This window comes from uncultured Phycicoccus sp., from assembly GCF_947495705.1.
In the GTDB taxonomy this organism is placed as follows: domain Bacteria; phylum Actinomycetota; class Actinomycetes; order Actinomycetales; family Dermatophilaceae; genus Phycicoccus.
Window position 1 is genome coordinate 1 of the sequence record NZ_CANLZR010000005.1, and the last position, 54,777, is coordinate 54,777.

59 protein-coding genes and 1 riboswitch (1 of these 60 only partly in view) are annotated in these 54,777 nt (G+C 73.0%); of the genes, 30 read left to right on the plus strand and 29 right to left on the minus strand.

Annotated elements, in window-relative coordinates; genetic code table 11:
* Window positions 1–116: 116 nt before the first annotated feature.
* Complete coding sequence (locus Q0963_RS08595) at window positions 117–677, minus strand: GNAT family N-acetyltransferase (RefSeq protein WP_299445011.1); 561 nt, start codon at window positions 675–677, stop codon at window positions 117–119.
* 77 nt (window positions 678–754) lie between these two features.
* A complete protein-coding gene (locus Q0963_RS08600) occupies window positions 755–1,276 on the minus strand; it encodes a hypothetical protein (RefSeq protein WP_299445012.1) in 522 nt (173 codons plus the stop codon).
* A gap of 154 nt (window positions 1,277–1,430) precedes the next feature.
* On the opposite strand from Q0963_RS08600, the gene Q0963_RS08605 reads away from it, so the two are divergent.
* The 6 genes from Q0963_RS08605 to Q0963_RS08630 are packed head-to-tail and all read left to right on the plus strand — an operon-like array spanning window position 1,431 to window position 7,052.
* Window positions 1,431–3,038, plus strand: coding sequence for a lysine 5,6-aminomutase subunit alpha (locus Q0963_RS08605; RefSeq protein ID WP_299445013.1), 1,608 nt, complete (start codon window positions 1,431–1,433; stop codon window positions 3,036–3,038).
* On the plus strand, window positions 3,035–3,817 hold the full coding sequence (locus tag Q0963_RS08610) for an OAM dimerization domain-containing protein (protein ID WP_299445014.1): 783 nt from the start codon (window positions 3,035–3,037) through the stop codon (window positions 3,815–3,817). Before Q0963_RS08605 ends, Q0963_RS08610 begins: the two co-directional genes overlap by 4 nt.
* Window positions 3,814–4,206 carry a hotdog domain-containing protein gene (locus Q0963_RS08615; protein WP_299445015.1) on the plus strand — a complete coding sequence of 131 codons (393 nt, stop codon included), beginning with the start codon at window positions 3,814–3,816 and terminating at the stop codon, window positions 4,204–4,206. The genes Q0963_RS08610 and Q0963_RS08615 overlap by 4 nt, the downstream gene beginning before the upstream one ends.
* Window positions 4,207–4,220: 14 nt before the next feature.
* The gene (gene lnt, locus Q0963_RS08620; protein ID WP_299445016.1) at window positions 4,221–5,792 is read left to right on the plus strand and encodes an apolipoprotein N-acyltransferase; all 1,572 of its coding nucleotides are present in this window, start codon (window positions 4,221–4,223) and stop codon (window positions 5,790–5,792) included.
* Entirely contained in the window at window positions 5,785–6,564 is a 780-nt protein-coding gene (locus Q0963_RS08625) for a polyprenol monophosphomannose synthase (RefSeq protein ID WP_299445017.1), read from the plus strand. The genes lnt and Q0963_RS08625 overlap by 8 nt, the downstream gene beginning before the upstream one ends.
* Window positions 6,561–7,052, plus strand: a complete 492-nt coding sequence (locus tag Q0963_RS08630; RefSeq protein ID WP_299445018.1) for an FxsA family protein — start codon at window positions 6,561–6,563, stop codon at window positions 7,050–7,052. Before Q0963_RS08625 ends, Q0963_RS08630 begins: the two co-directional genes overlap by 4 nt.
* A gap of 69 nt (window positions 7,053–7,121) precedes the next feature.
* On the opposite strand, the gene Q0963_RS08635 is transcribed toward Q0963_RS08630, so the two are convergent.
* On the minus strand, window positions 7,122–7,481 hold the full coding sequence (locus Q0963_RS08635) for an RNA polymerase-binding protein RbpA (RefSeq protein WP_299445019.1): 360 nt from the start codon (window positions 7,479–7,481) through the stop codon (window positions 7,122–7,124).
* Between the two features lie 223 nt (window positions 7,482–7,704).
* Between Q0963_RS08635 and Q0963_RS08640 the strand changes: the two genes are divergently transcribed.
* Complete coding sequence (locus Q0963_RS08640) at window positions 7,705–9,060, plus strand: MFS transporter (protein ID WP_299445020.1); 1,356 nt, start codon at window positions 7,705–7,707, stop codon at window positions 9,058–9,060.
* 13 nt (window positions 9,061–9,073) lie between these two features.
* On the opposite strand, the gene Q0963_RS08645 is transcribed toward Q0963_RS08640, so the two are convergent.
* Window positions 9,074–10,501, minus strand: a complete 1,428-nt coding sequence (locus Q0963_RS08645) for a M15 family metallopeptidase (protein ID WP_299445021.1) — start codon at window positions 10,499–10,501, stop codon at window positions 9,074–9,076.
* Window positions 10,502–10,793: 292 nt separating this feature from the next.
* Here Q0963_RS08645 and Q0963_RS08650 point away from each other — a divergent pair, with 292 nt between their 5' ends.
* Window positions 10,794–11,168: a single-stranded DNA-binding protein gene (locus Q0963_RS08650; RefSeq protein ID WP_299445022.1), complete on the plus strand. Its 375-nt coding sequence runs from the start codon at window positions 10,794–10,796 to the stop codon at window positions 11,166–11,168.
* Here the strand turns inward: Q0963_RS08650 and Q0963_RS08655 are convergent.
* Together Q0963_RS08655 and Q0963_RS08660 are read right to left on the minus strand one after the other, a co-directional pair.
* Complete coding sequence (locus tag Q0963_RS08655; RefSeq protein ID WP_299445023.1) at window positions 11,131–11,769, minus strand: DUF305 domain-containing protein; 639 nt, start codon at window positions 11,767–11,769, stop codon at window positions 11,131–11,133. The two genes, Q0963_RS08650 and Q0963_RS08655, sit on opposite strands and share 38 nt — an antisense overlap.
* The gene (locus tag Q0963_RS08660; protein WP_299445024.1) at window positions 11,766–12,404 is read right to left on the minus strand and encodes a DUF3105 domain-containing protein; all 639 of its coding nucleotides are present in this window, start codon (window positions 12,402–12,404) and stop codon (window positions 11,766–11,768) included. The genes Q0963_RS08655 and Q0963_RS08660 overlap by 4 nt, the downstream gene beginning before the upstream one ends.
* A gap of 232 nt (window positions 12,405–12,636) precedes the next feature.
* On the opposite strand from Q0963_RS08660, the gene Q0963_RS08665 reads away from it, so the two are divergent.
* Both Q0963_RS08665 and Q0963_RS08670 read left to right on the plus strand, forming a co-directional pair.
* Entirely contained in the window at window positions 12,637–15,000 is a 2,364-nt protein-coding gene (locus Q0963_RS08665; RefSeq protein ID WP_299445025.1) for an excinuclease ABC subunit UvrA, read from the plus strand.
* 118 nt (window positions 15,001–15,118) lie between these two features.
* Window positions 15,119–15,853 (plus strand): SGNH/GDSL hydrolase family protein, encoded by a 735-nt coding sequence (locus Q0963_RS08670; protein ID WP_299445026.1) that lies wholly within the window; start codon window positions 15,119–15,121, stop codon window positions 15,851–15,853.
* Between the two features lie 3 nt (window positions 15,854–15,856).
* On the opposite strand, the gene Q0963_RS08675 is transcribed toward Q0963_RS08670, so the two are convergent.
* Window positions 15,857–16,432 (minus strand): cysteine hydrolase family protein, encoded by a 576-nt coding sequence (locus Q0963_RS08675; protein WP_299445027.1) that lies wholly within the window; start codon window positions 16,430–16,432, stop codon window positions 15,857–15,859.
* A gap of 145 nt (window positions 16,433–16,577) precedes the next feature.
* Between Q0963_RS08675 and Q0963_RS08680 the strand changes: the two genes are divergently transcribed.
* Window positions 16,578–16,952 (plus strand): helix-turn-helix transcriptional regulator, encoded by a 375-nt coding sequence (locus Q0963_RS08680; protein WP_299445028.1) that lies wholly within the window; start codon window positions 16,578–16,580, stop codon window positions 16,950–16,952.
* Complete coding sequence (locus tag Q0963_RS08685) at window positions 16,949–17,449, plus strand: SRPBCC domain-containing protein (RefSeq protein WP_299445029.1); 501 nt, start codon at window positions 16,949–16,951, stop codon at window positions 17,447–17,449. Before Q0963_RS08680 ends, Q0963_RS08685 begins: the two co-directional genes overlap by 4 nt.
* Window positions 17,450–17,476: 27 nt before the next feature.
* Here the strand turns inward: Q0963_RS08685 and Q0963_RS08690 are convergent, their stop codons facing one another.
* The 3 genes from Q0963_RS08690 to Q0963_RS08700 are packed head-to-tail and all read right to left on the minus strand — an operon-like array spanning window position 17,477 to window position 19,880.
* The gene (locus Q0963_RS08690; protein WP_299445030.1) at window positions 17,477–18,232 is read right to left on the minus strand and encodes an amino acid ABC transporter ATP-binding protein; all 756 of its coding nucleotides are present in this window, start codon (window positions 18,230–18,232) and stop codon (window positions 17,477–17,479) included.
* Window positions 18,232–19,026 (minus strand): amino acid ABC transporter permease, encoded by a 795-nt coding sequence (locus Q0963_RS08695; protein WP_299445031.1) that lies wholly within the window; start codon window positions 19,024–19,026, stop codon window positions 18,232–18,234. The genes Q0963_RS08690 and Q0963_RS08695 overlap by 1 nt, the downstream gene beginning before the upstream one ends.
* Window positions 19,027–19,085: 59 nt before the next feature.
* On the minus strand, window positions 19,086–19,880 hold the full coding sequence (locus Q0963_RS08700; RefSeq protein WP_299445032.1) for a basic amino acid ABC transporter substrate-binding protein: 795 nt from the start codon (window positions 19,878–19,880) through the stop codon (window positions 19,086–19,088).
* Window positions 19,881–20,003: 123 nt separating this feature from the next.
* On the opposite strand from Q0963_RS08700, the gene Q0963_RS08705 reads away from it, so the two are divergent.
* Window positions 20,004–21,125, plus strand: coding sequence for a methyltransferase domain-containing protein (locus Q0963_RS08705; RefSeq protein ID WP_299445033.1), 1,122 nt, complete (start codon window positions 20,004–20,006; stop codon window positions 21,123–21,125).
* Window positions 21,126–21,134: 9 nt separating this feature from the next.
* Complete coding sequence (locus Q0963_RS08710; RefSeq protein ID WP_299445034.1) at window positions 21,135–21,971, plus strand: DUF1028 domain-containing protein; 837 nt, start codon at window positions 21,135–21,137, stop codon at window positions 21,969–21,971.
* 229 nt (window positions 21,972–22,200) lie between these two features.
* Here Q0963_RS08710 and Q0963_RS08715 read toward each other — a convergent pair whose 3' ends face one another.
* The 4 genes from Q0963_RS08715 to Q0963_RS08730 form a co-directional block, all read right to left on the minus strand.
* Window positions 22,201–22,821 (minus strand): L-threonylcarbamoyladenylate synthase, encoded by a 621-nt coding sequence (locus tag Q0963_RS08715; RefSeq protein ID WP_299445035.1) that lies wholly within the window; start codon window positions 22,819–22,821, stop codon window positions 22,201–22,203.
* Window positions 22,822–22,854: 33 nt separating this feature from the next.
* Window positions 22,855–23,706, minus strand: a complete 852-nt coding sequence (locus Q0963_RS08720; RefSeq protein WP_299445036.1) for a hypothetical protein — start codon at window positions 23,704–23,706, stop codon at window positions 22,855–22,857.
* Between the two features lie 61 nt (window positions 23,707–23,767).
* The gene (locus Q0963_RS08725) at window positions 23,768–24,226 is read right to left on the minus strand and encodes an OsmC family protein (RefSeq protein WP_299445037.1); all 459 of its coding nucleotides are present in this window, start codon (window positions 24,224–24,226) and stop codon (window positions 23,768–23,770) included.
* Entirely contained in the window at window positions 24,223–24,765 is a 543-nt protein-coding gene (locus tag Q0963_RS08730) for a DUF1697 domain-containing protein (protein ID WP_299445038.1), read from the minus strand. The genes Q0963_RS08725 and Q0963_RS08730 overlap by 4 nt, the downstream gene beginning before the upstream one ends.
* 152 nt (window positions 24,766–24,917) lie before the next feature.
* Between Q0963_RS08730 and Q0963_RS08735 the strand changes: the two genes are divergently transcribed.
* Window positions 24,918–25,265 (plus strand): VOC family protein, encoded by a 348-nt coding sequence (locus Q0963_RS08735; protein WP_299445039.1) that lies wholly within the window; start codon window positions 24,918–24,920, stop codon window positions 25,263–25,265.
* A 64-nt stretch (window positions 25,266–25,329) separates the two neighbouring features.
* Here Q0963_RS08735 and Q0963_RS08740 read toward each other — a convergent pair whose 3' ends face one another.
* Together Q0963_RS08740 and Q0963_RS08745 are read right to left on the minus strand one after the other, a co-directional pair.
* Window positions 25,330–25,743 (minus strand): VOC family protein, encoded by a 414-nt coding sequence (locus tag Q0963_RS08740; RefSeq protein WP_299445040.1) that lies wholly within the window; start codon window positions 25,741–25,743, stop codon window positions 25,330–25,332.
* Between the two features lie 85 nt (window positions 25,744–25,828).
* Window positions 25,829–27,310 carry a glutamate-cysteine ligase family protein gene (locus Q0963_RS08745; RefSeq protein WP_299445041.1) on the minus strand — a complete coding sequence of 494 codons (1,482 nt, stop codon included), beginning with the start codon at window positions 27,308–27,310 and terminating at the stop codon, window positions 25,829–25,831.
* 93 nt (window positions 27,311–27,403) lie between these two features.
* Here Q0963_RS08745 and Q0963_RS08750 point away from each other — a divergent pair, with 93 nt between their 5' ends.
* On the plus strand, window positions 27,404–28,576 hold the full coding sequence (locus tag Q0963_RS08750; protein WP_299445042.1) for an exonuclease SbcCD subunit D: 1,173 nt from the start codon (window positions 27,404–27,406) through the stop codon (window positions 28,574–28,576).
* A complete protein-coding gene (locus Q0963_RS08755; RefSeq protein ID WP_299445043.1) occupies window positions 28,573–31,608 on the plus strand; it encodes an SMC family ATPase in 3,036 nt (1,011 codons plus the stop codon). Before Q0963_RS08750 ends, Q0963_RS08755 begins: the two co-directional genes overlap by 4 nt.
* A 38-nt stretch (window positions 31,609–31,646) precedes the next feature.
* Here the strand turns inward: Q0963_RS08755 and gcvP are convergent, their stop codons facing one another.
* The 10 genes from gcvP to Q0963_RS08805 form a co-directional block, all read right to left on the minus strand.
* Window positions 31,647–34,523: an aminomethyl-transferring glycine dehydrogenase gene (gene gcvP, locus Q0963_RS08760; RefSeq protein WP_299445044.1), complete on the minus strand. Its 2,877-nt coding sequence runs from the start codon at window positions 34,521–34,523 to the stop codon at window positions 31,647–31,649.
* A gap of 72 nt (window positions 34,524–34,595) precedes the next feature.
* A riboswitch (glycine riboswitch) is annotated at window positions 34,596–34,692 on the minus strand.
* A gap of 56 nt (window positions 34,693–34,748) precedes the next feature.
* The gene (locus Q0963_RS08765) at window positions 34,749–35,270 is read right to left on the minus strand and encodes a MerR family transcriptional regulator (RefSeq protein ID WP_299445256.1); all 522 of its coding nucleotides are present in this window, start codon (window positions 35,268–35,270) and stop codon (window positions 34,749–34,751) included.
* A gap of 244 nt (window positions 35,271–35,514) precedes the next feature.
* Complete coding sequence (locus tag Q0963_RS08770; protein WP_299445045.1) at window positions 35,515–36,006, minus strand: bifunctional nuclease family protein; 492 nt, start codon at window positions 36,004–36,006, stop codon at window positions 35,515–35,517.
* Window positions 36,007–36,027: 21 nt separating this feature from the next.
* A complete protein-coding gene (locus Q0963_RS08775) occupies window positions 36,028–36,717 on the minus strand; it encodes a MerR family transcriptional regulator (protein ID WP_299445046.1) in 690 nt (229 codons plus the stop codon).
* Window positions 36,718–36,726: 9 nt separating this feature from the next.
* On the minus strand, window positions 36,727–37,185 hold the full coding sequence (locus Q0963_RS08780; protein ID WP_299445047.1) for an FHA domain-containing protein: 459 nt from the start codon (window positions 37,183–37,185) through the stop codon (window positions 36,727–36,729).
* Window positions 37,186–37,295: 110 nt separating this feature from the next.
* On the minus strand, window positions 37,296–37,682 hold the full coding sequence (gcvH, locus tag Q0963_RS08785; protein WP_299445048.1) for a glycine cleavage system protein GcvH: 387 nt from the start codon (window positions 37,680–37,682) through the stop codon (window positions 37,296–37,298).
* A 28-nt stretch (window positions 37,683–37,710) separates the two neighbouring features.
* Window positions 37,711–38,475 carry a DUF881 domain-containing protein gene (locus Q0963_RS08790; RefSeq protein WP_299445049.1) on the minus strand — a complete coding sequence of 255 codons (765 nt, stop codon included), beginning with the start codon at window positions 38,473–38,475 and terminating at the stop codon, window positions 37,711–37,713.
* Window positions 38,472–38,804, minus strand: coding sequence for a small basic family protein (locus Q0963_RS08795; RefSeq protein ID WP_299445050.1), 333 nt, complete (start codon window positions 38,802–38,804; stop codon window positions 38,472–38,474). Before Q0963_RS08795 ends, Q0963_RS08790 begins: the two co-directional genes overlap by 4 nt.
* Window positions 38,801–39,730, minus strand: coding sequence for a DUF881 domain-containing protein (locus Q0963_RS08800; protein WP_299445051.1), 930 nt, complete (start codon window positions 39,728–39,730; stop codon window positions 38,801–38,803). The genes Q0963_RS08795 and Q0963_RS08800 overlap by 4 nt, the downstream gene beginning before the upstream one ends.
* A complete protein-coding gene (locus Q0963_RS08805; RefSeq protein WP_299445052.1) occupies window positions 39,727–40,323 on the minus strand; it encodes a CDP-alcohol phosphatidyltransferase family protein in 597 nt (198 codons plus the stop codon). The genes Q0963_RS08800 and Q0963_RS08805 overlap by 4 nt, the downstream gene beginning before the upstream one ends.
* Window positions 40,324–40,412: 89 nt before the next feature.
* Here Q0963_RS08805 and Q0963_RS08810 point away from each other — a divergent pair, with 89 nt between their 5' ends.
* Entirely contained in the window at window positions 40,413–41,564 is a 1,152-nt protein-coding gene (locus tag Q0963_RS08810) for a MalY/PatB family protein (protein ID WP_299445053.1), read from the plus strand.
* A 10-nt stretch (window positions 41,565–41,574) separates the two neighbouring features.
* Here the strand turns inward: Q0963_RS08810 and Q0963_RS08815 are convergent, their stop codons facing one another.
* Window positions 41,575–42,747: a DUF3179 domain-containing protein gene (locus Q0963_RS08815; protein WP_299445054.1), complete on the minus strand. Its 1,173-nt coding sequence runs from the start codon at window positions 42,745–42,747 to the stop codon at window positions 41,575–41,577.
* Window positions 42,748–42,899: 152 nt separating this feature from the next.
* Between Q0963_RS08815 and Q0963_RS08820 the strand changes: the two genes are divergently transcribed.
* The 3 genes from Q0963_RS08820 to Q0963_RS08830 all read left to right on the plus strand — a co-directional run bounded on the left by Q0963_RS08820 (window position 42,900) and on the right by Q0963_RS08830 (window position 45,137).
* The gene (locus Q0963_RS08820) at window positions 42,900–43,409 is read left to right on the plus strand and encodes a redoxin family protein (protein WP_299445055.1); all 510 of its coding nucleotides are present in this window, start codon (window positions 42,900–42,902) and stop codon (window positions 43,407–43,409) included.
* Window position 43,410: 1 nt separating this feature from the next.
* The gene (locus tag Q0963_RS08825; protein WP_299445056.1) at window positions 43,411–44,262 is read left to right on the plus strand and encodes a cytochrome c biogenesis CcdA family protein; all 852 of its coding nucleotides are present in this window, start codon (window positions 43,411–43,413) and stop codon (window positions 44,260–44,262) included.
* Window positions 44,263–44,435: 173 nt separating this feature from the next.
* Window positions 44,436–45,137 carry a Crp/Fnr family transcriptional regulator gene (locus tag Q0963_RS08830; RefSeq protein WP_299445057.1) on the plus strand — a complete coding sequence of 234 codons (702 nt, stop codon included), beginning with the start codon at window positions 44,436–44,438 and terminating at the stop codon, window positions 45,135–45,137.
* Window positions 45,138–45,159: 22 nt separating this feature from the next.
* Here the strand turns inward: Q0963_RS08830 and Q0963_RS08835 are convergent, their stop codons facing one another.
* Complete coding sequence (locus tag Q0963_RS08835) at window positions 45,160–45,327, minus strand: hypothetical protein (protein ID WP_299445058.1); 168 nt, start codon at window positions 45,325–45,327, stop codon at window positions 45,160–45,162.
* Between the two features lie 66 nt (window positions 45,328–45,393).
* On the opposite strand from Q0963_RS08835, the gene Q0963_RS08840 reads away from it, so the two are divergent.
* From Q0963_RS08840 to Q0963_RS08865, 6 genes are all read left to right on the plus strand, one after another.
* Window positions 45,394–45,693 (plus strand): thioredoxin family protein, encoded by a 300-nt coding sequence (locus Q0963_RS08840; RefSeq protein ID WP_299445059.1) that lies wholly within the window; start codon window positions 45,394–45,396, stop codon window positions 45,691–45,693.
* Window positions 45,694–45,796: 103 nt separating this feature from the next.
* Window positions 45,797–47,344: an ABC transporter substrate-binding protein gene (locus tag Q0963_RS08845; RefSeq protein WP_299445060.1), complete on the plus strand. Its 1,548-nt coding sequence runs from the start codon at window positions 45,797–45,799 to the stop codon at window positions 47,342–47,344.
* Window positions 47,341–48,309 (plus strand): ABC transporter permease, encoded by a 969-nt coding sequence (locus Q0963_RS08850; protein ID WP_299445061.1) that lies wholly within the window; start codon window positions 47,341–47,343, stop codon window positions 48,307–48,309. The genes Q0963_RS08845 and Q0963_RS08850 overlap by 4 nt, the downstream gene beginning before the upstream one ends.
* Complete coding sequence (locus Q0963_RS08855) at window positions 48,306–49,139, plus strand: ABC transporter permease (protein ID WP_299445062.1); 834 nt, start codon at window positions 48,306–48,308, stop codon at window positions 49,137–49,139. Before Q0963_RS08850 ends, Q0963_RS08855 begins: the two co-directional genes overlap by 4 nt.
* Entirely contained in the window at window positions 49,136–50,578 is a 1,443-nt protein-coding gene (locus tag Q0963_RS08860; protein WP_299445063.1) for an ABC transporter ATP-binding protein, read from the plus strand. Before Q0963_RS08855 ends, Q0963_RS08860 begins: the two co-directional genes overlap by 4 nt.
* A 65-nt stretch (window positions 50,579–50,643) precedes the next feature.
* A complete protein-coding gene (locus tag Q0963_RS08865) occupies window positions 50,644–51,111 on the plus strand; it encodes a Fur family transcriptional regulator (RefSeq protein WP_299445064.1) in 468 nt (155 codons plus the stop codon).
* A gap of 25 nt (window positions 51,112–51,136) precedes the next feature.
* Here Q0963_RS08865 and Q0963_RS08870 read toward each other — a convergent pair whose 3' ends face one another.
* Window positions 51,137–52,456: a DUF2254 domain-containing protein gene (locus Q0963_RS08870; RefSeq protein ID WP_299445065.1), complete on the minus strand. Its 1,320-nt coding sequence runs from the start codon at window positions 52,454–52,456 to the stop codon at window positions 51,137–51,139.
* 129 nt (window positions 52,457–52,585) lie between these two features.
* Between Q0963_RS08870 and Q0963_RS08875 the strand changes: the two genes are divergently transcribed.
* From Q0963_RS08875 to Q0963_RS08885, 3 genes are all read left to right on the plus strand, one after another.
* A complete protein-coding gene (locus Q0963_RS08875; protein WP_299445066.1) occupies window positions 52,586–53,257 on the plus strand; it encodes an MSMEG_6728 family protein in 672 nt (223 codons plus the stop codon).
* Between the two features lie 129 nt (window positions 53,258–53,386).
* The gene (locus tag Q0963_RS08880; RefSeq protein WP_299445067.1) at window positions 53,387–54,298 is read left to right on the plus strand and encodes a hypothetical protein; all 912 of its coding nucleotides are present in this window, start codon (window positions 53,387–53,389) and stop codon (window positions 54,296–54,298) included.
* A 217-nt stretch (window positions 54,299–54,515) separates the two neighbouring features.
* Window positions 54,516–54,777 carry the 5' portion of an alpha/beta fold hydrolase gene (locus Q0963_RS08885; protein WP_299445068.1) on the plus strand. 1,109 nt of this gene lie beyond the right edge of the window, so the window shows 262 of its 1,371 coding nt (coding positions 1–262); it begins with the start codon at window positions 54,516–54,518; its stop codon lies off the right edge, out of view.

The window sequence follows — 54,777 nt, forward strand, 5'->3', positions numbered from 1 at the left end:
GCAGTGCCGCGATCCGGCTGCTCAGCTGCCCCCTGTCCATGCCTCATCCTACTCGAACACCCGTACGACGACAAGCACATGTCCACAGGGATTGGGCTCCATGAGAGCCGAATTGCTCAGCCCGCCCGGGCCACCCACTCCGACCGCAGCATCGCGTAGGTGTACCCGTCCACCCACCCGAGCTCGGCGTGCCACGAGTCCTGGACGCCGTGCTGCTCGCGGCGCATCCCCACCCGCTCCATGACCCTCCACGAGCCCTCGTTGTCGGCGAAGCAGCCGGCGGTCACCCGGTGGACCGCGAGCTCGTCGAAGGCCACGGCGAGGAGGGCCTCGGCCATCCTCGTGCCGAACCCCCGCCGATGGACGGCGGGGTCGACGTTCCAGCCGAGCAGCGCCTCGGACCGCACGTGGGCGCTGCCGAGGTCCTGCCCCATCCCGTCGCGCACGCTGAGGTACCCGGCCGCGACGACCCGACCGTCGAGGACCCCGACCAGGGTCAGCTCGTTCGGGTCCGGCTCGCCCGCCAGCTCGTCCCGGAGCGTGGCACCGTCGGACCGGGTGTGCATGAGCCAGCGCGACACCTCGGGCGCATTCCGCCACGCGAGGTAGGGGTCGACGTCCTCGAGGGTCATCGGGCGGATCGTGAGGGGTGGGGCGGCGAGAGGGAGGTCGGTCACGGGGCCATCCCAGCAGAGGTGGGCCGCGCCCTCCACCCGATTGTGGGGGAGGGCGCGGCCCGATGGCGGACGCAGCGTCAGCAGCCGCAGGTGTAGTAGGTGACGTCCCAGTGGTTGCCCTCGTCGGCGTAGATGTTGCCCGAGGCGGCCTTGTACATCGGCGCCCCGTCGCTCCGTGTCCCGATGTACGCGTAGTGGCCCTTGACCCAGCTCGTCAGGCACGTCGTCCGGCTGAAGTCGAGCTTGTACCCGTTGTAGTGGCTGTAGGTGCCGGAGGAGTGGCCGACCTCGGTCCCGCCGGTGATGTTGAGCGCGCACCCGCTGGCGCTCTTCAGCGTCTTGGCCCCGTCGATCGTCGCCTGGCGGAGGCCCTCGAACGAGGTGCACGTCGGGTTGCTCCGCGTCGTGCAGTTGCCGGACGAGGACCAGGTGATGCCGGCCGCGCGGAACTGCGACTCGGCGCTGGCCTGGGTCACGGCAGCCGCGGGGCCGGCGAAGCCGACGGCCGTGACCGCGGCCGTCGCCGCGGCGGCGAGGACGGACACGGTCCGGCGGCGGCGCGAAGCGGCTGTGGGAGCCGGGACAGTGGGTGCGTGCATGGGAATCCTCCGGTGGTTGCAGGGATGTGACTTTCCACCAGCATTGGTATGCCCGTCGTGAACCATGTGCAACTGGAGCACGAAGGTCGCAAGGATCTGCGGCTGACCGGATGTGCTGGTGCAGATCCTGCGGTCCGATTGCTAGATTGACGCCGTGTCTGCACGCCGCCCCGCCCTGCTCGACCTCGACCCCGCCGTCACGAGGCGGGCCCGCAGCCTGGCCCGCACCGCGGGCAAGCCGGTCGTCGACCTCGCGCGGGCGCACACGACGGTCTCGGTCGAGCGGGCGACGCTGCGCCTGGCCGGGCTCGCGGGCGCCGACCACGAGGGCACCCCGTGGGTCAACCACCTCGTCGACGCGGTGCGCGCCGAGGTCGGGCTCGAGCACGGCGTCACGACCCCCGTGTGGGACGCCCTCCGCCGCGGCGAGGCGCCCGACCTGCTGACCCTCGCGCAGAAGGCGAGCAGCGGGGGAGTGACGTTCCGCCTCCCCGAGGGCCGCGACCTCACCGCCGGCCGCAAGGCCGCCCGCACCGCGGTCGCCAAGGGCATCCGGGCGGTCGACGCCCAGCGTCGCGCCCGCGAGCGGATGATCGCCAAGGTCGGCGACGCCCCGCGGACACCCTGGATCTACCTCATCGTCGCGACCGGAGACATCCACGAGGACATCCCGCAGGCCCAGGCCGCGGCGCGCGAGGGTGCCGACGTCATCGCCGTCATCCGGTCCACCGGCCAGAGCCTGCTCGACTTCGTGCCCGAGGGCGCGACCCGCGAGGGCTACGCGGGCACCTACGCCACCCAGGAGAACTTCCGGCTCATGCGGGCGGCGCTGGACGAGACGAGCCGCGAGCTGGGCCGGTACGTGCGCCTCACCAACTACGCGAGCGGGCTGTGCATGCCCGAGATCGCGGCGCTGGCCGGTCTGGAGCGTCTGGACATGATGCTCAACGACTCGATGTACGGGATCCTCTTCCGCGACATCAACCCGATCCGCACCTTCGTCGACCAGCGCTTCAGCCGCCAGGTCCACGCCCGGGCGGGGATCATCATCAACACCGGCGAGGACAACTACCTCACGACCGCCGACGCCGTCGAGGCCGCCCACACCGTCACCGTGAGCCAGCTGCTCAACGAGTACTTCGCCAAGGAGGCCGGGCTGGAGGACTGGCAGCTCGGGCTCGGCCACGCCTTCGAGATCAACCCCGACGTCCCGGACAGCTTCCGGATGGAGCTGGCGCACGCACTCCTGGCCCGCCAGCTGTTCCCGAAGGCGCCGCTGAAGTGGATGCCGCCGACCAAGCACATGACCGGCGACGTGTTCCGCGGCTACCTGCTCGACGGCTTCTTCAACCTCGTCGGCGCCATGACCGGCCAGGGCATCCTCCTCGTCGGGATGATGACCGAGGCCGTCGTGACCCCGTGGCTCTCCGACCGCGACCTCGCCCTCCAGAACGTCCGCTACGTGATGGACGCCGCCGGCGGGCTCACCGAGGACTTCCACCCGCCGCGGGACGGGTTCATCCAGACCCGCGCCCGCCAGGTGCTGTCCGAGGCCGTCGACCTCCTCGACGAGATCGTCGCGGACACCGCGACCGCCGGCACCGACTACCCGCAGCCCCTGCTCGCCGCCATCGCCGACGGCACCTTCGGGGCGATGAAGCGCCCGCCGGGCAAGGGCAAGGGCCTGGACGGGGTCGTCCGCAAGGCCGAGGGCTACGACAACCCCGCGACCACCCTGCTCGAGGAAGGATCGACCCGATGACGGCCCCGGCAGAGCGCGGCCCGCTCGTGCGCCCCTACGGCGACACCACCGGCGACGGCATGGTGCAGGTCTCCTTCACCCTGCCGCTGCCGCACGACAAGCGCGCCGAGGGTGCGGCCCTGCAGCTGGCCGCGAAGATGGGGCTGAGCCCGGCCCTGCTCGTCCACGCGAAGGCGATGGGCCCCGACTTCACCTTCTTCGTCGTCTACGGCTCGGTCACCCACCTCGTCGACCTGCGCGACGTCCACGTCGTCGAGCGCGAGTTCCCGCTGCTCACCCCCGCCGAGGTCAACCAGGCCGTCCGCACCCACCTGAAGCGCAAGCTCGTCGTCGTCGGGGCCTGCATCGGCACCGACGCGCACACCGTGGGCATCGACGCGATCCTCAACATCAAGGGGTTCGCGGGGGAGAAGGGCCTGGAGTACTACCGCGAGCTCAAGGTGGTGAACCTCGGCGCCCAGGTGCTCGTCCCCGAGCTCGTCGCCAGTGCGCGTGAGGTCGGCGCAGACGCGGTCCTGGTTTCCCAGGTCGTCACCCAGAAGGACGCCCACATCCACAACACGACGACGATGTCGGCGGCCTTCCGCGAGGCGTTCCCCGCGGGCGAGGTGCCGCTGCTCGTCGTCGGCGGGCCGCGCTTCGAGGAGGGCTCGGCGGGCGCTCTCGGCGTCGACCGGGTCTTCGGCCGAGGCACCACCCCGGGCGAGGTCGCGTCCTACCTCGTCCACGAGCTCGTCGCCTCCCGCACGAGCCCGGACCCCCGAGGAGAGCAGCGATGACGAACGCCGAGGTCGGACTCACCGTCACCCACCGCAGATACGTCCCGTACAGCCACGCGCACTATGCCGGGAATCTCGTCGACGGGGCCTACAGCCTCGCGGCGTTCGGGGACGTCGCCACCGAGATGTGCATCCGGACCGACGGCGACGAGGGACTCTTCGCCTCCTACTCCGAGGTCCAGTTCCTGGCTCCGGTGCGGGCCGGCGACGTCATCGAGATCGAGGCCCGCATCGTGCGGGTCGGCACCCGCTCGCGCGAGCTCGAGTTCGAGGTGCGCGTCGTCGGGCGCGGCGCCCCGGAGCGCGGGGAGTCGGCGGCCGACGTCCTCGACCCGCCGCTCGTCGCGACGACCGCGCGAGGGGTCGTCGTCGTCCCACCAGCACGGTGACCTACCGTGAGCGCGTGCCCTCCGCGCTCCGGTTCCCCCTCCAGCTCGTCCTGGCCGTCGTCGCGGGACTTCTGCTGTGGCTGGCCTTCCCGGACCACGACCTGTGGTGGCTCGCCCCCCTCGGCGTGGCGGTGCTCGGCGGGGTCACGCTGCGGGCCGGGGGACCGCGGGGGTTCCTGCTCGGCCTCGTCGCCGGCCTGGGCTTCTTCGTGCCCACCCTGTCCTGGTCCGGGGTGTACGTCGGCGCCCTCCCGTGGCTCGCGCTGGCGACCCTCCAGGCCCTCTACGTCGCCTTCCAGGGCGCCGTCACCGGGTTCGCCGGACGCCGCCTCGTCGCGGCCGGCCACTCCCGGGCCGCGTACGCCCTCGTCCCCCTCGGCTGGGTCGCGCAGGAGTGGGCACGCAGCACGACGCCGTACGGCGGCTTCCCGTGGGCGCGCCTCGCCTTCAGCCAGGCCGACAGCCCCCTCGCGCCGCTCGCCCGCTGGCTCGGCGCCCCCGGCGTGACGTTCGGGGTCGCGCTCGTCGGCACCCTCCTGCTGCTCGCCGCCGCCCTCGCCGTGCGTGGCCCCCGCGTCGCGGCCCCCGCGCCACTCGTCCTCGCCGCCGTCGTCCTCCTGGCGCCGCTGGCCATCGCGCTCCCGACCGACGGGCGCACCGAGGCCGTCGGGTTCGTCCAGGGCAACGTGCCCAAGGCCGGGCTCGACTTCAACGCCGAGCGGCGCGCCGTGCTCGACAACCACGCGGCAGGCACCGAGCGGCTCGCCGGGACCGCCCCCGAAGACCTCAGCCTCGTCGTGTGGCCCGAGAACTCCTCGGACATCGACCCCCTGCGCAACCCGGACGCCGCGGCCCAGATCCGCCGGTCCCTGGAGGCGGTGGACGTGCCGATCGTCGTCGGCGCCGTGCTCGCCGAGCCGGTGGGGGCCAGCTCCAACGTCTCGCTCTTCTACACCGGCCCGGACGACGCCGACCCGCAGCGCTACACCAAGCTGCATCCGGTGCCGTTCGCCGAGTACATCCCGCACCGGGAGTTCTTCCGGATGTTCACGGCGGCCGCGGACCTCGCCGGCAACTTCGTCGCGGGCGACACCATCGGCGTCTTCCGGGTGCCGGCCGCGACGGGGGAGTACGCCGCCCTGCCGACGATCTGCTTCGAGGTCGCCTACGACGGGCTGATGCGCGACAGCGTGGCGGCCGCCGGCGACCAGGACTCCGTGCTGCTCGTCCAGACGAACAACGCCACCTTCGGGTACACGGCCGAGTCCGAGCAGCAGTTCGCGATCTCGCGGATCCGGGCCATCGAGCACGGGCGCAGCATCGTGCACGTCTCGACGGTCGGCGTCTCGGGCTTCGTCGCCCCCGACGGCACCGTCACCGAGAAGACCGGCCTGTTCACCGCCGAGCAGCGCATCGGCCGCGTCGTCCTGCGCAACGAGCAGACCCCGTCGGACCGGCTCGGTGAGGCGCCCCAGGCGCTCGCCGGCATCGTCCTGCTGCTGCTCGTCCTCGCAGCAGTCCGCAGCGGGCGGCGCGTTAAGGTGGCGCGAGCCCCCCGAACCCCCGAGGACCACGACGTTGCCTGACTCCACCCGCCCACCGCTCCAGCGCGTGGTCGTGCTCATCCCCACGTACAACGAGCGCGACACCCTGCCCGACGCGGTCCACGGCGTCCGTGCGGCCGTCCCCTCGGCCGACGTGCTCGTCCTCGACGACAACTCACCCGACGGCACCGGCGCCGTCGCCGACGCCCTGGCCGCCGCCGACCCCCAGGTGCAGGTGCTGCACCGGGCCGGCAAGGAAGGCCTCGGCGCGGCCTACCTCGCGGGGTTCCGGTGGGCCCTGGACGCCGGGTACGACGCCGTCGTCGAGATGGACGCCGACGGCTCGCACCGGCCCGAGCACCTGCCCTCTCTGCTCACCGCCGCCGAGCACGCCGACGCCGTCATCGGGTCCCGCTGGATACCCGGTGGCAGGGTCGTCAACTGGCCGCTGCACCGCAAGGCGCTGTCGGTGGGCGGCAACCTGTACGTCAAGCTGCTGCTCGGGATGCCCGTCAACGACGCGACCGCCGGCTTCCGCGTGTACCGGGCCGACGCGCTGCGCACCATGGGCCTGGACGACGTCGCGTCCCAGGGGTACTGCTTCCAGACCGACCTCACGTGGCGCGCGGTGCGCACGGGCCTCACGGTCGTCGAGGTGCCCATCACCTTCGTCGAGCGCGAGGTCGGGGCCTCCAAGATGAGCGGCGACATCATGACCGAGTCGCTGCGGCGGATCACCGGCTGGGGCGTCCGGCACCGGGCGCGTCAGCTGCGCTCGCTCGTCGACCGCCCGGAGCGGTGGCACCAGCTGTGAGCCGGCCCGGGTCGACCCCCGCCGCCGCCCGCTGGCGGCGCGGCCGGGTCCTGCGCTGGGTGTTCCTCGCGATCCTGCTCGTCCCGATGCTCGAGATCGCCGTCATCATCGCGGTCGGGCGCTCCATCGGCGGGTGGCCGACGTTCGGCCTGCTCCTTCTGGAGTCGCTCATCGGCGCGGTCATCGTCCGGCGCGAAGGGGGGCGGGCGTGGTCGGCCCTGCGCGAAGCCCTGCGCAGCGGCCGGATGCCGAGCCGTCAGCTCGCCGACGCGGCTCTCGTGCTCGTGGGCGGCACGCTCCTGCTCACGCCGGGGTTCGTCACCGACGCGGTCGGCTTCTTCGTCGTCCTGCCCGCCACCCGCCCCATCACGCGGCGCTGGCTCGAGGCGCTCGTGGCGCGTCGCCTCCTCGGGTCCTTCGGCGACTGGCCCGGGGGCCGCGGCCCCGACGGCCCCCCCGACGTCATCCAGGGCGAGGTCGTCGACTGACCGGGACCACGACGACGAACGCGCCGGCCACCCGAGGGTGACCGGCGCGTTCGCGCTCGACGGGGCTTCTCAGGCCGTCTTCTTCTTCGTCTTCTCGCCGCGGGAGGCGCGCAGCAGTGTCAGCCGCTCCTCGAGCAGCTCCTCGAGCTCGGGGATCGAGCGACGCTCGAGCAGCATGTCCCAGTGGGTGCGCACGTGCTTGACCGGCTTGGTGTCCGGCTCCGCGCCACCACCCTGGAGCTTGGCCTCCGCACCGCACCGGCACTCCCAGGTGGCGGGCACATCGGCCTCCACCGAGAAGGGGAGCTCGATGGAGTGCCCGTTGGGGCACAGGTAGGTGGTGATCCGGCGCTCCGACGGAACGACGTTCTGGTCCGTCTCCATGCTGAGGGCGCCGAGCCGGCTGCCGCGCAGGCTGCGTTCTGCCATGGGTGTCTCCCGAGGTAATGGATGTCCCGAACCGGGGTCCTCGCGGCCGGGTCAATGAAGAGAGAACGTGCATGGGGTGTTCGTTGTTCCACCCGTTACCGATTGGTAGGCCTGCGTGTGATGCGTCTCACACCCAGTGCCTGCATACGCCTCGCGCCACCAGATCATAGCGACTTCCGCGTTGCGTCGGCGACGGAGGGGCCCGCGTCGCTACCGTGCCCGTGTGAGCACCCCGCCCGTAGTGCCGGCCGACATCATCGGGCCCAGCGCCCTCGACCTCGCACCGCCGACGTCCCGGCGCCGGGTGCTCGCGTGGGGGATGTGGGACTGGGGGACTCAGCCGTTCAACACCGTGATCACGACGTTCGTCTTCTCGGTGTACATCACCAGCGAGGCCTTCGGCGCCACGAACACGACCTCGACCGCCCTCGCCATCTCGACGGCGCTCGCCGGGCTGTTCGTCGCCGTCCTCGCTCCGGTCCTCGGCCAGAACTCCGACCGCTCGGGGCGCACCGTCTCCCACCTGCGGGCCCAGACCTGGCTCCTCGCCGGCCTCTCGGCGTCGCTCTTCTTCGTCGTGCCCGAGCCGGGGTTCCTGTGGGTCGGTCTCGGCCTGCTGGCCGTCGGGTCGGTGGTCTCCGAGATCGCGGGGGTCAACTACAACTCGACGATCGACCAGGTCGCGACGACGCGGACGGTCGGACGCGTGTCGGGCTTCGGCTGGGGGATGGGCTACCTCGGCGGGATCATCGTCCTGCTGCTCATCTACTTCGCCTTCATCCAGCCCGACGTCGGCCTGTTCGGCGTCACGAGCGCGAACGGGCTCGACATCCGGGTCTCGATGCTCGTGTGCGGCGTGTGGACCCTGCTGTTCACGATCCCGGCGTTCCTCCTGCTCAAGGACCGTCCCCGGGAGCGGACGCCGCGGGTGGGGGTCGCCCAGTCCTACCGGCTCGTGTGGCGGTCCATCCGCGGGCTGTGGGCGGTGTCGAGGCACACGGTGTACTTCCTCCTCGCCTCGGCGCTCTTCCGGGACGGGCTCGCCGGCGTCTTCGCCTTCGGTGCGATCCTCGCCGCGGGGACCTTCGGGCTCACGGCGGGTGACGTCATCATCTTCGGCGCGGCGGCCAACATCGTGGCCGGGGTGGCCACGATGGGCTTCGGGCTGCTCGACGACCGGCTCGGGCCCAAGCGGGTCATCCTCATCTCACTCGGCGCCCTCGTCGTCCTCGGCATCCTCATCTTCGTCCTGCACGACGGCGGGAAGGCCGTGTTCTGGCCGCTCGGGCTGGCCATGACGGTGTTCGTCGGCCCGGCCCAGGCCGCGTCGCGCAGCTTCCTGGCCCGCCTCGTGCCCGAGGGGAAGGGCGGCGAGATCTTCGGGCTGTACGCGACGACCGGACGGGTCGTCTCGTTCCTGTCGCCGCTGCTGTTCGGGCTGTTCATCGCCGTGGGCGCCGCGGTCACCGGTCAGGAGAACACCCAGTACTGGGGGATCCTCGGGATCGTGGTCATCCTCGCGGCCGGCTTCGCCGTCATGATCCCGGTCAAGGAGCACGGCGAGCACCGCGTGTCGTGAGAGGCAACGGGCGTCAGCCCGCGTACTCCCAGTGCCACGGCTCGGGCAGCGGGCCCCCGGCCTCGGCCCAGGCCGGGTGGAACCAGCCGTAGAGCGGTGCGTTGATGCGCAGCCACCGGTGCACCGCGGACCCGAAGTCCTCGACGCCGCCGCACAGGTCGAGGGCCCGGCCGAGGCCGTGCCGGCTCGTGCCGGGCGTGGCCGCGAACCGACCGTGGGTGACCTTGACCGAGATCTGCTCGGACAGCGGACGGTAGGAGTCGGTGACGCAGATCGGGGTCCCGGTCTGGGCGGCGTACGCCTTGCTCAGCGCGTTGAACGACGCGGCGGCGTCGGGGGCGAGCCGCTCGCCCGGCGCGCGCCACAGCTCGCAGAGCGCGGACCGCGGGAAGAGACCGTTCGGGTGGGCGCCGGTGTCCTCGGAACACGGCTTGCCGATGTCGGCGGTCTCGACGACGGACGCGCTCAGCGCGGCCCGCAGCCGCTGCGAGGCGGCCTGGGCCTCGGGGGTGCGAGCGCCGATCAGCGCGTTGGCGATGGGCCCGGCCTTCTCGACCTCTGCCATCTGCAGAGCGCGGAGGTCGCCGATCTTGGCCCGCTGGACCTTCATCAGCGCGTCGAGCTTCTTCTTGGCGGTCTCGATCCGAGCCCGAGCCTCGGTGGCGGCGGCCTCGGCCTTCTCGGCGGTCGCGGTGAGGCTGACCTGCTCGGCGGTGAGGATGCGCACCTCCTCGAGGGCGCGGGTGCGCTGGTCGGTGATGTAGGCGAGGTCGCCGAGCGGGTTGCCGGCGGAGTTCTCGTCGGTGCTCAGCGCGTCGAGCATCCCGGAGATGTCGGCGTCGCCGCCACCGCCCGAGTAGACGTCGAACACCCAGTCCTTGATGACCGCGCGGGCCCGGGCGAGCCGGCCCTCGAGCTGGGCGAGCCCGGCCCGTGCGGCCGCGGCCTCCTTCTGGGAGGCCTCCTCGCTGTCCTTGGCCGCGGCGAGGTCCTCGAGGAGGTCGTTGGAGCGGTCGGACATCTCGTCCATCCGCTCCATCTCGACCGCCACCTGGGAGGTGGAGGACTCGAGCTGGGCCGAGATGCGCGCGGCCTCGGCGATCTGCGACTGGAGCACGACGCCGGAGAGCGGCTCGGGGTGTGCGGGCTCGGCGTGACCGCTGTCGGGACCCGGCGGGGGAGGAGGGGTGGAGGTGCTGGGCCTCGGTGCCGGGGTGGCCTTCGCGGTGGTCTTGGGAGTGCTCGTCGGCTTCGGCGTGGCCTTCGGGGTCGCGGTCGGCGTCGGAGCGGGCGTCGCGGTGCTCTGGAAGAGGCCGGTGGGAGTGGGCAGCGGGTCACCGTCGGCCATCGCGGAGGCGGGGGCCAGGAGGGCGGCCGCAACGGCGATCACCGCGACGGCACCGACCCCACGGGTCGGCGCCCAGCGCATGTACGGACGCACCACGAACTCGTTTCCACACGTCATGAACGGGCCGGGACGGCCCAGAGCACGCCCTGCTCGTGCTCCGGTTCCCACCATAGGCACAGGGGAACCCCGCTGAGCAGGGTCTTTCGGCAAATAGGGCCGATCGGCCGGGGCATCGAGCCCCACTCGTCCCAGCCGCCCCATCCGCGTGCCCGCCGCCGTCCACAGGGCGCCGACGTCGCTCCGCTCGTCCACAGACCGACCGGCGGGCCTGGTCCGGGGACCCGCCGCCCGGGAGGCTGGCCGGACAGGACGAACGGAGGGCACGATGGCGGCCGAGAAGGACGAGGGCGACGAGAACGCGGTGCGGCTCGTCGGCCGGCTCACGGGGGCCGGGGAGCCGGTGACGCTCCCCAGCGGGGACGTGGTCCACACCGTCCGGGTCACGGTGTCCCGTCCGGGGCGCAGGGCCTCCCCGCGGGCGGCGGTCGACGCCATCGACGTGGCCTGTTGGAGCGCCGCCACGCGCCGGGTCGCCGGTCGGCTGGCCGTCGGGGACCGGGTCGTCGTCGACGGAGCCCTGCGACGCCGGTTCTTCCGCGCCGGGGGAGGGGCGGTGAGCCGCTACGAGGTGGAGGCGACGCGGGTGCGCCGCCTTCCGGCGCTCACTCGCGCTCGCGCAGCATCTCCTCCATCAGGGTGATCTCGGCGGCCTGCGCGCGCTCGATCGCGCCGGCCAGGCTGAGGACCTCGTCGGTGGTCGCGTCGGCCAGTGCCGCCTCGGCCATCACGACCCCGCCCCGGTGGTGCTCGATCATGAGCCGCAGGAAGATCCGGTCCGCGTCGACGCCGGACGCCTCGCGCAGGGTGTCGAGCTGCTCGGCGCTCGCCATGCCCTGCATCGGCTCACCCGCCTCCACGTGCGCGCTGTGCTCACCGCCGACCCACGCCATCGGCGCCGCCGGCGCGGTCTGCGGCAGCCCCCACTGGACGAGCCAGCCGTACATCTGGCCGGCCTGCTGCTGCTGGCTCGTGATGATGTCGTACGCCAGGGTGCGCACGGTCGGGTCGGTGCTGCGGTCGCGGATGAGGAAGCCCATCTCCACGGCCTGCCGGTGGTGGGTCTGCATGTCCCGGGCGAAGCCGGCGTCCGCGCCGAAGTCGGGCACCGAGGTCGAGGACGTTGCCCGCACCGCCAGCAGCGTGCCCGCCACACCGAGGACGAGGGCCACGACCGCCGCCAGGACGACGGCACGCCGCGAGAACGTCTGGGTGGTCGTGTCGTGCTCTGCCGAGGTCGTCACGACGTCGGCTGCTCCATGCCGGTGCCCTCGGTGGTGCTCCCGTCGCTGCCGCCGGTGCAGGCGGCCCCGGGCTCCGGGGTCTGCGGGCCCTGGCGGTACTCGCGGATGAACTCGGCCAGCCGCGGGTCCTCGACACCGTCGAGCGCGATCTGGTGGCCCCAGGCCGACGCCACGACCGGGGTGCTGAGGCCCTCGAGGGGCGAGATGAGCATGTACTCGTCCGGCACGCTGTCGACGAGCTTCTGCACCTGGTCCGCCGGCAGGTCAGGCTGGTACGTCACCCACACGGCCCCGTGCTCGAGGGAGTGCACGGCGAGCTCGTTGGGGACGGGGGCGTCGTAGACCCCGCAGTTGAGCCACACCGGGTTGTGGTCGCCGCCGACCGGCGGGGTCTGCTCGTAGCTGACCGGCGTCGTCACGTGGTTGGCCGTGACGTCGTCGAAGGTCTTGACGGCGTCGAGGGTCGGCCGGTTGGACACGTCGCGCCACACCGTGACACCGATGACGCCGGCGATGACGAGGATGACCGCGCTGATCCCCCCGATGAAGGCGAGCCGGCTGCGCCGCTCCTTCGCCTGCTGGGCCTTCTTCAGCTCATCGAGGGCGGCACGGGACTGGCGCGATGACGGGGACACAGGGGATGGCTCCTCGGGAGTCAGGCTCAGGGGTCTCATGGTCAGCGAACGAGATGCCACGGGAGTTCCGCGTCCGGGTCCGAGTGCCGACCATGCGACCTCCATGATGCCGCACGCCCCCGTCCGAGGTCCGGCACCCCGCGCGGCGGCGCCCCGAGCGCCGACGCTCTAGCGTGGTGCCCGGGGCGCCCGCAGCGGCACCACCGCCGCAGCCCGACGGACGGAGACGACGATGCAGCCCAGGACGGCCGCCGACAGCCACGACGTGATCCGGGTCCAGGGCGCCCGCGAAAACAACCTCAAGGACATCAGCGTCGAGCTGCCCAAGCGCCGGCTCACCGTCGTGACGGGGGTGTCGGGGTCCGGGAAGAGCTCGCTCGTCTTCGGCACGATCGCGGCCGAGTCGCAGCGGCTCATCAACGAGACGTACAGCGCCTTCGTCCAGGGGTTCATGCCGACCCTGGCGCGCCCGGACGTCGACGTCCTCTCCGGGCTCACGACGGCGATCCTCGTCGACCAGGAACGCCTCGGAGCGAACCCACGCTCGACCGTCGGCACCGTCACCGACGCGAACGCGATGCTCCGGATCCTCTTCAGCCGGCTCGGGCAGCCGCAGATCGGGTCACCGGCCGCGTACTCGTTCAACGTCCCGACCGTCCGGGCGGCGGGAGCCCTCACCGTCGAGCGGGGGGAGGGCCGGACCAAGGCCGAGAAGGTGACCTTCAACCGGCTCGGCGGCATGTGCCCACGCTGCGAGGGCACGGGTGCGGTCACCGACATCGACCTCACCGCGCTCTACGACGACCGGCTGTCGCTGGGGGAGGGGGCCCTGACCATCCCGGGCTGGTCGATGGACGGGTGGTACGGGCGGATCTTCAGCGGCTCCGGGTTCTTCGACATGGACAAGCCGATCCGCCGCTTCACCAAGCGCGAGATGCACGACCTGCTCTACCGCGAGGCCACCAAGGTCAAGATCGACGGCATCAACCTCACCTACGAGGGCATCATCCCGAAGATCCAGAAGTCGATGCTCTCCAAGGACCGGGAGGCGATGCAGCCGCACATCCGCGCCTTCGTCGACCGGGCCGTCACCTTCACGACCTGCCCGGACTGCGACGGCACCCGGCTGGGCCCCGAGGCGCGCTCGTCGCGGATCGCCGGCAAGAACATCGCCGACCTCTGCTCGATGCAGATCAGCGACCTCGCGGAGTGGCTCCGAACGTACGAAGAGCCCTCTGTCGCACCACTTCTCGCGGGGCTCCAGCACCTTCTCGACTCGTTCACCGCGATCGGTCTCGGCTACCTGTCGCTGGACCGGTCGTCGGGCACGCTGTCCGGGGGAGAGGCCCAGCGCACGAAGATGATCCGCCACCTGGGCTCCTCGCTCACCGACGTCACGTACGTGTTCGACGAGCCGTCGATCGGCCTGCACCCGCACGACATCGAACGGATGAACCAGCTGCTCGTCCGCCTGCGCGACAAGGGCAACACCGTGCTCGTCGTGGAGCACAAGCCGGAGATGATCGCGATCGCCGACCACGTCGTCGACCTCGGCCCCGGGGCGGGCACCGGCGGCGGGTCGGTCTGCTACGAAGGGCCCGTCGACGGGCTGCGGGGGAGCGACACCCCGACCGGCCGGCATCTCGACGACCGGGCCACGCTGAAGGGGTCCGTACGCAGCGCGTCGGGCGCCCTGGAGGTCCGGGGCGCCGACAGCCACAACCTGCGCTCGGTCGACGTCGACATCCCGCTCGGGGTCCTGTGCGTCCTCACCGGCGTCGCCGGCTCCGGCAAGAGCTCGCTCGTGCAGGGCTCGGTGGCCGGCCTGGACGGGGTCGTCGTCGTCGACCAGGGGGCGATCAAGGGGTCCCGGCGGAGCAACCCGGCGACGTACACGGGCATGCTCGACCCGATCCGGAAGGCCTTCGCCAAGGCCAACGGCGTCAAGCCCGCGCTGTTCAGCTCCAACTCCGAGGGCGCCTGCCCGGCCTGCAACGGCGCCGGCGTGATCTTCACCGACCTCGGAGTCATGGCGACCGTCGAGACGACCTGCGAGGAGTGCGAGGGCCGGCGGTTCCAGGCCGCCGTCCTGGAGTACACGCTGGGTGGGCGCACCATCGCCGAGGTGCTCGCCCTGTCGGTCACCGAGGCCGAGGCGTTCTTCGGGGGTGGCCCGGCCCGCACCCCGGCGGCTCACGCCGTCCTCGAGCGGCTGGCCGACGTCGGCCTCGGCTACATCACGCTGGGGCAGCCGCTCACGACGCTGTCCGGGGGTGAGCGCCAGCGGCTCAAGCTCGCGACGCAGATGGCCGACAAGGGCGAGGTGTACGTGCTCGACGAGCCGACGACCGGCCTGCACCTCGCCGACGTGCAGAACCTGCTCGGCCTGCTCGACCGGCTCGTCGACGGCGGCCGGTCGGTGGTCGTCATCGAGCATCACCAGGCCGTCATGGCGCATGCCGACTGGATCATCGACCTCGGGCCTGGCGCCGGGCACGACGGCGGGCGCGTCGTCTTCGAAGGAACCCCCGCCGACCTCGTCGCCGCACGGGCCGGGCTCACCGGCGAGCACCTGGCGGCGTACGTCGGCGCCTGAGGGACCGACCCGTGCCAGCGCCCCTCCCGCATCATCCCGTTTCGCCGATAATCCACATTATGTCAGTTTGTCACCTAGAGAGGGGAACAGGCCCTCCCCTCACCGTCGTTGTCCCACCGTGACCTCCCCATCCCTGGTGCCGCACGGCTACGACAACCGCACCGGCCGGGGCCCGGGCCTGCTGACCCGCGGGCTGAGCCTGGTGCTCCCGGGCGTCCGGCGCGTGGGCGCCCAGGTCGAGCCGTATGCGCGCGCCTGGGCCGAGCACAACCACCGTGCCCTCAGCGCTCCGGGCCGCCGCTGGGTCGTCCTCGGCGACTCCATGGCGCAGGGTGTGGGCGCGTCCGCGTGGAACGCGGGGTGGGTCGACCAGCTGCGGGCCCGGCTGGCCTCGCACGGCCACCCACTCGTCGTCGTCAACCTCTCGGCCACCGGGGCCCGCACCGCCGACGTCGTCGAGCAGCAGCTACCGGTGCTGCGCGACCTGCCCCCGGCGGCCAGTACCGAGGCGACCGACCTCGTGACCGTGCTGGTCGGCTCCAACGACCTCTTCGCCGGCGGCGGGCACCGGGAGCGGCTGCCCGACGAGTTCGGGCGGCTGGTCCGGGCACTCCCCCGCGCCGCGGTGGTCGCGACCCTCCCCCAGCCCCGCGCCGCGGCCCGGCGCGCCAACCGCCACGTGCAGGACGCAGCGGGCCGGGGCGACATCGTCATGGTCGACATGCGCGCCGAGGGCCCCAGCAGCTGGCGGGGCCGGCTCGCGCCGGACTTCTTCCACCCCAACGACGCGGGCTACGCCGAGATGGCGCGGGCCTTCGAGCCGTACGCGCTGCACGCCCTCACGGCGGGCTGAGGCTCACCCCTCCCCCGCCTGGGGGGCGGTGTAGGTGACATCGCCGGCGTCGACGACGGCGGCTCGGCGGCCGGGTGCGTCCTGGAACCGCCAGTACAGGTTGGTGTGGGCGATGACGTCGGCGGGCGGGGGCGCACCCCAGTCGCTCTTGTCGCCGGTGGTGTGCGCGTCGCCGACGAGCGTCACGTCGTAGCCGCGGGTGAAGGCGCCGTGGATGGTCGAGCGCACGCAGGCGTCGCTCTCGGCGCCCGTGACGACGAGATGGCCGACTCCCGCCGCCGCGAGGGCGGCCTCGAGGTCGGTGCCCTCGAAGGAGTCGCCGTACCGCTTGTGGACCACGGCCTCGGCGTCGGAGGGCTCGAGCTCGGGGACGATCCGCCAGGCCTCGCTCCCCCGCTGCAGCTCGTCGTCAGAGCTGTGCTGGACCCAGACGACGGGGACGTCCTCGGCGCGGGCCCGCCGGACCAGCCCGTCGATGCGGGCGACGACGCCGTCACGGTCGAGCGCGCCGTCGACCACCCCGTTCTGGACGTCGATGACGAGCAGCGCCGTGCCGCCCCTGCCGTCGATGGTGCTCATACCCCGCTCCTGCCGGTCGATGACGTGATGCCACCCGACGCTAGGGCCCGGCACCGACACCGTCGAGGTCGCGGGGTTGACAGCGCCTCGGCTCACGCCTAGTTTCATAGTTGGTTAATAAACGCGAATGGAAAGTGGCGAGACCATGCCGACGGACGCTCCGACCGCACCACTCGACGAGGCCCGTCTGGACGAGACCTTCGCGGCGCTCGCGAACTCGACGCGGCGCGCGATCCTCGCCCGCCTCGCCGACGGGGAGGCGAGCGTCAACGACCTGGCCGCACCCTTCGACCTGACGCTGCCCGCGATCTCCAAACACATCAAGGTGCTCGAGCAGGCCGGGCTGGTCACCCGAGGTCGCCGCGCCCAGTTCCGGCCTTGCACCATCGCCGCCGCTCCCCTCGCCCAGGTCGCGGACTGGACCGACCAGTACCGGCACATCTGGGACGACCGCTTCGACCGCATGGACCACTACGTCCGGAACCTCCAGAACCCCGACACGACAGAGGAAGACCGATGACCAACACCCAGGACGTCCGGATCGAGCGCACCTTCGAGGCCCCCATCGACCTCATCTGGGCGATGTGGACCGATCCCGAGCACTTCGCCGGCTGGTACGGCCCGGCGGGCGCCACGATCCCGCGAGCCGAGATGGACGTGCGCGTCGGCGGCCGGCGCCACATCGCCATGGAGGTCGAGACCCCAGGCGGTCCGAGGCAGCTGTTCTTCGTCGGCGAGTACCGGGAGGTCGACCCCAAGACCCGCCTCGTGTACACCGAGAGCCTGGCCGACGCGGACGGCCGCGCACTGACCTCCGAACAGATGGGGATGCCCGCCGGCATGCCGACGGACACCTCGATCGTGGTCGAGCTGACCGATCTCGGGCATCGCACCGCAATGGTCCTGACCCATGTCGGCGTGCCCGCCGACTCGCCCGGTGGTCAGGGCTGGGCAACGGCGATCGACACGATGGAGCACCGGGTCGCCGAGCTCGTGGGGCGCGACGACCCCGCGTGACGCCGCCGGTCCAGGAGGGGACCGGGCTCAGAGGACCTTCGACAGGAAGGCCTGGGTGCGCTCCTCCTGGGGGTTGCCGAGCACCTCGACCGGGTCGCCCTCCTCGACGATGACGCCGCCGTCCATGAAGACGAGGTTGTCGCCGACCTCCCGGGCGAACCCCATCTCGTGGGTGACCACCATCATCGTCATGCCCTCGGAGGCGAGGTCCTTCATGACGTCGAGGACGTCGCCGACGAGCTCGGGGTCCAGGGCCGACGTCGGCTCGTCGAAGAGCATGAGGTCCGGGGTCATCGACAGGGCCCGCGCGATCGCGATGCGCTGCTGCTGACCGCCGGACAGGTGCGCGGGGTAGGCGTCCTCGCGGTCGGCGAGGCCGACCTTCTCGAGGGTCTGGCGCGCGATGGCCACCGCCTCGTCCTTGGAGCGCTTCTTCACCTTCGTCTGGGCGATGGTGAGGTTGTCCATGACGGTCAGGTGCGGGAACAGGTTGAACTGCTGGAAGACCATCCCGATCCGGCTGCGCAGGGCATCGAGGTCGACGTCGGGGTCGGTGACCTCGACCCCCTCGACGAAGATCTTGCCCGAGGTGGGCTCCTCGAGCCGGTTGACGCAGCGCAGCAGGGTCGACTTGCCGGAGCCGGAGGGCCCGATGACGCACACGACAGAGGCGGGGGCGACGGTGAAGTTGATCCCGGTGAGGACCTGGTTGTCGCCGAAGTACTTGTGCAGCTCCTGGACGTCGATGGCCGGGGCGTCCTTGTCGATGTGGATCTCGGTCATCAGCGGGCCCTGTCGGCTTGGGCCTCCATGCGCCTGACGACGATGGAGAGCGGGACGGTGATCATGAGGTAGCAGAGGGCCGCGATGAACAGCGGCGTGAGGCTCGTGTACTGCGACAGCCCCTCACGGCCGAACTTGGTCAGCTCGTAGCCGCTGAGGCTCAGCCCGATGACGTAGACGAGCGAGGAGTCCTTGGTGAGCAGGATGAGCTCGTTGGTCAGCGGCGGCAGGATGATGCGGAACGCCTGCGGGATGATGATCGAGACCATCGCCCGGCCGGGCTTCATGCCCAGCGACCGCGCGGCCTCGGTCTGCCCCTTCGGCACCGCCTGGATGCCCGCCCGGATCGTCTCGGCCATGTAGGCCGCACCGACGAGGCCGAGCGCGATCGTGACGGTGCCGAAGGTGCCACCCGGCAGCTGACGGCCCGGGAAGGCGATCGGCAGGCCGTAGTAGAAGCCGATGAAGACGATCAGGGCCGGGACCCCGCGGAAGAACTCGACGAACGTCGTGGCGATCCACCGGTACGGACCCACCGGCGAGAGCCGCATGAGGGCCAGGATCAGGCCCAGGATCAGGCCGAACACGAAGGCGCCCGCCGTGTAGAAGATCGTGTTCTTCAGGGCGATCGTCAGGATCTCCGGGAAGAGCTGGGGGGTGATCTCGGGGGAGATGAAGGTGTCCTTGAGCGTCGGCCAGTCGGCGGCGAACGCGATCGCCACCACCACCACCGCGAGGATCGCGTACTGCACGCCCCTGCTGACTTGGGCACGCTTACGGGGGCTCATTGCCATGTGCTGGATCCTCGCGGTGTGGTGGCGACGTGGACGGGTAGTGCGGATGCGGCTGCGGGTCAGCCCTGCTCAGGCGCCGTGCCGAACCACTGCTCGTAGATCTTGTCGTAGGTCCCGTCGGACTTGATCTTGGCGAGGGTGTCGTTGATGGACTTCAGGAGGACGTCGTTGCCGTCCTTCTTCACCGCGAACCCGTAGGCCTCGCCGGTGTCGAACTCCGCCGTGACCTGGACCTTGTCGTTGCCCTTGGCGTAGTCGAGCAGCGGACCGTTGTCCTGGATGATCGCGTCGACCTGGCCGTTGGAGATGGCCTGGGTCTGGAGCCCGAGGTCCTCGAAGGACTTGAGCTCGACGTCGTCGGGGGCGTTGTCCTTGGCGTACAGCTCGCCGGTGGTGCCCGACATGACACCGAGGGTCTTGCCGCTGAGGTCCTCGAGGCTCTTGATGTTCGGGTCCTGGGTCATGAGGGCCTGGGTGGCCTCGAAGTACGGGTCGGAGAAGTCGATGACCTCGGCCCGCGCGTCGGTGATCGTCATGCCGGCCGCGGCCACGTCGCAGACGCCCGAGTTCAGGGCCTGCCCGGACTGGATGCCCTCGAAGCCGGTGATCTCGACCGCCTTCTCGAGGCCGTTGGCCTTGGCGATCTCGTCGATGAGGGACATGTCGAAGCCGACGACGTCGTTGCCCTCCTTGAACTCGAACGGCTCGTAGGGCAGGGACGTGCAGACGGTGAGCTTGCCGTCGGCGACGACGTTGGCACCGCTCTCGGTGGTGGTGGTCTCGGTGGCGCAGGCGGAGGCGGTGAGAGCGAGAGCTCCGCCGGCGATGAGGGTCAGTGTGCGACGCGTGTTCATGCCCTGCACCCTATGGTGGAGAGGTGGCCAGGTCACGGCCATCCATGTTTCGTGTCTGCAACATCCTCGCGCCGGCCCCCGCTCGGCCGAGGATCGTCCGGGCCCGCCGTAGGCTGGCCGACGATGCACTGCGACTACTTCGACGCGGGACGCTGCCGCTCCTGCACGCTGATGGGCACGCCCTACGGGGCCCAGCTCGCCGACAAGCAGCGCCGGGTCGCGGGCGTGCTCGCACCGCACGGCGAGCACCTCGAGTGGCTCGACCCCATCACCTCCCCCGAGTCGCACTTCCGGACCAAGGCCAAGCTCGTGGTCGGCGGGCGGCCCGGTCGGCCCACCCTGGGCATCCTCGACGAGCGCGGCCGCGGGGTCGACCTGCGGCGGTGCGGCCTGTACGAGCCCGGGCTCGCGGCGACGTTCGACCCGATCCACCGGTTCGTCAGCGAGCTCGGCATCACCCCTTACGACGTCCCGCGGCGCGCGGGGGAGCTCAAGCACGTCATCGTCACCCACTCCCCCGACGGCGAGCACCTCGTGCGCTTCGTCACCCGGTCCGCCGACGGCCTGGCGCTGGTCCGCGACGCACTCCCCCGGCTCCGGGCGCTCCTGCCGTCAGCCCGGGTCGTCACGGTCAACCTGCTGCCCGAGCACAAGGCGGTCCTCGAAGGTGACACCGAGGTCGTGCTCACCGACGATGCCCTGCTGCCGATGCGTCTCGGCCCGGTGACCCTCCAGCTCGGCCCGCGCGCTTTCTTCCAGACCAACACCACGGTCGCCCGGGGGCTGTACGCGCAGGCCCGCGCCTGGGCCGACGAGCTGCAGCCGGCCACCGTGTGGGACCTGTACTGCGGGGTGGGCGGGTTCGCGCTGCACCTGGCCGCGGCGGACCGGCGGGTGGTCGGCGTCGAGTCGTCGGAGGAGGCAGTGGAGGCCGCCCGCGCCGCGGCCGCCGAGGTGCCCCTGGAGGTGACGTTCCACGCCGGGGACGCGACGGCAGGGCCGCCTCCCGGCCCGGCGCCGGACCTCGTCGTCGTCAACCCGCCGCGCCGCGGCCTCGGCCCCGCGCTGGCCGACTGGCTCGAGCACAGCCCGGCCGAGCACGTCGTGTACTCCAGCTGCAACGTCGACAGCCTCGCCCGCGATCTCGCCGCCATGCCCTCGCTGCGCCCGGTCCGGGGCCGGGTTGCCGACATGTTCCCGCAGACCCACCACGTCGAGACCCTCCTGCTCCTGCACCGGACCTAGGCTCGCGTCATGACCTTCTCGATCGCGGCCCGCGACGGCGACGCGTGGGGCGTCGCGGTCGCGAGCAAGTTCCTCGCCGTCGGCTCCGTCGTCCCGCGCGTGGTCCCCGGGCTCGCCGCCGTCGCGACCCAGGCGATGGCCCGGGTCGCCTACCTCGACGAGCTCCAGGACTCCCTCGCCCGGGGCCGGGCGACCGGTGACGCGCTGGCGTCGGCGGTCTCGGGCGATCCCGGCCGCGAGCACCGGCAGGTGGGTCTCGTAGGCCCCGACGGGGCGGCGTCGTGGACCGGCGCCGAGTGCCTGAGCTGGGCGGGCGGCCGGTCCGGCTCGACGCCCGACAGCGCGTTCGCGGTGCAGGGCAACATCCTCGTCGGCCCGCAGGTCGTGGACGCGATGGAGACGACGTGGCAGGCGACGGCGGGCCAGCGGCTCGACCACCGGCTCCTCGCGGTCCTCCTCGCCGGCGACGACGCCGGTGGGGACGCGCGCGGCCGGCAAAGCGCGGCGCTGCTCGTCCGCTCGCCCGGTGCCGGCTACGACGGTGCCGGGGTGCTGGCCGACCTACGGGTCGACGACCACCCGGACGCGCCCCGGGAGCTGGCCCGGCTGCACCGGCTCTCGACCCTGTACTTCGGCTCGGCCGAGGACGTGCAGCCGCTTCGGGGGCCCCTCGCCGAGGAGGTCGAGGGGCTGCTCGCCCACGCCGGGTACCCGGTCCGGGTGGACCGCGACCTGCCCGCCTCCCTCGAGGCGTGGATGGGCGAGGTCAACCTCGAGAACCGGCTCAGCACCGGCGGGATCGACGCTCGGGTGCTGGAGGTGCTGCGCGGGGCGGAGCCACGCTGAGGGCGCGCGGGTCCTGACCGAATCCTTACCGAGTCCTGACACTGCGGGGGTGGCACGGGGCGCCCGGGCGCTCCTACCGTGGTCGGAGGTGGCCTTCCCGCCGGCCCACGGCAGACGCCCTCAGCGGACGTCGCCAGTCCTCCCCTCGGGTCCGCGCGGAACTGCTTCGAGCGGTCACCTCGGGCGCCTCGGTGTCGGTCGGCTCACCGACACCGAGGCGCTACACCTCTCAGCGCGGCGGCCAGGGTGCGGCGCCCTGGCGGGCCACCTCGCCGGCGGGGTCGGTCGTGAAGTCGACGACCGTCGTCGGGTCCGCCCCGCACTCCCCCGAGTCGAGAACGACGTCGACGACGTGGTCGAGCGCCTCCTTGACGGCCCAGCCGTCGGTCATCGGCTCGGTCTCGTCGGGGAGGATGAGGGTGGAGGACAACAGCGGCTCGCCGAGCTCGGCCAGCAGCTCCCGGACCACCGGGTGCTCCGGGATCCGGACGCCGACGGTCTTCTTCTTGGCGTGCAGCAGCCGCCTCGGCACCTCCTGGGTCGCCGGGAGGATGAAGGTGTAGGGGCCCGGAGTGGCGGCCTTGACGGCGCGGAACACGTGGTTGTCGACGTGGACGAGCTGGCCGAGCTGGGCGAAGTCGCGGCAGACCAGCGTGTAGTGGTGCCGGTCGTCGAGCCGTCGGATCGTGCGGATCCGCTCCTTGGCCTGCTGGTCGCCCATCAGCGCGCCGAGCGCGTACCCCGAGTCGGTCGGGTACGCCACCAGTCCGCCGTCGCGCAGGACGGCGACGGTCTGGGCGATCGCCCGCGGCTGGGGGTCGACCGGATGCACGTCGAGGTATCGGGCCACCGGCACAGCGTAGGACCCGCCGGGTGCCGGCCGTCACCCCCGGCGCAGCCCCTTGGACCACAGCTCCGCGGTCTGGACGACCCAGAAGACGGCGAAGAGGGTGATGAGGACGACCTCGACCCAGAGGACGAGCGAGGACGACCGCGTCGCGAGGCTCACGACGACGGTGACGACGAGCGCGACGAGCATCGCCGTGGAGATACCCCGGTACGCCGCGACGTAGCGCACGTTGGCCGCCGGCGCGGCCCCCGCCCGCACCGACTGCTGCGCGTCACGGCCGTTGAGCCAGATGACGGCGATGATGCACAGGAACATCGGCACCGCCGCGAAGCCGTGCGCGAGGCTCAGGAAGAGCTCGCGGTCGACGTAGAACCAGGCCGCTCCCCCGCCGAGCAGGAGGACGGTGCCGACCAGGCCGAGCCGCTCCCAGCGTCCGAGCCCGCCCCCGGCGGCCTCGCGCCGGGCGATGGCGAAGACGGCGAGCCCCACCAGTGCTCCCGCGACGAAGAGCGCCTGCATGTTGTTCGCGACCCGCGCCGGCACGTCGGCGACGACGAACGGGACCGACCGGCAGGCGCCCACCTCGGCCGTCGGCACGAAGGCCACTCCCGGGGCGAGCATCCCCGCGATGTTGAGCAGGATGTCCTCGGCCTCGGTGTTCCCCTTGAGCGCGATGAGGCACACGCCCATCGTCACGAGGACCCCGACGAACACCGCCTGCACCGGAGTGTGGAAGTACGCGCTGATGGAGCCCTGGACGCAGCTGCGGCCCGTGGCCCACCACTCGAGGGCCACCGCGGCGAACAGCAGGACCACGAGCGCCACGAGGGCCACCCGCAGATAGCGGTAGGTCTTCACCGCACCGAGCGCCGGATCGGGCTCCACGTCGCGCATCTCCACCTCGCACCTCCAGTCCTGAGGACGCCCTCCGGGCGACCCTGATACGTCAGTCGACGCGGTACGCGATCTCTGCGCCCCGCTGCACGGTCCGCGACACCGTGCAGAGCCGGTCGCGGCTCTGGGCGACGGCGCGCGGCAGGCGCTCGCGGGCCCGGTCGCCGTCCGGACCCTCCGGGAAGCGGACCCGGACGGTGATCTCGATGTCACCGAGGTGGTTCCCGTCCTCGTCCTTCATCTTCTCGCCCGCGGAGACGACGTCGAAGGACTCGGGCTCCGCGATGCGGCTCGTGATGAAGTCGACGTCGGTGGCGCTGCAGGCCGCCATCGCCGTGAGGAAGAGCTCCACCGCGGTGAACTCCTGGGTCTCGCCGCCGCCGCCGACCCGCATCGTCCCGCCGCGCGGGTTGGTCACCTCGTACAGGCCCTGCTCGACGCGTGTCATGGACACGCTGCGGTGGCCGAGGCCGGTGCCTCCGGTCGGCGGGCTGGGGTCGGGTGCGGTCATCGGTCACTCCACTTCTCGGCGACGGCACGGACGACGCCGAGGTCACGCCACGTCGTCGTCAGGCCGGTCATCCGCTCGATCCGGGCGTTGGTCAGGGTAGAGGCGTGGAAGCCCTTGCCGAGCTCGGCGAGGACGGCGCCGGTGACGACGCGGGCGCGTTCACCATCGGTGGACCAGGCGTCGAGCCGCTCGCCGGCAGGCGCCGGCACCGGCCCGTCGGCGATGGCGAGGTAGCGCTTCGTGGGGCCCGGCAGCAGTGGCGGGATCGCGTCGACCTCGTCGACGAGCGCGGCGAGCTCGGCCGGGGTACGCACGATGCACGGCACCTCGAACCCCGCCCAGTCGGTGAGGACTCCGGCCAGCTCGGCCGCGACCCGCGCCGTGGAGCGACGCCGGCTGGTGACCGCCACGTTGCCGGACTGGATGTGGGTCTCGACGTCCAGGAATCCGGCGGACTCCAGAGCCGCCCGCAGCTCGGCCATCTTGACGAAGCGACCGGAGACGTTCACCGCGCGCAGAAAGGCGACGTAGCCGGGCATGCGTCGATCCTTGCAGGTCGCGCCGACAAGTGTCGCGTGCACCCGCCGGGGCGGTGTCGCCGGCGCGTGATCCCGCCCGTTCCACCCGGATCCCGGGCAGAGCCGCCTCGTGTAGAGCATCCACCGCGATCATCCCTGCCTAGGGTGGAGCGATGGACCTCATCCGCGCCGTCCCGATCCTGACAGTCACCGATGTCGACGCCGCCGTCCAGGAGTACCGCGAGCTGTTAGGACTCGAGGTCCTCATGAACCTCGGCTGGGTGGCGACGTTGGGCACCAGCGGGGCCGCCCAGTTCAGTGTCATGGACGTCGACCGGTCCGCTCCGTGCAACCCACAGATGTCGGTCGAGGTCCCCGATGTCGACGCCGCGTACGAGCGGGCGCGAGAGACAGGGGCCGACATCGTCCACCCGCTGCAGGACGAGGACTGGGGCGTGCGCCGCTTCTTCGTGCGCACGAGCGACGGCCAGGTGGTGAACGTGCTCGGCCATCGCGCTTGAGCCTCACGTGCCGAGACGGCAGTCGCAGCCCCTCGTGGCGCATGGGCCGGCGCCGCCGCGTCCCTCAGACCGTGAGCCCCTGCGAGGCCATCCACTCCGGGTCGGGCTCGACGGGCTGGACGAGCTCGACGACGAGCCCGTCCGGGCCCGCCACCTGCAGCCGGCGCTGGCCCCAGGGCTCGGTGACGAGCGCCTTGAGGACCGGGACCCCCGCGGCCACCAGCCGGTCGTGCCGCGCGTCGACATCCGGGACGACGACCGCCACCATCGCGCCGCTGACGCCGTCGACCCTGTCGACCCAGGTCGAGTGGTCGTGCCGGACGAAGTCCACCCGGAGCCCCTCGTGGTCCGGGTGCTGGGTGCTCACGTACCAGCCGAGGTCCACGAGCACGTGGAACCCGAGGTGCTCGGTGAACCACGCACCAGCAGCCGACGGCTCGCTGCTCGCGTACGCGGCGCCGATTCCGATGACCTGCATGCCAACCCCCGTCTCGTCGATGGACCGAGCGGCGATGCTGTCATGCGGGCATGACGCGGCGCCAGCGGGATACCGGACGCACGGGTCAGGGCAGGGGCCAGGTGTGGACCGGCTCGTTGCCGTCCATGAGCTCGATGTAGCGCGCGAGCATCCGGCGCAGCGCCTCGCGGCGCTCCAGGCCCTGGTCCTCGAAGTGCTGCACGACCCGGGTCTGCCACTCCGCGCCGTTGAGACCGGTGGTGGCCCGGCCCTCGATGATGCCGAGGTAGCGCTCGCGGACGGCGTCCGAGACGCCCCAGGCCTTGAGGCCCTCGTGGGCCATCGGGAGCAGGTGCCGCAGCACGAGCTCGTCGGCTGAGACCTCCCCGAACCCGGGCCAGTAGAGCCTGGCCTCGATCCCGTCGCGCGCCGCCCGCCGGAAGTTCTCCTCGCACGCCGCGAAGCTCATCTTCGTCCACACCGGACGGTCGGCGGCCGCCAGGTACCGCACCGCGCCGTAGTAGAAGGCCGCGTTGGCGAGCACATCGGCGATCGTCGGGCCCGCAGGCAGGACGCGGTTCTCGACCCGCAGGTGCGGGGTGCCGTCGACGATGTCGTAGATGGGCCGGTTCCACCGGTAGACGGTGCCGTTGTGCAGGCGCAGCTCGGCGAGGTCGGGGGCGATACCGGCCTCGAGCTTCGCCATCGGGTCCTCGTCGGTGATGTCGGCGAGCAGGGTCGGGAAGTACCGGACGTTCTCCTCGAAGAGGTCGAAGATCGAGGTGATCCAGCGCTCCCCGAAGAAGACCCGGGGCCGGACCCCCTGGTTCTTCAGCTCGACCGGCCGGGTGTCAGTGGCCTGGCTGAACAGCTCGATGCGGGTCTCCGCGTGGAGCCGCTTGCCGAAGAAGTACGGGCTGTTGGCTGCCAGGGCGATCTGCACCGACGACAGGGCCTGGGCCGCGTTCCAGTGGTTGGCGAAGTCGTGCGGGGCGACCTGGAGGTGCAGCTGCACCGAGGTGCACGCGGACTCCGGCGCGATGGACGTGCAGTACGTCGCCACCCGCTCCCCCGTCGGCCCTTCGATGTCGAGGTACACGTCCTCGCCGCGGGCCAGGAAGATCGAGTCGTTGAGCGCGGTGTAGCGGTTGTTCTCGCTGATCCAGTCGCCCTCGTAGTGCTCGGGCATGATCGTCGGGAGGATGCCGATGGCGACGATCTTGGAGCCCACGTCCTGCGCCGCGCGGTCGGCGGCGTTGAGGCTCGCCCGCAGGTCGTGCTCGAGCTCGATCGCCGAGTCGCCGGGCAGCGGCCGGGGCAGCACGTTGAGCTCGATGTTGTAGCGCGCGAGCTCGGTCTGGTAGCCCGGGTCGGCGATCGCCTCGAGCACCTGGGCGTTGTGGAAGTGCGGCTGCTGGTCGCCGTCGACGAGGTTGAGCTCGATCTCGAGACCCGTCATCGGGCGGTCGAACTCGAAGGAGCTGCGGGTGAGCATGCGTTCGAAGACGTCGAGGTCCTGGCGCACCTTCTCGCGATAGCGCTGACGCTGCTCGCGCGTGTAGCTCTGCGCGCTGACCTCGGCTCCCATGACGACAACCAACCACATCGGGCCAGCACGCGGTAGCCGGGTTGCGCGTTTCGGTCACCGGGACTGTCGGACCGCTCTCCTAGCGTGGACCCCATGCGGCTCCTCCACACCTCCGACTGGCACCTGGGACGGTCGTTCCACGGTGTCGGGCTGCTCGGAGCGCAGGCCGCCTCCCTCGACCACCTCGTCGACACCGTCCGGGCCGAGCGGGTCGACGCCGTCCTCGTCAGCGGCGACGTCTACGACCGGGCCCTCCCCTCCCCCGACACCGTCGCCCTCCTGTCGCAGTCCCTCGAGCGACTGGTCGACGCCGGTGCCCGGGTCGTGGTCTCCAGCGGCAACCACGACTCCGCCACGCGTCTCGGGTTCGCCGCCGGCCTCCTCGAGCGCGCCGGCGTCCACGTCCGCACGTCGATTGCCGACATCGGGCGTCCCGTCCTGCTCGGCGACGTCGCCGTCCACCCCCTTCCCTACCTCGAGCCCGCCCTCGTCGCCGACCCGCTGGGCGCCACCGAGCGCACCCACGGCGCGGTGCTCCGGGCCGCGATGGACCGGGTCCGGGCCGACGCCGCCACCCGCGGCGGCCGCACCGTCGTCATGGCCCACGCCTTCGTCGCCGGGGCCGCGACGAGCGAGTCCGAGCGCGACATCGCCGTGGGCGGGGTGTCCGTCGTCGGCGCCGACGTCTTCGACGGTGTCGACTACGCGGCCCTCGGCCATCTGCACGGCCGGCAGGCCGTCACCTCCACGGTCCGCTACAGCGGGTCGCCGGTGGCCATGTCGTTCAGCGAGTGGCGCCACACCAAGGGCGGCCTCCTCGTCGATCTCGGGGGCTCGCAGCCCGTCGTCGAGGAGGTCGACGGCCCGGTGCAGCGGCCGCTGGCCGTCCTGCGGGGCACCCTCGACGAGCTGCTCGCCGACCCCCGCCACGTCGGGGCCGAGACCGCATGGTGCCAGGTCACCCTCACCGACGCGGTCCGCCCCCTCGGCGCGATGGACCGGGTCCGGCGGCGCTTCCCGCACACCCTCGAGCTGCGCTTCGACCCGCAGGGCGCGGCCGTCCCCATCCGGCCGTACGCCGAGCGGGTCGCCGGCCGCTCCGACGTCGACGTGTGCTGCGACTTCCTCACCCACGTCCGGGGTGGGCGTGCCGCCAGCGCCGACGAGCGCGCCCTCCTCGACGAGGCGGTCGAGGCGGCCCGGGTCGCCCGCGGGCTCGCCGACGACGAAGGTGCTGCGGCGCCGCGGGCGACGGGCGCGGCATGAGGCTCCACCGCCTCGAGGTCGAGGCCTTCGGTCCCTTCGCCGGGCGGGTCTCGCTCGACCTCGACGCCGTCTCGGCGTCCGGGCTGTTCCTCGTGCACGGGCCCACCGGCTCCGGCAAGACGAGCCTGCTCGACGCCGTCTGTTTCGCCCTCTACGCGGACGTCCCGGGGGCGCGCCAGAAGCACGGCCTGCGCAGCGACCACGCGGCTCCCGAGGCCGTGCCCCGGGTCGTCCTCGAGCTCACCGTCGCGGGGCGGCGGCTGCGCATCACCCGCTCCCCGGCCTGGCAGCGCCCGAAGAAGCGAGGCGCCGGGACCACCCCGGTCCAGGCCTCGGTCGTCCTCGAGGAGCGCCGTGACGGCGGCTGGCAGGCCGTGAGCATCCGCAACGATGAGGTGGCCGATGAGGTGCGCTCGATCCTCGGCATGGGCCTGGCGCAGTTCGCGACGGTCGTTCTGCTCCCCCAGGGCGAGTTCGCCGCCTTCCTGCGGGCCACCCCCGAGGACCGGCGCGACGTCCTCGAGCGGCTCTTCGACGTCGGGGTGTTCGCCGACGTCGAGCAGTGGCTCGTCGAGGCCCGGCGCACCGGGGCCGCGGCCCTGGAGGCCGCGCGGTCCGGCCTCGACACCGACCTCCTGCGCCTCGACGACGCCCTCGCGGGCGTGCCCGGGCTCCTCGCCGACCCCGCCGACCCCGCCGACGCCGACGGCGACGCGCCCCCGCCGCTGGGGTCGGTGGGCGTCGACGGCCTGGCGGCCCGGCTCGCGGACGTCGCGGACGCCCTGGCGCTGCGCCTCACCGGCACCCTCGCGGCGGTCGACGCCGCAGAGACCGCGGAGGCCTCCGCCCAGTCGGCCCTCGACACCGCCCGTGAGCTGGCCGGCCGGCAGCAGCGCGGCCGCACGGCCCGCGCCCGCCTGGAGCACCTGGCCGCGGCGGCCACCGAGCACACCGCTCGCCGCGACGAGCTCGACGCGGCCGATCGCGCCGCCACCGTGGCGGGTCACCTCCAGGCCCGCCACCGCGCGGTGGCCGAGGTCGACTCCGCCGAGGCCCTGGTAACCCGTCGGCGAGCCGCCGCGGTGGGCCTCGGGCTCGACACCGACCTGCCCGCCGCCGACCTCCTCACCGCCGTCCGGGCGCTCGACGCGGCGGCCGAGGCCGTAGGGCGCGAGGCCGGCCCCGCCCGCGACCTCGCGGCGGCCCTGGACGCCGCCGTCCTCGACGCGCAGTCCCTCGCGGCCGAGCGCGACGCCCTCGCGGAGTCGCTCCCGGCCCTCGCCGCCGCGGCCTCGTCGGCGGAGCTCGAGCTGACCCGCGTCCTCGGCGAGGTGGCCCGGCTCCCCGGGCTCGAGCACAGCGTCCAGGTGCTCCGGGGCCGCCTCGGCACCCTCGACGAGGTCGACGCCGGCACCGCGCGGCTGGAGGCCCTCGCGCCTCGGCTCGTCGAGGCCCGCGACGACCTGCTCGCCCGCCAGAGCGAGCTGCTCACGCTCCGGTCACGCCGGCTCGACCAGATGGCGGCCGAGCTCGCCGCCGGACTGGGCTCCGGCGACCCCTGCCCGGTGTGCGGCTCGGCCGAGCACCCCGCCCCCGCGGTCGCCGCCGACCCGGTCACCCCCGAGGCGCTCAGCACGGCCGAGTCCCGGCTCGAGGCCGCCCAGGCGGCGGTCTCCGAGCTCGACCGCGAGGTCAGCGCCCTCCAGGCGTCCGTCCGCGCCCGGGCCGAGGACCTCGACGGCGTCACGCGCGACGCTCTCACCGCCGACCTCACCCGGGCCGGCGCAGCGCTCGAGCGCGCCCGCGCCGCCGGCAGCGGGCTCGACGCGGCCCGCGCAACCCGCGACACCCACCGGTCCGCCGCCGCGTCCGCCGAGGTCCGCCATGAGCGGGTCCTGGCCACCCTCGAGGTCACCGACGAGCGCCTCACGGCACTGACCGAGGAGGCCGGGCAGGCGGCGTCCCGGCTCGAGGAGGCTCTCGCGACCCACGCGACGTGCCCGTGCGCCTCCCCCGACCCGGCCGGGCACACCCGGGCCCGGGACGCCCTGGCGCACCTGCTGCGCGCCGAGGAGGAGGCCGAGGCGGCCCGCACCCGGCTCGCCACCGTCACCGCCGACCTCGACGCCGCGGCTGAGGCGGCCGGCTTCGGCTCGGCAGCCGAGGCCGGGGCCGCGGTCCGCGACGCCGGCGCCACCGACCGGCTCCGCGACGCGGTGCTCGGCCATGCCCGCGACCTCGACGCCGCGCGCGCCGTGCTGGCCGAGCCCGAGGTCGAGGCCGCCCTGAAGGCCGACGCGCCCCCGGTCGAGGATCTCGTCGCCGCGTCGCGCGCCGCACGACGGGCCGTGCTCGAGGCCGTCTCCACCCACGAGGCCGTCGGCCGCGCCGTCCGGGCCCTGGAGGCGCTGCGTCCCGGCCTCGAGGCGCGGTGCGCCGACCTCGCCGGGCTCGCCGCGCGGCAGGCCGGCGTTCGCGAGCTCGCCGACGCCGTCGGGGGCACCGGCGGCGACAACACGCTGCGGATGCGGCTCAGCTCGTTCGTCCTCGCCGCCCGGCTCGAGAAGGTCGCGACCCTCGCCAACGAGCGGCTCGCGGTCATGGGAGCCGGTCGCTACGTCCTCGAGCACACCGACGAGCGCGCCGCGCGCGGGGCCCGCTCGGGGCTCGGGCTGCGGGTGCTCGACCAGTGGACGGGCCGGGCCCGCGACACCGCCTCGCTCTCGGGCGGCGAGACCTTCATGGCCTCCCTCGCCCTCGCCCTGGGGCTGGCCGACGCCGTCCGCGAGGAGTCGGGCGGGCTCGACCTCGGCACGCTGTTCATCGACGAGGGCTTCGGCAGCCTCGACGACGAGAGCCTCGAGCAGGTGCTCACCGTCCTCGACGGGCTGCGTGAGGGCGGCCGCGCGGTGGGCGTCGTCAGCCACGTCGCCGATCTCCGGGCCCGCATCCCGCACCAGATCGTCGTCACCAAGGGCGCGGCGGGCAGCAGCGTCGCCACCCGGACCGCGGCGGAGGCGCCGGCGGCCTGAGCCGCCGACGCCCCCGAACGCCACGGTCCAGCGACCCCTCAGTCCTCGAACGCCTCCGGCGCCGGGCACGAGCACACGAGATGCCGGTCGCCGTAGGCCCCGTCGATGCGGCGCACCGGCGGCCAGTACTTGGCGGCGGGGTCGACGCCCTCGGGGTAGGCCGCAGCGGTGCGGTCGTACGGGTGGTCCCAGTCCCCGGCGAGCGAGACCGCGGTGTGCGGTGCGTGGCGCAGCACGCTGTCGGCGATGGCCACCGCCCCGTTCCCGACCTCGGCGATCTCGCCGCGGATCGCGATCATCGCGTCGCAGAACCGGTCCAGCTCGCCGAGGTCCTCGCTCTCGGTCGGCTCCACCATCAAGGTGCCCGCGACGGGGAACGACATCGTCGGCGCGTGGAAGCCGTAGTCGACAAGCCGCTTGGCGACGTCGTCGACGGTGACCCCGGTCTCCTTGGTGATGCCCCGCAGGTCGAGGATGCACTCGTGGGCCACGAGGCCGTCGGTGCCGGAGTACAGCACCGGGTAGTGCTCCCGCAGCCGCGCCGCGACGTAGTTGGCGTTGAGGATGGCCACCTCGGTGGCGCGGGTCAGCCCCGCGCCGCCCATGAGCCGGACGTAGGCCCACGAGATCGGCAGGATGCTCGCCGACCCGTACGGAGCCCCCGAGACCGGACCCACGCCCGTCTCGGGGCCCGCCTCGGGGTCCAGCGGGTGGTTGGGCAGGTAGGGGGCCAGGTGCTCGCGGCACGCGACCGGGCCCACGCCCGGGCCGCCACCGCCGTGCGGGATGCAGAACGTCTTGTGCAGGTTGAGGTGCGACACGTCGGCGCCGAAGCGGCCCGGGCGGGCGACCCCGACGAGAGCGTTGAGGTTGGCCCCGTCGACGTAGACCTGGCCACCGGCGTCGTGGACGAGCGCGCACAGGTCGGTGATCGTGTCCTCGAACACCCCGTGCGTCGAGGGGTAGGTGACCATGATCGCCGCCAGCGTGGCCCGGTGCTCGTCGACCTTGGCGCGCAGGTCGTCGAGGTCGACGTTGCCCGTGACGGGGTCGGTCTTGACGACGACGACCTTCATCCCTGCCATCACCGCGCTGGCGGCGTTCGTGCCGTGGGCGCTGCTGGGGATGAGGCAGACGCGGCGCTCGTGGTCGCCGTTCGCCCGGTGGTAGGCGGCGATGGCGAGTAGCCCCGCGAGCTCGCCCTGGGAGCCGGCGTTGGGCTGGAGCGAGACCGCGTCGTACCCGGTGATGTCGCACAGCCAGGCCGAGAGCTCGTCGACGAGCCCCCGGATGCCCTTGGTCTGGGCGTGCGGGGCGAACGGGTGGAGGTGCGCGAACTCAGGCCACGTGACGGCCACCATCTCGGTCGTCGCGTTGAGCTTCATCGTGCACGACCCGAGCGGGATCATCCCCCGGTCCAGTGCGAAGTCACGGTCGGCGAGACGGCGCAGGTAGCGCAGCATCGCGGTCTCGGACCGGTACGCGGCGAAGACCGGGTGGGTGAGGTACTCGGAGTCCCGGGTCAGGGCGTCCGGCCACGAGGGCGCGGCCGCCGGGACGGTGTCGGGAGCGGTGGCCCCGAAGGCCCGGCAGACCTTGCCGAGCACCATGGCGTCGGTGGTCTCGTCGACGCTCACGAGCACGGTGTCGTCGTCGCGGTGCCAGACGTTGACCCCCTGCGCGAGGGCCGCCGCCACCAGGTCGCCGGCACGGCCTGGGGCCCGGACGGCCAGGGTGTCGAAGAAGGGGCCCTCCCCCACGTCGAGCCCAGCGGCCCGCAGCGCGTCGGCGAGGGCGCGGGTGTGGCTGTGGACGCGCACCGCGATGCCGCGCAGGCCCTCGGGCCCGTGGTACACCGCGTACATGCTCGCCATGACCGCGAGCAGCACCTGGGCGGTGCAGATGTTGGACGTCGCCTTCTCGCGCCGGATGTGCTGCTCGCGGGTCTGCAGCGCGAGTCGGTACGCCGGAGCGCCGTCGGCGTCCACGGACACCCCGACGAGGCGGCCGGGCAGCGTCCGCTCGAGCCCGGGACGCACGCTCATGTAGCCGGCGTGCGGCCCCCCGAAGCCCATCGGCACCCCGAACCGCTGGGTCGTCCCGACCGCGATGTCGGCGCCCCACTCCCCCGGCGGCGTGGCCAGGGTGAGCGCGAGCAGGTCCGCGGCCGCCGTGACGAGCGCACCCGCCTCGTGCGCGGCTGCGGCCAGTGCCGTGTGGTCGTGGAGCCGGCCGTCCATCGCCGGGTACTGGACGAGGACGCCGAACACCTCACGGCCCCCGGCCGCAGCGCGCAGCGTCTCGGCGGAGTCGACCCCGGTCAGGTCGGCGACGACGACCGGGAGGTCCAGCGGCACCGAGCGGGTGCGGATCACGGCGAGGGTCTGCGGGAACACCTGCTCGTCGACGAGCAGAACGGCGTCGGCCGGGGCCTTGGACCCGCGACGCATGAGGGTCATCGCCTCCGCGGCGGCCGTGGACTCGTCGAGGAGCGACGCCCCTGCGACGGGCAGCCCGGTGAGGTCGCTGACGACGGTCTGGAAGTTGAGCAGGGCCTCGAGCCGCCCCTGCGAGATCTCCGGCTGGTACGGGGTGTAGGCCGTGTACCAGGCGGGGTTCTCGAGCACGTTGCGCTGGATGACGGCCGGGGTCACGGTGCCGTAGTACCCGAGGCCGATGAGCGAGGTGAGGACGTGGTTGCGGACGGCGACCGACCGGAGCTCGGCGACGACCGCGGACTCGGACGCGGCGGGCTCGACGTCGAGGGTGCCCTCGAACCGGATGCCGCCGGGGACGGCGGTGTCGACGAGGTCGGCGAGCGACTCGCGGCCGACGACCTTGAGCATCCCGGCCAGGTCGGACTCTCGCGGACCGATGTGGCGACCGGCGAACTCGGGAAGGGGGGACGTGCTCACGAGGATGACCTCCGGGGGCAGACGGTGTTGTCGTCCTCCCCCTCTGTCGAGCCGGGGGGCCTCCAGAGGTGCCTGCGCCGTGCGGTCCTTTGCGCCTGAGAGGTTCTGGGGAGTGTTGCCCCTTCGGCGCCCCGGTAAGCAGAACCGAGGACTCTCCCGCACGGTGTGAGCGGCACACTCAATCTAGCACCGTGGGTGCGCGGCTCCGGTCAACCGGAGCGGAGGTCAGGCGAGACGGGCGGCGCGGCGGGCGTGCAGCTCGTCGTCGGGGTGCGCCTCGGCGGTCTCGTGCTCGGCACGCTCGCTGGGGAGCTCGGAGAGCTCGCCCTCGACCTCGCGCCAGACCCGGCCGACGGCGATGCCGAAGACGCCCTGCCCGCCCTGGAGGAGGTCGATGACTTCGTCGCTGGAGGTGCACTCGTACACCGAGGCACCGTCGCTCATCAGCGTGATCCCCGCGAGGTCCTCGACGCCGCGGTGCCGCAGCACGTCGATGGCGCCTCGGATCTGCTGCAGGGAGACCCCGGTGTCGAGCAGCCGCTTGACGACCTTGAGGACGAGGATGTCGCGGAAGCCGTAGAGCCGCTGGGTGCCCGACCCGCCGGCCGCGCGGACCGAGGGGTCGACGAGCCCGGTGCGTGCCCAGTAGTCGAGCTGCCGGTAGGTGATGCCGGCCGCCTTGCAGGCCGTGGGCCCGCGGTAGCCGACCTCCTCGTCGAGCTCCGGGAGGTCGTCGGAGAAGAGCATGCCCTGCGCCACGACCGGGACCGAGCCCGAGCCCGGGTGCCGTGCCTCGCCGGTGGAGCCCACGCCTACCTCCAAATGATGAGCCGCCTTGTGCTGACGACTGTACGCCCGGAAATGACATCGACGTCACTTCCTTCGTCACTTCTGTGACGGGTGTGACAGTAGGTGCGGATGTGACGTGGGTCAACGACCGTGGCACTCAGCGCGCGTCGGCGTGTCGGGCTCGGCGTGTCGGCCGGGAGGCTCAGGAGTCGCTCTCGGTGTCGAAGTCGTCGGCCGAGACGTGGTCGAGGAAGGCCTTGAACTTCTCGACCTCGTCCTCCTCCGGCTCGGCCATCTCGACGCCGGCCTCCTCGAGCAGGGACTCCTCGGCGACGATGTCGGCGCCGGCGCGCAGGGCCAGGGCGATCGCATCGGAGGACCGGGAGTCGATGTCGACCCCGCCGCCGGCGGCTCCCCCGTCGATGGCGAGGATCGCGTGGAAGACCCCGTCCTGGAGCGCCGTGATGCGCACGTGGGTCAGGGTGTGCCCGGTCTCGTCGATGACCGTCCTCAGGAGGTCGTGGGTGAGCGGGCGGGGCGGGACGACACCTTGCTGGGCGTACGCGATGGCGGTGGCCTCGGCCGCACCGATCCAGATCGGCAGGTAGCGGACGCCGTCGCGCTCGCGCAGGAGGACGATCGGATGGTTCGTCGGCATCTCGACCCGCACCCCGAGGACGTCCAGGACCTTCATATCGCCACCGTACCCCCAGGCTCAAGACGGCGCGTCGAGCCCGCCCCGCACGAGCGCCGCGTGCAGCGCGAGGACGAGGCGCAGCGCCTCGCTCCGGGCCTCGGCGGCGCCGGCCCCGCGCAGGCTCGCCGTGGCCTGCTCGAGGAGCCCCGACTCGCGGTCGGCCGCGGCGCGGACGACCCGGAGGTGGCGCGCCTCGAGCCCGTACCGCGCGAGGCCGGCGGCCGCCGTGGCCGCCCGCAGGTCGTCGGCGCGGTAGGAGCCGTCGGGGTGGGGTCGCAGCAGCCCGTGCTCCCCGAGCGCGGTGACCTCCGCTGCGCTGAGCCCGGTGGCCTCGGCGAGCTCACCAGCGCTGATCCGCAGCGGCCCCCGCGCGAGGAGCCCGTCGTCGTCCGGGAGGTCCGGGTCGAGGGCGGGGTCGGGCACCGCCGCCCGCCCGGCGGCCGCGGGGTCCAGGCCCCGGTCGGCGGCCTCGAGGGCCTCCCGGATGGCGGTGAGCGGCCAGAACCGGTCTCGCTGCATCCGCAGCACCCAGCGCAGTCGGTCGACGTCGGCCTTCGCGTACTGCCGGTAGCCGGAGCCGGTGCGGGCCGGGCTGAGAAGCCCCTCGGTCTCGAGGAACCGCACCTTCGAGATCGTCAGCTCCGGGAACTCGTCGGCCAGCGCATGCACGACCGCGCCGATGCTGAGCGGCCTCGGGGCGGGCGCCACGAGCGAGCGTCAGCCGCGTGCTGCGGCCGCGTAGAACACGAGCCGGAACTTGCCGATCTGGACCTCGTCACCGGTGTGCAGCGTCGCCTCGTCGACGAGGTCGCGGTTGACGTAGGTGCCGTTGAGCGAGCCGACGTCCTGCACGACGAAGGTGTCGGCGGTGCGCACGAACTTCGCGTGCTTGCGCGACACGGTGACGTCGTCGAGGAAGATGTCGCTGTCGGGGTGGCGCCCCGAGGTGACCTCGTCGTCGTCGAGGAGGAAGCGGGCCCCGGTGTTGGGACCGCGCAGCACCACCAGGAGGGCGGTCCCCGGACGCAGCGCCTCGACCGTCGCGAGGTCGGCCTTGGTGAGGGCGTGCTCGCCCTCCTGCGGCTCGACCCGCGCGGACCCTTCGACCGCCTGGAGCCGCATCGTCGTGGGCTCGGGAACGGCGCTCTGCTGGTCCTCGCGCTCGTCTGCTGTCATTCGGCCTCTGGCCTCCATCGTCACTCGTGCGGGAATGCCACCCTAGATCACGGCCGCGGGGTTGTCCCGCGGTGCTGCCCGCCCGCCGGCGCTGCGTCGCGGCGCCCGGCTCAGCTGAGCTGGGCGGTGTACGCCTCGACGTCGAGCAGTGCCTCGACGTCGGCCGGGTTCGCGGGGCGCAGCTCGTACATCCAGCCCTCGCCGTAGGGGTCGGAGTTGACGAGCTCGGGCGTCGCGTCGAGGGCCGGGTTGACCGCGGTGATCTCGCCGGCGACGGGCGCGTACAGGTCGCTGACGGACTTGGTGGACTCCACCTCGCCGCAGGTGTCGCCGGCCGCCACGGAGTCGCCGACGGTGGGCGGGCTCACGTAGACGACGTCGCCGAGTGCCTCCTGGGCGAAGGCGGTGATGCCCACCCGGACGTTCTCGCCCTCGGTGCGGACCCACTCGTGCTCGGCGGTGTATCGCAGGCCTGCGGGGTACTCGAGGTCGCTCATGTCGTTCCTGTCTCGGGCCGTGGCCACGTCAGGGGTTGGTCGTGGGGACGGGGCGAGCGTACTGAGGCGTGGCGACACTCAGCAACGCGTCGACGACGACGCGGGTCCGGATGTCGACGGTGGCCTCGGCGCCGACCCGTCGCGAGGTCGCCGTGACCCCGCCGGGGATCTGCATGGCACCGGCCAGGGTGTTCGCGTCGCCGATGGCGGTGATGACGTACGGCGGGCGGACTTCGGTGCCCGAGACCGAGACCCCGTCCGGGGTGTCGGCGAACCACGTGTTGGCCACGATCCGGACGTCGCCGATCTGCATCGCCTCCGCGCCGGCGTCCCGCAGCTCCTGGACGGCGTCCAGCAGCAGCGTCGCCTCCACCGCCCGCTGGGGGTCGCTGATCCGCAGGATGATCCCGGGCCCGGCTGCCGGTGCCGTGCCCGCGAGGATCCCGAGGGCGTCGAGCCGCTCCTGGGCCGCCCGCTGCGCCTCGGCCTCCCCCGTCGTCCGGCTCTCGAGGAGCTCGAGGGAGGTCTGGAGGTCGCGGACCTCGTCGCCCAGCCGCTCACCGTCCTGGTCGACGTCGGCGAAGATCCGGACCAGCTCGTCCTCGCGGAGGTTCTCGAGGCCCTGGACCGAGGTCTGGCGGACCTGCGTGATGATCGCGAACCCCAGGGAGGCGGCGAGCAGCATCGCGAGCAGGTTCGAGCGACTGAACGACGGCGCGCCGGCGCGGCGCAGCCGGGACCACGCGTGGCGCGCGTTCTCCGGGGATCGAGGTTCGCGGTCCGGCGTCGTCATGCGTCGAACAGGTGCCTGCGGATCGAGGCGACGTTGGAGAAGATGCGCACCCCGAGGACGACGACGACCCCGGTGGACAGCTGGCTGCCGACGCCCAGCTTGTCGCCGAGGAAGACGATGAACGCCGCGACGACGACGTTGGACAGGAACGAGACGACGAACACCTTGTCGCTGAAGATGCCGTCGAGGATCGCCCGGACGGCGCCGAAGACCGCGTCAAGCGCCGCGATGACGGCGATCGGCAGGTAGGGCTGCAGCCAGATGGGCACCGCCGGCTCCAGCAGGAGGCCGACGACGATGCCGAGGGCGAGCCCGATGGCAGGGATCACGGCGCTCCGCCTTCCGTCTCGCTCGCGGTCGATGCCCCGCTGCTCGGGGACGACCCAGTATCCACAATGCGCGCGAAGCGCGTCGTCAGGCCCACCGCGGCGGGCACCTCGAGGTCCGCGGAGACCTCGGTGTCTGCCCGGATCCCGAAGGTGCTGTGCAGCGTCGAGAGGTAGCTGCCGCCCGCGCCGTCGGCGAACCGGGCCGGCAGCTCGCGCGGGTCGCCGAGGGCGGTCACGACGTACGGGCGGGCCAGGGGCCGGTAGTCGACGACGAGCGCGGACCCGGCGAACCGGATCGCGGACACCGACGTGAGCCGGTGGCCGTTGATGCTCACGGACTCGGCTCCGGCCGCCCACAGCGCGTTGACGACGAACTGGAGGTCCCGGGCGAAGACGCGCTTCTGGTCGGCGTCGTCGCCCGTCGCCTCGTCGGCGTCCGGTGCGTCGTCGAGGGTGACCCGCACGCCCGGCCCCTCCATCGGCAGGGCACCGACGGCGATGGCGAGCTCGCGGCTCCGCTCGCCGTCACCCTGGCCGGCGAGCTGAGCCGCCTCCAGCGTCGTGACCCGGGCCTGGAGGTCCTGGGCCTGCGCGGACAGCACGTCGACCTCGGTGCGGCGGTCCTCGATCTGCTGCATGAGCTCCTCGCGGGCGGCCGCGCGAGGTGAGTCCTCCGCGGTGAGGTTGGCCGCGGCCACCCCGAGGAGGAGTCCGAGCCCGATCGTCGCCAGGGCGAGCCGCGGTGACCGCAGGGACGTGGAGCCGGGCAGCCCGGCCCGGTGGCGCCGCTCGGCCGCAGCCGCGTAGCCCGGGTCGAGCGGACGCTCCATCATCGTGCGGATCAGGGTCATGGACGCGTCCGGGCGGCGCTCCGGGCGGTTGCCGCCGCGACGCTCCTTGCGCGGCCCGGGCGTCTCGTCGGTCATGCGGCGGCCAGGCGTCGATGGGCGAGCAACCGGCGCAGCTGGACGGCGTAGAGCCCCGCGGAGAACCAGTAGAGCGTGATGCCCCACCACGCGAAGCCCCACCCGATCGGTTCGGCGATCCGGGCGGCGGTGCCGTCGCCGTCGGCGAGGAGCAGGATCGGGAAGGCGTACAGGAGGTTGAACGTGGCGGCCTTGCCGGCGAAGTGGACCGGCAGCCCCAGCCAGCCGTGCCGCTTGGCGATGAGCACGACGACGGCCATGAACGCCTCCCGGGCGAACAGGACGGCGACGACCCACCACGGGAGCACGTCGCGCCACGCGAGCCCCAGCAGGGTGGACGCGATGTAGAGCCGGTCGGCCACGGGGTCCAGCAGTTGCCCCAGCCGGGACTCGAGGCCGTACCGGCGGGCGATCTTGCCGTCGAGGTAGTCGGTGATGCCCGAGGCGGTGAGAAGGACGATCGCGAGCGCGTCCCGCTCGGTGAGGAGCGCCCAGAGGAACACGGGCACCCCGACGAACCGGAGGGCGGACAGGACGTTGGGGACGGTGAGGACACGCGTGCTCACCGGGTGCTGCGACCCCTCGCCGGACATGCGCGCCACTGTATGTCGTCGCGCCGGGCATCCGCGCCGACCTCCGCACCGGAGCCGGTCCTGGTGTCGCGGTTCCATACAGTGGCGGGATGAGCACCGCCATCCTCGGCGCGACCGAGAGGGAACTCCGCCGGGACCGGACCAGCGTCAAGTGGCTGGCCTACCCGCCGGACGTCCTGCCGCTGTGGGTCGCCGAGATGGACGCCGCGCCGTGCCCGGCCGTCGTCGAGGCCGTGAGCGCGGCGATGGCCCGCGGCGACACCGGGTACGGCTGGGCACCGCGCTACGCGGCGGAGGTCGCCCGCTACGCCTCGGACATGTGGGACTGGTCCGTGGATCCCGCCGATGCGGTCGTCGTCGCCGACGTCATGATCGGCGTGAGCGAGATGCTCCGGGTCCTCACCGACGAGGGCGGCCCGGTCATCGTGTCGCCTCCGGTGTACGACTCGTTCTTCGGCTTCGTCGAGGCGATCGGCCGTCGCCGCGTGGACGCCCCGCTCGGGCCGGACGGCCGTCTCGACCTCGCGGGCCTCGCGGCCGCGTTCCGGGCCGCGACGGCGTCGGGGCAGCGCGCCGCGTACCTCCTGTGCAACCCGCAGAACCCCACGGGGACGGTGCACACGGCCGAGGAGCTCGCTGCCCTGGCGGCGCTCGCCCACGACCACGGCGTCCGGGTCGTCAGCGACGAGATCCACGCCCCGCTCGTGTACCCCGGCGGGCCGGGCTTCACGCCGTACCTGACGGTGCCCGGCGGCGAGCACGGCTTCGCGGCGTTCTCGCCCTCGAAGGGGTGGAACCTCGCCGGGCTCAAGTCCGCCGTCGTCGTGGCGGGCGCGGAGGCGCGCGACGATCTCGGCCTGCTCCACGAGGTCCACACCCACGGCTCCTCGCATCTCGGCGAGATCGGGCACGTGGCCGCGATGCGCGACGGCCGGGTCTGGCAGGCGCACCTGCTCACCGAGCTCGCCGACAACCGCGCGCTGCTCGGGCGGCTCCTGACCGAGCACCTGCCGGACGTGCGCTGGCGGGCACCCGCCGCGACGTACCTCGCCTGGCTCGACTGTCGGCCGCTGCGGCTCCGGCACGACCCCGCCACCGTCTTCCGGGAGAAGGCCCGGGTCGCGCTGGGCTCCGGGCCCCGCTACGACCCGGGGGGCGGCCAGGGTTTCGTCCGGCTCAACTTCGCGACCTCCCCCGGCATCATCGAGGAGGCCGTGCGCCGGATGGCATCCGTGCTCTGAGACGCCGGCGTCACGGCACGAGCCGGGTATCGGGGTGGAACGCCACCCACGCGAACCAGAAGGTGTCCAGGAACAGGGACGGGGTCAGCTCGGCCCCGTCCAGCGGACCGGATGTGGCTCGACCCAGGACGTCCCACCGGCTCCCCGTCTCCCGGTCCACGATGTCCTCGCCGCGCAGCTCGAAATGGAGCAGCCGGTCCCCCACCAGGGGCTCGAACACCCCGACCGACCCGATCTCGGCGCCGTCGGCGATCCGGCTGGTGTCCAGGGCCGAGGCCTGCCCCGGCCGATGCCAGAGCACGACGTCCCGACTCCCCACCGTCAGCTCCAGCGGTCCACGCCCGACGAGCGAGGCCCGCCGGACCGCGACGGCGTCCGACCCGTCGCTGACGCCGACGACCCGCTCCTTGACGGAGAGCCGGGTGTCGGGGTCGCCGGGCAGGGCGAACAGCAGCCGGCCGTCCGGGTCGTCGTATCCCGCGTACGGGTTGGTGCCGTACGGCCGGGCGAAGCCGGTGTCCTGCGACAGGACGAGCGCCTCGGGGTGGGCGGCCGCGAAGTCCCGCCAGCCGACGGTCCCCATCGGGATCGCCTCCAGCGCGGTGCCCGTGAGGGCCCCCACCGAGGCCACGCCGGTGAGCTGCGGCCAGAGGGACTCGGTCTGGCGGTCGTACATCACGAGGTTGTCCGCGTAGAGCTGCCCGGAGGTGCCGAAGGACAGCACCCCGCGGTCGGCCACGGTTCGGAGGAAGGCCACACCGGAGGTGCACAAGGGGCAGAAGGTGACCGCCACCGGGACCCCTCCGACCTCGTCGTTGACGATCTCGTGCCAGGTCATGACGCGCAGCGGGTACGCCCTGGTCTCCCCCGCGACCGTCAGCGACAGGACCGGCTCGTCGCCCTCCAGCCAGTCCACCGTCCCGGCCGGCTCGAAGCGGGGTTCGTCGATCGGCGGGATGCCGTCCGGCGGGGGGCCCCCGGACAGGAGGTCGTCGAGGTCGATCAGTGGGTCCGGGAAAGTGTCGTTCCGGGGGTCGTCCAGGGCCGAGGGGACGTCCTCGCGGGGTGCCTGGACGGACCGACCGGACGAGGACCCGGCGGGCTCCTCGACGGTGGTCGTGCCCGCGCAGGCGGTCACGAGGGCGAGACCGGCGACGGCCAGCAGGGGTGCGATCCGGCTCATGGTCAGTACCTCCCGTGCGTACCCGGGCGCCGAGGTGGCGCGTCGGGCCTGCCCCGAGCATGGGTCCGGCGGTGGGTCGGGTTCCGTGACCGCGGACACGGACGGGGCCACGCGCCACCCGCACACTGAGGTCTCCCGACGAGGAGGGCGACATGCGGTCGACGGTGCTCACGCGGCTGGTCCTCGGGGTGGCCCTGGCCCTGAGCGGATGTACCGCCCCGGCCGGGGACGACCCGGATCCCGGTCCAGGAGCCCTCCCTGCCGCCCCCGCCAGCCTGTCGTTCACCGCCGAGACGCTGGACGGCTCGACCCTCGACGGCCGGTCGCTGGCCGGGCGGCCCGCGGTGTTCTGGTTCTGGGCGCCCTGGTGCCCCACGTGCCGAGCACAAGCGGGAACGGTCCAGGCCGTGAGCGCGACGTACGCCGGCCGGGTGCACGTCGTCGGGGTCGGCGGGCTCGCCCCGCCCGCGGACATCCGGGACTACGGCAGCTCCGTCGACGGGGTCACCCACCTCGTCGACGAGGACGGCTCGCTCTGGGTGCACTTCGCCGTCACGGCCCAGAGCACCTACGTCCTCCTGGACGCCGACGGGCGCGTGGCCGCTCAGGGGTACCTCGACAACGAGGACCTCGCCGCCCGGGTGGCGGAGCTGGTGGGCTGAGGTGCTGACCGGCACCGCGGCTCTGGCCCTCGCCGCCGGGATGCTCGCGGCGCTCAACCCCTGCGGTTTCGCCCTCCTCCCGGCGTACCTGTCGCTGCTGGTCACGGGTGAGGACCCGAGCCGGACGGCCGCGGTGGTGCGGGCGCTGCGGATGACGGTGGCGATGACGGCAGGGTTCACCGCCGCCTTCGCCGTCTTCGGCGCCGTCGTGGCTCCCGTCGCGAGCTCGGCCCAGCGGTACCTGCCGTGGTTCAGCGTGCTGGCCGGAGCAGCGGTGTTCGGGGCCGGGCTCTGGCTCGTGACCGGCCACGGGCTCGTCCTGCCCGCGTGGGGCTCCCGGCCCGGCAGGCCGGTCACCCGCTCGCTGGGCTCGATGTTCGGGTTCGGGGTCTCCTACGCGCTCGCCAGCCTCACCTGCACCATCGCCCCGTTCCTCGCCGTCGTCGTCTCTTCCTTCCGCGCCGAGTCCCCACTCGCGGGCCTCGGCCTCTTCGCTCTCTACGCGGCGGGCATGGGTCTGGTCGTCGGGTCGGCCGCACTGGCCGTGGCCCTGGCGCGCAGCTCGCTGGTCCGGGGCGCGCGCCGGGTGGGCCGGAGGATGCCGCTCATCAGTGGCTCCCTGCTGCTGGTCGTCGGTGCCTACGTCGCCTACTACGGGTGGTGGGAGATCCGGGTCCTCGGCGGAGCCGGACCCGACGACCCGGTGATCGAGGCGGCCGCGCAGGTCCAGCAGTCGCTGGCCCAGGCCGTCGCAGCGGTGGGGCCGACCGGGTTCGTCGTCGTCGTGGTCGGGGCGCTCGCGTCCATCGGCGCGGTGCGAGCGGTCCGGCTGGTCACGAGCCGGCGCCGGTGAGCGGCGTGGGACCCGACACCGTGGACGGGACGGCCGGCGCGGTCGACAATGGGATGGTCGGGTTGCCGCGCCGGACCGGGGGCTCGACACCGGGTCCGGTGGCGTGTCGTGGCGCGCTCGACGTCTGCCGCCCCCCACCCTGGGCGCCGCGACACCGCGAGGAGCTGAGCGACGTGGACGGCCACACCGTGACCCCCGACCCCTGGTGCATCGCCGAGGTCGACATCTTCGCCGACCTCGAGGACCGGGAGATGGCGGCGATCGCCGCCGCAGCCCCGATGCGACGGTTCACGCCCGGCGACCTGGTGTACTCACCACCCCAGCCGGCCGAGGTGCTCTTCATCCTCAAGGAGGGCCGGGTCCGCATCTTCCGGGTCTCCGCCGACGGACACGCCCTGACCACGGCGATCATCACCCCAGGAACGATCTTCGGCGAGATGCTCGTGCTCGGCCAGCAGATGCACGACAACTTCGCCGAGGCCCTCGACGACGTCACGGTCTGTGTGCTGAGCCGAGCCGACGTCCAGCGCTTCCTGCTCTCGGACCCCCGCATCACCGCCCGCATCCTCGGGATCCTGGGCGCCCGGGTCTCCCAGCTCGAGCGGCGGCTGTCCGACAGCGTCTTCAAGAGCGCCCCGCAGCGCATCGCCGGCACCCTCTGCCTCGTCGCCGAGGCCGAACCGCCGCGGCGGCTGGGCGGCCGGCCGCAGGTCCGGCTCACCCACGAACAGGTGGCGGCCCTCGCCGGCACCTCGCGCGAGACGGCGACGAAGGTGCTCAACGAGTACGCCGACCGGGGACTCGTGGCACTCGGGCGCGGGCGGGTGGCCATCCTCGACCTGGCCGCCCTCGCGGCGTCGGCCGGCGAGCCCTGACCGTCGGCGGCGCAGCCCGCGGCTACCGGTGGCCCACCGGGGCCACCCAGCGGAAGGCGCTGAGGAGTGGCCGGCGACACCAGCACGTGGACGAGCAGTGGCACTGCTGGTATCCCGCCGCCTCCGCGGCGCGGGTCGCGACGGCCGCGGTCAGGTACACACCGACCGCGACGACTGCAGCGCGTCTCATCCGTCGAGGGTAGACCCGCTCGGTCGGCGCCGATCCGCCGCGCCGTCCGCCGTCTACCGTCGGGGGATGGAGATCACGCTGCTGTACTTCGGGGGCTGCCCGCACTGGGAGGTGGCCGACCAGCGCGTGCGCGAGCTCGCGGCGGGCCGCCCCGACATCACCATCACCCACCGGCTGGTGGAGACCCCCGAGGAGGCCGACCGCGTGGGATTCCTCGGCTCGCCGAGCATCCTCGTCGACGGCGTCGACCCGTTCGCGGAGCCCGGAGAACAGCCGGGGCTGTCGTGTCGCAGGTACCGGACCCCGGACGGGTACGCGGGCGCACCGACCCTCGAGCAGCTCCGAGCGGTCCTCGGCGCCGGCTGAGCGCGCCGGTCCAGCCGCGGCCGGCAGCCTTTTTGACATTGACAATCGTTATCAATACTGTCCGGGGCGCATCCTCTCCCCCACCCCGGAAGGCAGACCTCACATGCGTCGCCCCCTTCGCCTCCTGGGTCCCGCGGTCGTCTCCGCGGGACTCATCGGGCTCACCGCCTGCAGCACGGGCACCGGCCCCACGAGCTCCCCCGACACGCTCCGGATCGCGGGTCCGTTCGAGGTCCACAGCCTCGACCCGGCCGTGGACGGGGAGGTCTTCACCCGCCTGCAGGTCGCCGAGACCCTGGTGACCAGCGACATCGACGGGGAGCTGGCCCCCGCCCTGGCCACCGACTGGTCCTCCTCGAGCGACCACACCGAGTGGACGTTCGACCTCGTGGAGGGCGCCACCTTCCACGACGGGACGCCGGTCACGCCCGACACGGTCATCGGCGCCCTCGAGACGGCCGCCGCGCAGGAGGCGAGCCCCCTGGCCGAGACGCCGATCGAGGCACTCCGGGCCCAGGGGTCCTCGGTCGTCGTCGAGCTCGCCGCGCCCTACCTCACGCTGCCGGCCGTGCTGACGCACTACAGCACCGCCGTCCTCGCCCCCGGGTCCTACGACGACGCGGGCCGTGTCACCTCGGTCATCGGGTCCGGCCCCTACGAGGTGGAGCGGGTCCAGCTGCCGGCGTCGATCAGGACCACCCGCTTCGACGGGTGGCGGGACGCGCCGCCCGCGATCCGGAACGTCTCGTTCCAGTCCGTCGGGCGGGCCGAGACCCGCGCGCTGATGGCAGCCAGCGACCAGGCCGACGTGGTCTTCGGCCTGGAGCCCGCCGGACGCCAGCGCATCGAGACCACCGCCGGAGTCGGCCTGGAGTCGAGCCTCCAGCCCCGGACGATCCTGCTCAAGGTCAACGCCGGCCACCCGGCGCTCGCCGACGTGCGGGTGCGCCGAGCGCTCAGCCTGGCCCTGGACCGCGAGGCGATGGCGGGGGCGGTGCTCCGCGAGGAGGGGCTGGCCGCGACCCAGCTGCTGCCGCCCTCGCTGGACTCCTGGCAGGCCGACCTCGAGCCCCTCCGCCACGACCGGGAGGCCGCCCGGGCCCTGCTGGCCGAGGCGGGGTGGGCACCCGGGGCCGACGGCATGCTGCACCGGGACGGCGAGCCGCTCCGGCTCGACCTCCTGACCTACCCCGACCGTGCCGAGCTGCCGGCCCTGGCCACGGCGATCCAGGCCGCGCTCGCCGACGTGGGCGTCGCCGTCGACGTCGAGGTGGCCAACTCGAGCGAGATCCCGGCCGCGCAGGCCGACGACAGCCTCGAGCTCGCCCTCATCGCCAAGCACTTCGCCCTCGTCTCGGACCCGCTGATCGACGTGGCCGCCGTCTTCGACCCCGACGGCGCGGACTGGGGCGTCATGAACTGGCGCGACCCGGCCGTCGAGACCGCCGTGGAGGCACTGCTGGCCGGCGCCCCCGAGGACGCGGCCGTTGAGCACCGCCGGGCCATCGTCGGCACCGCCCAGAGCCAGCTGCCGCTCATCCCGGTGGCGTGGTACCGCATGAACGCCGCTGTCAGCGAGAGCGTCGAGGGCTTCGTGCTGGACCCCCTCGAGACCAGCTGGCGCATCACCGACCTGCGGTGGGCCTCGTGAGTCTGCGCATCCGCGCCCTCGGAGGGGTGCTCGCCCGGCGCGGCGCCCAGTCGGTCGGCGTTGCCGTCCTGGTCTCCGTGCTCTGCTTCCTGGTCGTCCGGCGGCTACCCGGCGACGCCGCGTACCGGATCGCCGCCGGCCGCTACGGCTACGACCTGGTCGACGAGAAGGCCGCGGACGCCGTCCGGGCCGAGCTCGGGCTGGACCGGCCCGCGTGGCAGCAGCTGGGCGGCTGGCTGGGCGACCTGTTCCGGCTCGACCTCGGACGGTCCCTCGTGACCTCGCGCCCGGTGGTCGAGGAGGTCGGGTACTACCTGCTCGGCACGCTGCAGCTGGCCGCTGTCGCCCTCGCCTTCGCCACCGTCCTCGGCGGCGCAGCCGGCGTCCTGGCCGCCCGCCGGCCCGGCGGCCCGGTGGACCGCCTGGCCACGGCATGGGTCGCCGGGGTCCGGGCGGTGCCGCCGTTCCTGCTCGGCCTCGTGCTCGTGATCGTCCTCTCCGCCCAGCTCGGGCTGCTCCCGGCCGTGGGCCACGACAGCGCGTCCGGGATCGTGCTGCCGGCACTCACCCTCGGCATCGGCCTGTCCGGCCTGGTGGCCAGGGTCACGCGCGACGCCGTGGTCGAGGTGCGGCAGTCCGACTACGTCCGGTTCGCCCACACCAAGGGACTCGCCGAGCGCTGGGTGCTCCTGCGCCACGTCGTCCGCAACGCCGCCGTCGTCCTGGTCCCCTACCTGGGCGTCCAGGCGGTCATCCTCGTCGAGGGAGTCGTCGTCGTCGAGAGCCTCTTCGCCTGGCAGGGCCTCGGGCACGCCCTGGTCCATGCGGTGTTCTGGCGCGACGTGCCGGTCCTCCAGGCCGCCGCGCTCGCCCTGGCCCTGCTCATCGTCACGCTCAACACGCTGGTCGACGTCGCCGGGTTGTGGCTCGACCCTCGACCCCGCCGACAGGAGGCCCGCGCATGACGACCCCGCTGCTCGAGGCGGCGGCGACGGTCGACGGGGCGCGCCGACGACGCCCGCTCACGCGCGTGGTGGCCCTCGGGGGGCTCCTGGCGCTGGCGGTCTTCGCGGTCATCGGCCCCCTCATGCTCCCCGACCCTGCCGCCCAGGACCTGAGCCGCTACCTCGAAGCCCCGACCCTCGCCGAGCCGCTCGGCCGGGACGACTACGGCCGGAGCGTGCTGGCCCGGCTCGCGCACGCGGCCCGGCTCTCACTCGTCCTGGCGGCGGGGTGCGTCGCCACCGCGCTGGTCCTCGGCACCACCGCGGGCGTGGTGTCGGCGTGGCTCGGCGGGTGGGTCGACGCCCTCCTGCGCGCGGTGTCGGAGGCCTTCGTCGCCATCCCCGCCCTGCTCGTCGTCCTCCTCGTCTCGGCCCTCGGCTCCGGCGGCATCTGGGCGCTCTACCTCGGGCTCGCGCTCGCCCAGTGGGTGGAGTACTTCCGGGTCGTGCGGGCGCGCACCGGCCTGGTCCTCGGCTCCCCCGCCGTCGAGGCGGCCCGGCTGCTCCGCCTCGGCCCGGTCCATGTGGTCCGGCGGCACCTGTGGCCCGACCTGCGGCAGCTGCTGACCACGCTCGCCTCGCTCGGCATGGTCACCTCCATCCTCGCCATGTCGACGCTCGGCTTCGTCAAGGTCGGCCTCCAGCCACCGCGCGCCGAGCTCGGCCTGATGATCACCGACTCCTTCCCCTTCTACGACATCGCGCCCTGGCTCGCGCTGGCACCGGTCACGGTGCTCTTCCTGCTCACCGTCTGCTTCCTGGGCCTGCGCACCTCCGAGGACCCCTCATGACCGAGACCGCTCTCGTCACCGACCGCGGCACCGACCACGCCCTGAGCGTCCCGAGGGCCACCGTCAGGCACGGCACCGTGACGCTCGTCGACGTCGCCGACCTGCGCATCGCCCCGGGCCGACCCCTGACCATCGTGGGCGAGAGCGGGTCGGGGAAGTCCGTGCTCGCGCATGCCCTCATGGGCACCCTCCCGCCCGAGCTCGTCGCCGAGGGATCCATGGCGATCGGGCCGGCCCGGTTCGACCTCGCCGACCGCAGCGGCCGCCGTCACCTGTGGGGACGCGAGCTGGCACTGCTCCCCCAGGAACCGGGCCTGTCGCTCGACCCGACGATGCGGGTGCGCGCTCAGGTCGCCGAGGGGGCACGTGGCTGGCGGCCCCGCGACCGCGCGGCCCTGCGCCTGGCCGATGAGCGGCTCGACCACGTCGGGCTGGCCGGCTCCGGGGCGGCCTACCCTCACACCCTGTCGGGTGGCATGGCTCAGCGTGTCGCGTATGCGGCGGCGACCATCGGCGGGGCCCGGATCCTCGTCGTCGACGAACCGTCGAAGGGGCTCGACCCGGCGTCGCTGGACCGGCTCGCCGACCTGCTCGCCGGCCACGTCGCCGACGGCGGCCTCCTGCTGACGATCACCCACGACCTGCGCCTGGCCCGCCGGCTGGGCGGCGAGGTGCTGGTGATGCGGGACGCCTCGGTCGTGGAGGGCGGCCCCGCCGACCGGGTCCTCACCGCGCCGCGCCACGCCTACACCGAGCGCCTGGTGGCCGCCGAGCCGTCCCGCTGGAGGCACGCGTGGACCAGCCCGCCCACGGCGGACCGGACGGCCGAGCCCTTGGTCAGCGCGCGGGGGATCTCGAAGTCGTACGGGGACCACGTGCTGTTCCGCGACCTCTCCCTGGACATCCGGGCCGGCGAGCGGTGGGCCTTCACCGGCCCGAGCGGTGCCGGCAAGACCACGCTCGGCAACGCGGTGGTCGGCCTGGCGAGCCTGGACGCCGGCTCGGTCGCGCGCCATCCCGCCACCCGCGGCGGCCGGGTGCAGAAGCTCTACCAGGACCCCACCTCGTCCTTCCCCCGCCGGGTCCCGCTCGAGGGCCCGCTGCGCGACGTGCTGCGCCGCCACGGCGCCGGCGAGGACCGTTTGAGGTCGCTCCTGGCGCACGTCGGCCTGCCCCCCGAGATCCTGCGCCGGCGGCCCGGCCAGGTGTCCGGTGGCGAGCTGCAGCGCATCGCCGTCGTGCGGGCGATGCTCGCCCGCCCCGTCCTGGTCTTCGCCGACGAGGCCACCTCCCGCCTGGACCTGGCCACCCAGGAGACGACGATGGACCTCCTCATGACCGAGGTCACCGGCACCGGGTGCGCGCTGCTCCTGGTCACCCACGACCCGGCCCTGGCCGCTGCGGTCACCGAGCACCGCATCGAGCTCGGGCAGGCGTGACGGCAACTCCGCTCCCCCGCACCCGGCCCGAGGTACGGTGAGTCGACCCCACCCAGCGAGGTCGCGTGCCCACAGGATCCACTTCCGGCGCCCCGTCGAACCGTGCCGGGCGCGAGCGGTCGACGCGGCAGTTCCAGGGCGTGCGGGACGAGCTCGGGAGGAGCCGGGACTTCCGCAGCGCCCAGGACATCCACGCCGCCATGCGAACCGGGGGCGCGTCGGTGGGGCTCGCCACCGTCTACCGCGCGCTGCAGACCTTGGTCGAGGCCGGGACCGCCGACGCGATGCGCACCGACGCCGGCGAGACCGTCTACCGCGAGTGCGGCTCGACGCACCACCACCACCTGGTGTGCCGCTCGTGCGGGCGGACGATCGAGGTGCGGGGGGCTGCGGTCGAGACCTGGGCCGACGACGTGGCCACCCGGCACGGGTTCGCCGAGGTCGGTCACACCCTGGAGCTGTCCGGCATCTGCCCGCCCTGCCAGGACGCTGCCCGGCGGGCCTCGCCGACATCGGCCTCCTCGCCCCGGTGACGGCGCGGAGACGGGTCGAGCGGGATCAGGGCTCCGACGGTCGGCTCCCGTACCGCTGGTCGTAGGCGCGGCGGACGCGGTCGCGGTCCGCCTCCGGCACGTCCGCTTCTTCGTTCATCGCCCGGACCAGGTCAGCCTGCCTCCGGAGAGCGTCGACGGCGTCGCGCCGGTCCAGGCCGTGGAGCGACTGCTCGACCTGGTCCAGCACCGCGAGCAGATAGATGAGCACCGTCGGCTGCTCCGCGGAGGCGATCCGCACCTCGTCGAAGGCGAGGTCCACGAGCCGGGCGTGGGTGGTGGCGTGCGGAACCAGCAGGACCTGACCCTCCCGGCCGCGCAGCGTCCGGGCGGGTGGCCGGCGGCGGAGCAGGTCAGCCAGGACGCTGCCGAGGTGCGAGACCGCGTCGTGCGCCGTCGTCGGGTCGTTGATGCCGGGCGACATGGCCTTGAGCGCCACATCGGCGAGCTGCCGCACCCCGTACGCGACATCCTGCTGCAGCGTGCGGGTCTCACCCACGATCACCGCGGCTCTGACCGCGCGCTCGACCGCGGCGGCGTCCTCGGGGGGCGGGAAGACATGACAGATCGGCGTCTCCTGCACGGCGTACTGCCCGGCGAAGGTGTCCAAGCGCGTCCGCGACCCGGACGGCAGGCCGGCCAGGAGTGCGTCGTAGTCGACGTTCTGCACCCACCCGTGGGCGGAGAAGCGGACCGCGGCGGCGCCCTGGGGCAGGTTCGCCGTCGCCTCGCCTGCCGCCTCCTCGGGGGCCTCCGGCTCCGGTTCCGGCCAGGCGTCGTCGGCCTGGCTCAGCACCTCGTCGGTGACGCGGCGCAGGATCTGCGAGACGTCCATGGAGTGCGCCGCGTGGTTGATGAAGGCGACGATCGAGAGGATCGAGGCGATGCCGAGCACGACGGTGAGCAGGATCGAGACGCTGGGGACGATGGCCTCGCCGCTGCCCTCCAACGGGCTGCGCACCGCGCGCAGGACGACGAGGCAGTAGGTGAAGGTGCCGATGACCAGCCCCATCACGCGCTTGTTGAACGGGTCCCGGAACATGCCGTGCACGACGCGGGGCGAGTACTGGCTCGACGCGAGCGAGATGAGCAGCAGACTGACCGAGAACGCGATCCCGGCGAACGTCAGCGTGGCACCGGCCACCGTCGTGAGAACCGTGCGGGCACTGTCGACCGTGGCGGTCAGGCGAGGGTGGATGCCGGTGACCTGGGAGTCGACCAGGAGCATCGCCTCCCCGAGGACGATGCCGCCCACGACGAACATCATCGGAACGAAGAAGAGACTGCTCCGCAACCGGTCACTGACGGCGGTCAGTCGGGAGAGCATCAGGCTCCTCCTGCCCCTGTCGTGCCGAGGTCCGGTCGATCCGCGAGCTCAGGGCCGCCATCCTGCCACGCCCTCGGCAACGATCGGCGCGGGTCGGCTGTCGGCGCCGCCCGCGGGCAGACTGCCAGGATGCAGACGTTCCTCCCCTACGCCGACTTCGAGCGGTCGGCGCGCGCGCTCGACCGCAAGCGCCTGGGCAAGCAGCGGGTGGAGACGATCCAGGTGATCCGGGCGCTGACCTGGCCGGGCTACGGATGGGCGAACCACCCCGCGGCCCTCATGTGGCGCGGCTTCGAGGAGGCGCTCGGGCGCTACGGGGTCACGTGCTGCGAGGTCTGGACAGAGCTGGGCTTCGGAGACACCTGCGCCCTGACGATGACGACCGACCTGCGGGCGGCCGGGGTCGACCGGCTGCGCACCCAGTCCGAGCTGGCCGCCGCGAACGCACTACCCGACTGGCTCGGCGACGACGCGCTGCATCGGAGCCATCGGTCGGCGCTGGTGCGCAAGGACCCCGAGCACTATCGACCGTTGTTCCCCGACGTCGCGGACGACCTGCCCTACGTGTGGCCCGTGCGGTCACCGGCCGTGCTGGCGGCCGAACGGCGCAAGGCCGAGGCCGCCGCTCGCCGCCAGCAGCGAGCCGAGGAGCGTGCGCGGCTGGAGGCGCAGCGGGAGCACCGCCGACGCAGCCGCGCAGCCACGAAGGCGTGGCAGACGCGCCGACGCAACGCCGCCCAGGAGAGCGCCGGCACCGAGCCGGGGCAGAAGGACTCCTCGCGGAGGGCCGAACGGCCCTGAACGGCGCCCGCCTGCCCGGGCCAGTCTTGAATCACACACGGGCAGACGGTTGGCACTCGAGCAGCCGGTCCCCGGAACCGTCGTGAAGGGCAGGGTCTGATCGTCATGCACCCAGCGACCGAGACGCAGGTGAGACGCGAGACACGGGTGACACCGAGCTCGCGGACACGTCGCAGCAGCCGCGAGTGGTTCTTGGCCGGGGTTCTGTTCACCCTCGCCACCGGCGTCGCCACGATGGCGCTGCTCGGCCCACTGGCCCTGGGGTGGGTCGACTACCACGTCGTCGATGACGTCGAGAACCAGGTGGTCGGCGGGGATCTCGCCGCCGTGGCCCTGGTCGCGCCGACCTGCGCCCTCGCCGGGGCGCTCGTCCTCCGCGGCCACCGTGCCGGCCCGGTGCTGGCGCTGGCACCGACGGCGTTCGTGATGTACCTCTACACCCAGCTCGCCATCGGCGGTGAGTTCGCGGCCGTGTCCGGCAACAGCGAGCGCGCCTTCCCGCTGATGCTCGCCCTGTTCTGGCTCGCCGGCGCCGGGTTCGTCCTCGCGTGGCGAGCAGTGGATGCGGCAGCGCTGCCGGAGCCCCGCGACGCGCTGCGTCGGTCGATCGGCGGCGCGCTCCTCCTGGTCGCGGTGTTCCTCACCGTCGGACTCCACCTCCGCGGCGTGGTCGACGTCCTCGACGGCGCCCCGAACGGCGTGGAGTACACCCAGGGACCGACCGTGTTCTGGGTCGTGAAGTGGATGGACCTCGGCCTCGTCGTCCCGCTGACGCTGGTCACCGCAGTAGGGGTCCTTCGGCGTGCCGCGTGGTCACGGCTGCTCGTCTACGCCGTCGTCGGCTGGGCGGCGCTGCTGGGGACCGCGGTGGCGGCCATGGCACTGGTGATGGTGACCAACGACGATCCCGCCGCGAGTCCACTGCTGGCCGGCGGGTTCGTCGGCTTCGCCGTGGTGTTCCTGGCTCTGGCCGGCTGGCTGTTCCGCCTGCTCCGCGATCAGACGTGGCCGGCAGGTGCCGGCGGCCACCCTCCGAGGTGACCTTCGACCCTTACCCCCCTCGCGCCGTGCGTGGAGGCTGGAGGTGCACCACCTGTGGCGACGTCGAGGAGCCCACATGCACGTCCGGGCGGACCACCCAACAGCTGCTCTCTCCAGGACGGGAGGTCGCTGGCTGGTTGCGGTGTTACCCGCGACCGCAGCCGGGATCCTGGCGGGCTGGCTGATCCCACGCGGCCCGGTCACGACCGTGGAGGCGGTGGGCGCCGTGATCGCGGCGATCCTGGTAGGAGCCGCCACAGGGTGGTGGACCAGGTCCCCCTGGGCGATGGTGCTCGCGCCGGTGACGTTCATGCTCGTCTTCGAGCTGGCCCGGATGCGGGTGGATGGCCCGACCGTCGACGGCATCCGGCTCGACGGTCTCTACGGGGTGATGGCGCTGGTCGCCGGCCGGGGGGTCGACGCCGTGCTCATCCTGCTGCCGATGATGGTGGGCGCGAGCCACGGAGCCGCCCTGGCCC

Bases quoted from the DNA above. Each gene is read 5' to 3' on its own strand.
- Q0963_RS08600 (WP_299445012.1), bottom strand. From the start codon at position 1,276: ATGCACGCACCCACTGTCCCGGCTCCCACAGCCGCTTCGCGCCGCCGC.
- Q0963_RS08610 (WP_299445014.1), top strand. From the start codon at position 3,035: ATGACGGCCCCGGCAGAGCGCGGCCCGCTCGTGCGCCCCTACGGCGAC.
- Q0963_RS08615 (WP_299445015.1), top strand. From the start codon at position 3,814: ATGACGAACGCCGAGGTCGGACTCACCGTCACCCACCGCAGATACGTC.
- Q0963_RS08635 (WP_299445019.1), bottom strand. From the start codon at position 7,481: ATGGCAGAACGCAGCCTGCGCGGCAGCCGGCTCGGCGCCCTCAGCATG.
- Q0963_RS08650 (WP_299445022.1), top strand. From the start codon at position 10,794: ATGGCGGCCGAGAAGGACGAGGGCGACGAGAACGCGGTGCGGCTCGTC.
- Q0963_RS08665 (WP_299445025.1), top strand. From the start codon at position 12,637: ATGCAGCCCAGGACGGCCGCCGACAGCCACGACGTGATCCGGGTCCAG.
- Q0963_RS08675 (WP_299445027.1), bottom strand. From the start codon at position 16,432: ATGAGCACCATCGACGGCAGGGGCGGCACGGCGCTGCTCGTCATCGAC.
- Q0963_RS08680 (WP_299445028.1), top strand. From the start codon at position 16,578: ATGCCGACGGACGCTCCGACCGCACCACTCGACGAGGCCCGTCTGGAC.
- Q0963_RS08685 (WP_299445029.1), top strand. From the start codon at position 16,949: ATGACCAACACCCAGGACGTCCGGATCGAGCGCACCTTCGAGGCCCCC.
- Q0963_RS08690 (WP_299445030.1), bottom strand. From the start codon at position 18,232: ATGACCGAGATCCACATCGACAAGGACGCCCCGGCCATCGACGTCCAG.
- Q0963_RS08695 (WP_299445031.1), bottom strand. From the start codon at position 19,026: ATGGCAATGAGCCCCCGTAAGCGTGCCCAAGTCAGCAGGGGCGTGCAG.
- Q0963_RS08700 (WP_299445032.1), bottom strand. From the start codon at position 19,880: ATGAACACGCGTCGCACACTGACCCTCATCGCCGGCGGAGCTCTCGCT.
- Q0963_RS08705 (WP_299445033.1), top strand. From the start codon at position 20,004: ATGCACTGCGACTACTTCGACGCGGGACGCTGCCGCTCCTGCACGCTG.
- Q0963_RS08710 (WP_299445034.1), top strand. From the start codon at position 21,135: ATGACCTTCTCGATCGCGGCCCGCGACGGCGACGCGTGGGGCGTCGCG.
- Q0963_RS08725 (WP_299445037.1), bottom strand. From the start codon at position 24,226: ATGACCGCACCCGACCCCAGCCCGCCGACCGGAGGCACCGGCCTCGGC.
- Q0963_RS08730 (WP_299445038.1), bottom strand. From the start codon at position 24,765: ATGCCCGGCTACGTCGCCTTTCTGCGCGCGGTGAACGTCTCCGGTCGC.
- Q0963_RS08735 (WP_299445039.1), top strand. From the start codon at position 24,918: ATGGACCTCATCCGCGCCGTCCCGATCCTGACAGTCACCGATGTCGAC.
- Q0963_RS08740 (WP_299445040.1), bottom strand. From the start codon at position 25,743: ATGCAGGTCATCGGAATCGGCGCCGCGTACGCGAGCAGCGAGCCGTCG.
- Q0963_RS08745 (WP_299445041.1), bottom strand. From the start codon at position 27,310: ATGGGAGCCGAGGTCAGCGCGCAGAGCTACACGCGCGAGCAGCGTCAG.
- Q0963_RS08750 (WP_299445042.1), top strand. From the start codon at position 27,404: ATGCGGCTCCTCCACACCTCCGACTGGCACCTGGGACGGTCGTTCCAC.
- Q0963_RS08755 (WP_299445043.1), top strand. From the start codon at position 28,573: ATGAGGCTCCACCGCCTCGAGGTCGAGGCCTTCGGTCCCTTCGCCGGG.
- Q0963_RS08765 (WP_299445256.1), bottom strand. From the start codon at position 35,270: ATGCTCTTCTCCGACGACCTCCCGGAGCTCGACGAGGAGGTCGGCTAC.
- Q0963_RS08770 (WP_299445045.1), bottom strand. From the start codon at position 36,006: ATGAAGGTCCTGGACGTCCTCGGGGTGCGGGTCGAGATGCCGACGAAC.
- Q0963_RS08780 (WP_299445047.1), bottom strand. From the start codon at position 37,185: ATGACAGCAGACGAGCGCGAGGACCAGCAGAGCGCCGTTCCCGAGCCC.
- gcvH (WP_299445048.1), bottom strand. From the start codon at position 37,682: ATGAGCGACCTCGAGTACCCCGCAGGCCTGCGATACACCGCCGAGCAC.
- Q0963_RS08790 (WP_299445049.1), bottom strand. From the start codon at position 38,475: ATGACGACGCCGGACCGCGAACCTCGATCCCCGGAGAACGCGCGCCAC.
- Q0963_RS08800 (WP_299445051.1), bottom strand. From the start codon at position 39,730: ATGACCGACGAGACGCCCGGGCCGCGCAAGGAGCGTCGCGGCGGCAAC.
- Q0963_RS08805 (WP_299445052.1), bottom strand. From the start codon at position 40,323: ATGTCCGGCGAGGGGTCGCAGCACCCGGTGAGCACGCGTGTCCTCACC.
- Q0963_RS08810 (WP_299445053.1), top strand. From the start codon at position 40,413: ATGAGCACCGCCATCCTCGGCGCGACCGAGAGGGAACTCCGCCGGGAC.
- Q0963_RS08815 (WP_299445054.1), bottom strand. From the start codon at position 42,747: ATGAGCCGGATCGCACCCCTGCTGGCCGTCGCCGGTCTCGCCCTCGTG.
- Q0963_RS08820 (WP_299445055.1), top strand. From the start codon at position 42,900: ATGCGGTCGACGGTGCTCACGCGGCTGGTCCTCGGGGTGGCCCTGGCC.
- Q0963_RS08835 (WP_299445058.1), bottom strand. From the start codon at position 45,327: ATGAGACGCGCTGCAGTCGTCGCGGTCGGTGTGTACCTGACCGCGGCC.
- Q0963_RS08840 (WP_299445059.1), top strand. From the start codon at position 45,394: ATGGAGATCACGCTGCTGTACTTCGGGGGCTGCCCGCACTGGGAGGTG.
- Q0963_RS08845 (WP_299445060.1), top strand. From the start codon at position 45,797: ATGCGTCGCCCCCTTCGCCTCCTGGGTCCCGCGGTCGTCTCCGCGGGA.
- Q0963_RS08855 (WP_299445062.1), top strand. From the start codon at position 48,306: ATGACGACCCCGCTGCTCGAGGCGGCGGCGACGGTCGACGGGGCGCGC.
- Q0963_RS08860 (WP_299445063.1), top strand. From the start codon at position 49,136: ATGACCGAGACCGCTCTCGTCACCGACCGCGGCACCGACCACGCCCTG.
- Q0963_RS08870 (WP_299445065.1), bottom strand. From the start codon at position 52,456: ATGCTCTCCCGACTGACCGCCGTCAGTGACCGGTTGCGGAGCAGTCTC.
- Q0963_RS08875 (WP_299445066.1), top strand. From the start codon at position 52,586: ATGCAGACGTTCCTCCCCTACGCCGACTTCGAGCGGTCGGCGCGCGCG.